This is a genomic window from Escherichia sp. MOD1-EC5189 (assembly GCF_002966045.1).
GTDB classification, from domain to species: Bacteria; Pseudomonadota; Gammaproteobacteria; order Enterobacterales; family Enterobacteriaceae; genus Escherichia; species Escherichia coli_F.
Window position 1 is genome coordinate 1 of the sequence record NZ_PTRX01000030.1, and the last position, 54,229, is coordinate 54,229.

General features: G+C 53.0%; 54 protein-coding genes, 2 tRNA genes and 1 pseudogene. 30 read left to right on the forward strand and 27 right to left on the reverse strand.

Annotated features, from left to right (window positions below; all coding sequences use genetic code 11):
* Positions 1–77: 77 nt before the first annotated feature.
* A pseudogene (gene rpoS, locus ATB02_RS20670) lies at positions 78–938 on the forward strand (RNA polymerase sigma factor RpoS); the annotation flags it as partial.
* A 120-nt stretch (positions 939–1,058) separates the two neighbouring features.
* Here rpoS and ATB02_RS20675 read toward each other — a convergent pair.
* Positions 1,059–1,466 (reverse strand): MarR family winged helix-turn-helix transcriptional regulator, encoded by a 408-nt coding sequence (locus tag ATB02_RS20675; protein WP_001208080.1) that lies wholly within the window; start codon positions 1,464–1,466, stop codon positions 1,059–1,061.
* Positions 1,467–1,612: 146 nt separating this feature from the next.
* Between ATB02_RS20675 and ATB02_RS20680 the strand changes: the two genes are divergently transcribed.
* From ATB02_RS20680 to ATB02_RS20690, 3 genes are read left to right on the forward strand one after another with little or no spacing between them, the layout of a single operon-like run.
* A complete protein-coding gene (locus ATB02_RS20680; protein ID WP_105272165.1) occupies positions 1,613–2,206 on the forward strand; it encodes a non-oxidative hydroxyarylic acid decarboxylases subunit B in 594 nt (197 codons plus the stop codon).
* Positions 2,206–3,633, forward strand: coding sequence for a non-oxidative hydroxyarylic acid decarboxylases subunit C (locus tag ATB02_RS20685; RefSeq protein WP_039021012.1), 1,428 nt, complete (start codon positions 2,206–2,208; stop codon positions 3,631–3,633). The genes ATB02_RS20680 and ATB02_RS20685 overlap by 1 nt, the downstream gene beginning before the upstream one ends.
* Positions 3,634–3,643: 10 nt before the next feature.
* Positions 3,644–3,880: a non-oxidative hydroxyarylic acid decarboxylases subunit D gene (locus tag ATB02_RS20690; protein WP_047669940.1), complete on the forward strand. Its 237-nt coding sequence runs from the start codon at positions 3,644–3,646 to the stop codon at positions 3,878–3,880.
* A 38-nt stretch (positions 3,881–3,918) separates the two neighbouring features.
* Here the strand turns inward: ATB02_RS20690 and ATB02_RS20695 are convergent, their stop codons facing one another.
* The 5 genes from ATB02_RS20695 to ltnD form a co-directional block, all read right to left on the reverse strand.
* Positions 3,919–5,283 carry a GntP family transporter gene (locus ATB02_RS20695; RefSeq protein ID WP_000104432.1) on the reverse strand — a complete coding sequence of 455 codons (1,365 nt, stop codon included), beginning with the start codon at positions 5,281–5,283 and terminating at the stop codon, positions 3,919–3,921.
* A gap of 88 nt (positions 5,284–5,371) precedes the next feature.
* Positions 5,372–6,148: an HPr family phosphocarrier protein gene (locus ATB02_RS20700; protein WP_088542240.1), complete on the reverse strand. Its 777-nt coding sequence runs from the start codon at positions 6,146–6,148 to the stop codon at positions 5,372–5,374.
* A gap of 4 nt (positions 6,149–6,152) precedes the next feature.
* Positions 6,153–6,791, reverse strand: a complete 639-nt coding sequence (gene otnC / locus ATB02_RS20705; RefSeq protein WP_088542239.1) for a 3-oxo-tetronate 4-phosphate decarboxylase — start codon at positions 6,789–6,791, stop codon at positions 6,153–6,155.
* Positions 6,788–8,050, reverse strand: coding sequence for a 3-oxo-tetronate kinase (gene otnK / locus ATB02_RS20710; protein WP_088542238.1), 1,263 nt, complete (start codon positions 8,048–8,050; stop codon positions 6,788–6,790). Before otnK ends, otnC begins: the two co-directional genes overlap by 4 nt.
* Positions 8,047–8,955, reverse strand: coding sequence for an L-threonate dehydrogenase (ltnD, locus tag ATB02_RS20715; protein ID WP_000847985.1), 909 nt, complete (start codon positions 8,953–8,955; stop codon positions 8,047–8,049). The genes otnK and ltnD overlap by 4 nt, the downstream gene beginning before the upstream one ends.
* Positions 8,956–9,150: 195 nt before the next feature.
* Between ltnD and ygbI the strand changes: the two genes are divergently transcribed.
* On the forward strand, positions 9,151–9,918 hold the full coding sequence (gene ygbI, locus ATB02_RS20720; protein ID WP_033549717.1) for a DNA-binding transcriptional repressor YgbI: 768 nt from the start codon (positions 9,151–9,153) through the stop codon (positions 9,916–9,918).
* Between the two features lie 50 nt (positions 9,919–9,968).
* Here the strand turns inward: ygbI and pphB are convergent, their stop codons facing one another.
* The 3 genes from pphB to mutS form a co-directional block, all read right to left on the reverse strand.
* Positions 9,969–10,625, reverse strand: a complete 657-nt coding sequence (pphB, locus tag ATB02_RS20725) for a protein-serine/threonine phosphatase (RefSeq protein ID WP_105272166.1) — start codon at positions 10,623–10,625, stop codon at positions 9,969–9,971.
* A gap of 22 nt (positions 10,626–10,647) precedes the next feature.
* Positions 10,648–11,502, reverse strand: coding sequence for a tetratricopeptide repeat protein (locus tag ATB02_RS20730; protein WP_105272167.1), 855 nt, complete (start codon positions 11,500–11,502; stop codon positions 10,648–10,650).
* Between the two features lie 108 nt (positions 11,503–11,610).
* Complete coding sequence (mutS, locus tag ATB02_RS20735; RefSeq protein ID WP_105272168.1) at positions 11,611–14,172, reverse strand: DNA mismatch repair protein MutS; 2,562 nt, start codon at positions 14,170–14,172, stop codon at positions 11,611–11,613.
* A gap of 75 nt (positions 14,173–14,247) precedes the next feature.
* Between mutS and ATB02_RS26485 the strand changes: the two genes are divergently transcribed.
* Positions 14,248–14,382 carry a hypothetical protein gene (locus ATB02_RS26485; protein ID WP_000611938.1) on the forward strand — a complete coding sequence of 45 codons (135 nt, stop codon included), beginning with the start codon at positions 14,248–14,250 and terminating at the stop codon, positions 14,380–14,382.
* A gap of 76 nt (positions 14,383–14,458) precedes the next feature.
* The gene (locus ATB02_RS20740; protein ID WP_105272169.1) at positions 14,459–14,812 is read left to right on the forward strand and encodes a nitrous oxide-stimulated promoter family protein; all 354 of its coding nucleotides are present in this window, start codon (positions 14,459–14,461) and stop codon (positions 14,810–14,812) included.
* 39 nt (positions 14,813–14,851) lie between these two features.
* Here the strand turns inward: ATB02_RS20740 and flhA are convergent, their stop codons facing one another.
* The 6 genes from flhA to hypA all read right to left on the reverse strand — a co-directional run bounded on the left by flhA (position 14,852) and on the right by hypA (position 20,621).
* Positions 14,852–16,930 carry a formate hydrogenlyase transcriptional activator FlhA gene (gene flhA / locus ATB02_RS20745; protein ID WP_105272170.1) on the reverse strand — a complete coding sequence of 693 codons (2,079 nt, stop codon included), beginning with the start codon at positions 16,928–16,930 and terminating at the stop codon, positions 14,852–14,854.
* A 73-nt stretch (positions 16,931–17,003) separates the two neighbouring features.
* Positions 17,004–18,014, reverse strand: coding sequence for a hydrogenase maturation carbamoyl dehydratase HypE (hypE, locus tag ATB02_RS20750; RefSeq protein ID WP_105272171.1), 1,011 nt, complete (start codon positions 18,012–18,014; stop codon positions 17,004–17,006).
* Positions 18,011–19,132, reverse strand: coding sequence for a hydrogenase formation protein HypD (gene hypD / locus ATB02_RS20755; RefSeq protein ID WP_001212982.1), 1,122 nt, complete (start codon positions 19,130–19,132; stop codon positions 18,011–18,013). The genes hypE and hypD overlap by 4 nt, the downstream gene beginning before the upstream one ends.
* Positions 19,132–19,404 carry a hydrogenase 3 maturation protein HypC gene (hypC, locus tag ATB02_RS20760; protein WP_000334881.1) on the reverse strand — a complete coding sequence of 91 codons (273 nt, stop codon included), beginning with the start codon at positions 19,402–19,404 and terminating at the stop codon, positions 19,132–19,134. The genes hypD and hypC overlap by 1 nt, the downstream gene beginning before the upstream one ends.
* Positions 19,395–20,267, reverse strand: coding sequence for a hydrogenase nickel incorporation protein HypB (hypB, locus tag ATB02_RS20765; RefSeq protein ID WP_105272172.1), 873 nt, complete (start codon positions 20,265–20,267; stop codon positions 19,395–19,397). The genes hypC and hypB overlap by 10 nt, the downstream gene beginning before the upstream one ends.
* 3 nt (positions 20,268–20,270) lie before the next feature.
* Positions 20,271–20,621, reverse strand: a complete 351-nt coding sequence (gene hypA, locus ATB02_RS20770; RefSeq protein WP_001299100.1) for a hydrogenase maturation nickel metallochaperone HypA — start codon at positions 20,619–20,621, stop codon at positions 20,271–20,273.
* A 211-nt stretch (positions 20,622–20,832) separates the two neighbouring features.
* Between hypA and hycA the strand changes: the two genes are divergently transcribed.
* The 11 genes from hycA (at position 20,833) to ATB02_RS20825 (ending at position 29,590) form a co-directional block, all read left to right on the forward strand.
* Positions 20,833–21,294, forward strand: a complete 462-nt coding sequence (gene hycA, locus ATB02_RS20775) for a formate hydrogenlyase regulator HycA (protein WP_000158081.1) — start codon at positions 20,833–20,835, stop codon at positions 21,292–21,294.
* A gap of 124 nt (positions 21,295–21,418) precedes the next feature.
* Positions 21,419–22,030 carry a formate hydrogenlyase subunit HycB gene (hycB, locus tag ATB02_RS20780; RefSeq protein ID WP_001079186.1) on the forward strand — a complete coding sequence of 204 codons (612 nt, stop codon included), beginning with the start codon at positions 21,419–21,421 and terminating at the stop codon, positions 22,028–22,030.
* Entirely contained in the window at positions 22,027–23,853 is a 1,827-nt protein-coding gene (gene hycC / locus ATB02_RS20785; protein WP_105272173.1) for a formate hydrogenlyase subunit 3, read from the forward strand. The genes hycB and hycC overlap by 4 nt, the downstream gene beginning before the upstream one ends.
* A 2-nt stretch (positions 23,854–23,855) precedes the next feature.
* Entirely contained in the window at positions 23,856–24,779 is a 924-nt protein-coding gene (gene hycD / locus ATB02_RS20790) for a formate hydrogenlyase subunit HycD (RefSeq protein ID WP_000115219.1), read from the forward strand.
* 17 nt (positions 24,780–24,796) lie between these two features.
* Complete coding sequence (hycE, locus tag ATB02_RS20795; protein ID WP_001288134.1) at positions 24,797–26,506, forward strand: formate hydrogenlyase subunit HycE; 1,710 nt, start codon at positions 24,797–24,799, stop codon at positions 26,504–26,506.
* Positions 26,507–26,515: 9 nt separating this feature from the next.
* Positions 26,516–27,058, forward strand: coding sequence for a formate hydrogenlyase subunit HycF (hycF, locus tag ATB02_RS20800; protein WP_000493785.1), 543 nt, complete (start codon positions 26,516–26,518; stop codon positions 27,056–27,058).
* The gene (gene hycG, locus ATB02_RS20805; protein ID WP_000067390.1) at positions 27,058–27,825 is read left to right on the forward strand and encodes a formate hydrogenlyase subunit HycG; all 768 of its coding nucleotides are present in this window, start codon (positions 27,058–27,060) and stop codon (positions 27,823–27,825) included. Before hycF ends, hycG begins: the two co-directional genes overlap by 1 nt.
* Positions 27,822–28,232, forward strand: a complete 411-nt coding sequence (gene hycH, locus ATB02_RS20810; RefSeq protein ID WP_001291919.1) for a formate hydrogenlyase assembly protein HycH — start codon at positions 27,822–27,824, stop codon at positions 28,230–28,232. Before hycG ends, hycH begins: the two co-directional genes overlap by 4 nt.
* The gene (gene hycI / locus ATB02_RS20815; RefSeq protein ID WP_000132961.1) at positions 28,225–28,695 is read left to right on the forward strand and encodes a hydrogenase maturation peptidase HycI; all 471 of its coding nucleotides are present in this window, start codon (positions 28,225–28,227) and stop codon (positions 28,693–28,695) included. The genes hycH and hycI overlap by 8 nt, the downstream gene beginning before the upstream one ends.
* Before the next feature lie 167 nt (positions 28,696–28,862).
* A complete protein-coding gene (locus ATB02_RS20820; RefSeq protein ID WP_000547555.1) occupies positions 28,863–29,174 on the forward strand; it encodes a type II toxin-antitoxin system HigB family toxin in 312 nt (103 codons plus the stop codon).
* Positions 29,171–29,590: a helix-turn-helix domain-containing protein gene (locus ATB02_RS20825; protein WP_000126291.1), complete on the forward strand. Its 420-nt coding sequence runs from the start codon at positions 29,171–29,173 to the stop codon at positions 29,588–29,590. Before ATB02_RS20820 ends, ATB02_RS20825 begins: the two co-directional genes overlap by 4 nt.
* Before the next feature lie 114 nt (positions 29,591–29,704).
* Here ATB02_RS20825 and ascB read toward each other — a convergent pair whose 3' ends face one another.
* A complete protein-coding gene (gene ascB, locus ATB02_RS20830) occupies positions 29,705–31,129 on the reverse strand; it encodes a 6-phospho-beta-glucosidase AscB (RefSeq protein ID WP_105272177.1) in 1,425 nt (474 codons plus the stop codon).
* An 8-nt stretch (positions 31,130–31,137) separates the two neighbouring features.
* Positions 31,138–32,595 (reverse strand): PTS cellobiose/arbutin/salicin transporter subunit IIBC, encoded by a 1,458-nt coding sequence (ascF, locus tag ATB02_RS20835; protein WP_105272174.1) that lies wholly within the window; start codon positions 32,593–32,595, stop codon positions 31,138–31,140.
* A gap of 259 nt (positions 32,596–32,854) precedes the next feature.
* On the opposite strand from ascF, the gene ascG reads away from it, so the two are divergent.
* The 3 genes from ascG (at position 32,855) to hypF (ending at position 36,946) form a co-directional block, all read left to right on the forward strand.
* Positions 32,855–33,865 (forward strand): DNA-binding transcriptional regulator AscG, encoded by a 1,011-nt coding sequence (ascG, locus tag ATB02_RS20840; RefSeq protein ID WP_105272178.1) that lies wholly within the window; start codon positions 32,855–32,857, stop codon positions 33,863–33,865.
* A 148-nt stretch (positions 33,866–34,013) separates the two neighbouring features.
* Complete coding sequence (gene hydN, locus ATB02_RS20845) at positions 34,014–34,541, forward strand: electron transport protein HydN (protein WP_001078777.1); 528 nt, start codon at positions 34,014–34,016, stop codon at positions 34,539–34,541.
* Between the two features lie 152 nt (positions 34,542–34,693).
* Positions 34,694–36,946, forward strand: coding sequence for a carbamoyltransferase HypF (gene hypF, locus ATB02_RS20850; protein ID WP_105272179.1), 2,253 nt, complete (start codon positions 34,694–34,696; stop codon positions 36,944–36,946).
* Positions 36,947–37,072: 126 nt separating this feature from the next.
* On the opposite strand, the gene norW is transcribed toward hypF, so the two are convergent.
* Both norW and norV read right to left on the reverse strand, forming a co-directional pair.
* Complete coding sequence (norW, locus tag ATB02_RS20855) at positions 37,073–38,206, reverse strand: NADH:flavorubredoxin reductase NorW (RefSeq protein ID WP_105272175.1); 1,134 nt, start codon at positions 38,204–38,206, stop codon at positions 37,073–37,075.
* Positions 38,203–39,642, reverse strand: a complete 1,440-nt coding sequence (gene norV, locus ATB02_RS20860) for an anaerobic nitric oxide reductase flavorubredoxin (RefSeq protein WP_000029633.1) — start codon at positions 39,640–39,642, stop codon at positions 38,203–38,205. Before norV ends, norW begins: the two co-directional genes overlap by 4 nt.
* A gap of 186 nt (positions 39,643–39,828) precedes the next feature.
* Between norV and norR the strand changes: the two genes are divergently transcribed.
* The gene (norR, locus tag ATB02_RS20865) at positions 39,829–41,343 is read left to right on the forward strand and encodes a nitric oxide reductase transcriptional regulator NorR (RefSeq protein WP_105272176.1); all 1,515 of its coding nucleotides are present in this window, start codon (positions 39,829–39,831) and stop codon (positions 41,341–41,343) included.
* Here norR and gutQ read toward each other — a convergent pair.
* The 7 genes from gutQ to srlA all read right to left on the reverse strand — a co-directional run bounded on the left by gutQ (position 41,340) and on the right by srlA (position 46,287).
* Positions 41,340–42,305, reverse strand: coding sequence for an arabinose-5-phosphate isomerase GutQ (gutQ, locus tag ATB02_RS20870; protein ID WP_032184984.1), 966 nt, complete (start codon positions 42,303–42,305; stop codon positions 41,340–41,342). The two genes, norR and gutQ, sit on opposite strands and share 4 nt — an antisense overlap.
* Entirely contained in the window at positions 42,298–43,071 is a 774-nt protein-coding gene (srlR, locus tag ATB02_RS20875; protein WP_000804546.1) for a glucitol operon DNA-binding transcriptional repressor SrlR, read from the reverse strand. Before srlR ends, gutQ begins: the two co-directional genes overlap by 8 nt.
* 66 nt (positions 43,072–43,137) lie before the next feature.
* A complete protein-coding gene (gene gutM, locus ATB02_RS20880) occupies positions 43,138–43,497 on the reverse strand; it encodes a transcriptional regulator GutM (protein ID WP_000252910.1) in 360 nt (119 codons plus the stop codon).
* A 105-nt stretch (positions 43,498–43,602) separates the two neighbouring features.
* Entirely contained in the window at positions 43,603–44,382 is a 780-nt protein-coding gene (srlD, locus tag ATB02_RS20885; RefSeq protein WP_001077351.1) for a sorbitol-6-phosphate dehydrogenase, read from the reverse strand.
* Positions 44,383–44,385: 3 nt separating this feature from the next.
* On the reverse strand, positions 44,386–44,757 hold the full coding sequence (srlB, locus tag ATB02_RS20890; RefSeq protein WP_000216201.1) for a PTS glucitol/sorbitol transporter subunit IIA: 372 nt from the start codon (positions 44,755–44,757) through the stop codon (positions 44,386–44,388).
* A gap of 10 nt (positions 44,758–44,767) precedes the next feature.
* A complete protein-coding gene (srlE, locus tag ATB02_RS20895; protein ID WP_000196932.1) occupies positions 44,768–45,727 on the reverse strand; it encodes a PTS glucitol/sorbitol transporter subunit IIB in 960 nt (319 codons plus the stop codon).
* Entirely contained in the window at positions 45,724–46,287 is a 564-nt protein-coding gene (srlA, locus tag ATB02_RS20900) for a PTS glucitol/sorbitol transporter subunit IIC (RefSeq protein ID WP_000573321.1), read from the reverse strand. Before srlA ends, srlE begins: the two co-directional genes overlap by 4 nt.
* Before the next feature lie 255 nt (positions 46,288–46,542).
* Here srlA and mltB point away from each other — a divergent pair, with 255 nt between their 5' ends.
* Positions 46,543–47,628 carry a lytic murein transglycosylase B gene (gene mltB, locus ATB02_RS20905; RefSeq protein WP_001352999.1) on the forward strand — a complete coding sequence of 362 codons (1,086 nt, stop codon included), beginning with the start codon at positions 46,543–46,545 and terminating at the stop codon, positions 47,626–47,628.
* 38 nt (positions 47,629–47,666) lie between these two features.
* Here the strand turns inward: mltB and ATB02_RS20910 are convergent, their stop codons facing one another.
* A complete protein-coding gene (locus tag ATB02_RS20910) occupies positions 47,667–47,906 on the reverse strand; it encodes a hypothetical protein (protein ID WP_032184982.1) in 240 nt (79 codons plus the stop codon).
* 182 nt (positions 47,907–48,088) lie between these two features.
* On the opposite strand from ATB02_RS20910, the gene pncC reads away from it, so the two are divergent.
* The 7 genes from pncC (at position 48,089) to ATB02_RS20945 (ending at position 53,960) form a co-directional block, all read left to right on the forward strand.
* Entirely contained in the window at positions 48,089–48,586 is a 498-nt protein-coding gene (pncC, locus tag ATB02_RS20915) for a nicotinamide-nucleotide amidase (protein ID WP_032184981.1), read from the forward strand.
* 79 nt (positions 48,587–48,665) lie between these two features.
* The gene (gene recA / locus ATB02_RS20920) at positions 48,666–49,727 is read left to right on the forward strand and encodes a recombinase RecA (protein ID WP_000963143.1); all 1,062 of its coding nucleotides are present in this window, start codon (positions 48,666–48,668) and stop codon (positions 49,725–49,727) included.
* Positions 49,728–49,794: 67 nt separating this feature from the next.
* Complete coding sequence (recX, locus tag ATB02_RS20925) at positions 49,795–50,295, forward strand: recombination regulator RecX (RefSeq protein ID WP_000140516.1); 501 nt, start codon at positions 49,795–49,797, stop codon at positions 50,293–50,295.
* 127 nt (positions 50,296–50,422) lie between these two features.
* On the forward strand, positions 50,423–53,053 hold the full coding sequence (gene alaS, locus ATB02_RS20930; protein WP_000047170.1) for an alanine--tRNA ligase: 2,631 nt from the start codon (positions 50,423–50,425) through the stop codon (positions 53,051–53,053).
* 234 nt (positions 53,054–53,287) lie between these two features.
* Entirely contained in the window at positions 53,288–53,473 is a 186-nt protein-coding gene (gene csrA / locus ATB02_RS20935; RefSeq protein ID WP_000906486.1) for a carbon storage regulator CsrA, read from the forward strand.
* A 314-nt stretch (positions 53,474–53,787) separates the two neighbouring features.
* Positions 53,788–53,880: transfer RNA gene (locus ATB02_RS20940), tRNA-Ser, on the forward strand.
* Between the two features lie 3 nt (positions 53,881–53,883).
* Positions 53,884–53,960, forward strand: a tRNA-Arg gene (locus tag ATB02_RS20945).
* Positions 53,961–54,229 lie beyond the last annotated feature (269 nt).

The following is a 54,229-nucleotide window of genomic DNA, read 5'->3' on the forward strand; positions in this document are numbered from 1 at the left end:
TGTTTTTGTCATGTGAGTCACCTCTGACTGAGAGTTTACTCACTTAGCCGCGTGTCCACTATTGCTGGGTAAGATCACTGTTATCGCAAGGGGCCACACAGCGTGTGTTGGACGCGACTCAGCTTTACCTTGGTGAGATTGGTTATTCACCACTGTTAACGGCCGAAGAAGAAGTTTATTTTGCGCGTCGCGCACTGCGAGGAGATGTTGCCTCCCGCCGCCGGATGATCGAGAGTAACTTGCGTCTGGTGGTAAAAATTGCCCGCCGTTATGGCAATCGTGGTCTGGCTTTGCTGGATCTTATCGAAGAGGGCAACCTGGGGCTGATCCGCGCGGTAGAGAAGTTTGACCCGGAACGTGGTTTCCGCTTCTCAACATACGCAACCTGGTGGATTCGCCAGACGATCGAACGGGCGATTATGAACCAAACCCGTACTATTCGTTTGCCGATTCACATCGTAAAGGAGCTGAACGTTTACCTGCGAACCGCACGCGAGTTGTCCCATAAACTGGACCACGAACCAAGTGCGGAAGAGATCGCAGAGCAGCTGGATAAGCCAGTTGATGACGTCAGCCGTATGCTTCGTCTTAACGAGCGCATTACCTCGGTAGACACCCCGCTGGGTGGAGATTCCGAAAAAGCGTTGCTGGACATCCTGGCCGATGAAAAAGAAAACGGCCCGGAAGATACCACGCAAGATGACGATATGAAACAAAGCATCGTCAAATGGCTGTTCGAACTGAACGCCAAACAGCGTGAAGTGCTGGCACGTCGATTCGGTTTGCTGGGGTACGAAGCGGCAACACTGGAAGATGTAGGTCGTGAAATTGGCCTCACCCGTGAACGTGTTCGCCAGATTCAGGTTGAAGGCCTGCGCCGTTTGCGCGAAATCCTGCAAACGCAGGGGCTGAATATCGAAGCGCTGTTCCGCGAATAAGTAAGCATCTGTCAGAAAGGCCAGTCTCTTATGAGGCTGGCTTTTTTCTTTTGTATGGGGAGTTGGTGTGTTTCGTCGCCTGGATAAGACACGTCAGCGTCCCATCCGGCAATCAACATCCTATTTGCTCATCATCTTGCGCACCAGCTGCATAAACAGCTCCTGCTCTTCTCCACTCAAACGCCCCAAAAATTCCTCATCCACACTGTCACCAATCGGTATCGCCGCAGCAAGTACCTTTTCTCCTTCGGCAGTCAGCCAGACAAAGCGTCGCCGCTTATCAGCGGTGTCATGTTCTCGTCTGACTAAGCCACGATTTTCCATTCGTGCCAGCATTTCTGCCAGCGTTGCTTTGGTGCTGACGGCTGCTTCCATCAGTGCCACCTGTTCGATGCCTGGCTTATCAGCAATGGCGCGCATCACCGCGTACTGTGGTTTGGTCAGGTCAGGTAACTCGTGCTGCCAGCGGGCCGTATGCTGCTGAAAAAGCTGTCGTAACTGATGGAACGCTTTATTTCGTAACGCCATGTAAACTCCGGGCTAATTCTCTGTCGCTATCATAGCGGTTTTTCAGTGACGAAGAAGATGTTGTTACTTTTCAATCCTTGCCGCTGTGGAAATGAAGGAGTATGTTAATAATAACGTTCGTATACGAACAATTAAGAGAGTAAGCAATGAAACTGATCGTCGGGATGACAGGGGCTACCGGTGCGCCTCTTGGTGTGGCATTACTGCAAGCGCTGCGGGAGAGGCCGAATGTCGAGACTCATCTGGTGATGTCGAAGTGGGCGAAAACCACTATTGAACTGGAAACGCCTTACAGCGCTCGCGATGTTGCCGCCCTCGCTGACTTCAGCCATAACCCGGCGGATCAGGCTGCGACCATCTCTTCCGGCTCCTTTCGTACCGACGGCATGATCGTTATTCCATGCAGTATGAAAACGCTCGCCGGTATCCGCGCTGGTTACGCCGATGGTCTCGTAGGGCGCGCGGCGGACGTCGTGCTCAAAGAAGGCCGCAAACTGGTGCTGGTGCCGCGTGAAATGCCGCTTAGCACCATCCATCTCGAAAATATGCTCGCACTTTCGCGCATGGGCGTGGCGATGGTGCCGCCGATGCCTGCCTTTTATAACCATCCCGAAACGGTAGATGACATTGTCCACCACGTGGTAGCCCGCGTGCTGGATCAATTTGGCCTCGAACATCCTCACGCCAGGCGCTGGCAAGGGTTGCCGCAGGCCCGGAATTTTTCTCAGGAGAATGAATAATGGCATTTGATGATTTACGCAGCTTCTTACAGGCGCTTGATGACCACGGCCAGTTACTGAAAATCAGCGAAGAGGTGAACGCGGAACCGGATCTGGCAGCCGCTGCCAACGCCACCGGGCGTATCGGCGACGGCGCGCCCGCGCTGTGGTTTGATAATATTCGCGGCTTTATCGATGCCCGCGTTGCAATGAACACCATCGGTTCCTGGCAGAACCACGCAATTTCTCTCGGTCTGCCGCCAAACACCCCGGTTAAAAAACAGATTGATGAGTTTATCCGCCGCTGGGATAACTTCCCGATAGCCCCGGAGCGCCGTGCGAATCCTGCCTGGGCGCAGAACACCGTCGATGGCGACGAGATCAATTTGTTCAATATCCTGCCGCTGTTTCGTTTAAACGATGGCGATGGCGGTTTCTATCTCGACAAAGCGTGCGTGGTTTCCCGCGATCCGCTCGATCCGGATAACTTCGGCAAGCAGAACGTCGGCATCTATCGTATGGAAGTGAAGGGTAAGCGTAAGCTCGGCCTGCAACCGGTGCCGATGCACGATATCGCCCTGCATCTGCATAAAGCGGAAGAACGTGGTGAAGATTTGCCAATTGCCATCACGCTGGGTAACGATCCGATCATCACACTGATGGGCGCCACCCCGCTGAAATATGATCAATCGGAGTACGAAATGGCGGGCGCGCTACGCGAAAGCCCGTACCCGATCGCCACCGCCCCGCTGACCGGTTTTGATGTGCCGTGGGGTTCAGAAGTGATCCTCGAAGGGGTTATCGAAAGCCGCAAACGTGAAATCGAAGGGCCGTTCGGTGAGTTTACCGGGCACTACTCCGGCGGGCGCAACATGACCGTAGTGCGCATCGATAAAGTCTCTTACCGCACCAAACCGATTTTTGAATCGCTCTATCTCGGTATGCCGTGGACCGAAATCGACTACCTGATGGGGCCAGCCACCTGTGTGCCGCTTTACCAGCAGTTGAAAGCCGAGTTCCCGGAAGTGCAGGCGGTGAACGCTATGTACACCCACGGCCTGCTGGCGATTATCTCCACCAAAAAACGCTATGGCGGCTTTGCCCGCGCAGTGGGCCTGCGTGCGATGACCACGCCGCACGGTCTGGGTTATGTGAAGATGGTGATTATGGTCGATGAAGACGTTGACCCGTTCAACCTGCCGCAGGTGATGTGGGCGCTCTCGTCGAAAGTGAACCCGGCAGGGGATCTGGTGCAGTTGCCGAATATGTCAGTACTGGAACTCGACCCTGGCTCAAGCCCGGCGGGGATCACCGACAAGCTGATTATCGACGCCACTACGCCTGTCGCCCCGGACAACCGTGGTCACTACAGCCAGCCGGTGGTGGACTTACCGGAAACCAAAGCCTGGGCTGAAAAACTGACCGCTATGCTGGCCGCACGTAAATAAGGAGAACAAGATGATTTGTCCACGTTGTGCCGATGAACAGATTGAAGTGATGGCGAAATCGCCGGTAAAAGATGTCTGGACGGTCTACCAGTGCCAGCATTGCCTTTATACCTGGCGCGATACTGAACCGCTACGCCGCACCAGCCGCGAACATTACCCGCAAGCGTTCCGTATGACGCAGAAAGATATTGATGACGCGCCGATGGTGCCGAGCATCCCGCCGCTGCTGGCGGAAGGTAAGCGCTAAATAAAAGGTCCGATGCCCATCGGACCTTTTTATTAAGGTCAAATTACCGCCCATACGCACCAGGTAATTAAGAATCCGGTAAAACCGAGAATGGTCGTTAACACTGTCCAGGTTTTCAGACCGTCTGCTACCGACAACCCCAGATATTTGGTCACAATCCAGAACCCTGAGTCATTAATATGTGACGCGCCAAGCCCACCAAAGCAGGCTGCCAGCGTCACCAATACGCACTGAATCGGATTCAATCCCATCACCGCTTCTGAGAGTAACCCGCCGGTTGTCAGGATTGCTACGGTTGCTGACCCCTGCGATGCACGCAGCGCCAGTGAAATAATAAATGCGGCTGGTAACAGAGGCAGGTCAATCATTTGTAGCATGTTGGCAAGGGCTTTGCCGACGCCCGATTCCACCAGCACTTTGCCAAATACCCCTCCAGCACCAGTAACCAAAATCACTACCGCCGCAGTGGGAAGGGCTGAGCCCATAATGTCGCTGGTGTGTTGTAAGCTCCAGCCGCGACGTAAAGCCAATAACCAGAATGCCAGCACCAGCGCAATCATTAGAGCTACCATTGGTGAGCCGATCAGCTGTAGCGTACCAAGCAGGGGATGCGAAGGCGGCATCAGTGTTGCGGAAACCGTACCCGCCATGATAATCGCGATAGGAATAACAATTAGCGAGGTGACCAGCGCGACGCCCGGTGGATTTATTTTATCGCTTAATTTTGTCGCGCCTTCCTCACTGGCCGGAGCCAGTTGCATCTGTTCCAGTACTTCCACCGACATCGCATATTGGCGCTTATTGATTATTTTCGCTGCAAAGTAGCCAACAATCCCTACGGGAATAGAAATCGCAATACCGATGATGGTTAGCCAGCCGATGTCTGCGTGGAGTAACCCCGCTGCGGCGACAGGGCCTGGATGCGGCGGTACCGCCACATGAACAGTTAGCATGATTCCAGCGACAGGCAGGCCAAATTTGAGTGGCGATATTTTGGCAACCTTGGCAAAACCGTAAATGATTGGCGCAAGAATAATAAAGCCGACATCAAAGAAGACGGGAATACCGAGGAAGAACGCTGCCAGAGTCAGCGCAGCGATAGTTCGTTTGTCACCTAACTTGCGACTGAAATAATTAGCCAGTGACTCTGCACCACCAGAGTGTTCGATCATACGCCCCAGCATAGCGCCCAGACCAATAATAATAGTGACGGAACCAAGCACACCGCCCATCCCGGCGATCATCACTTTACCCACTTCGCCCGCCGGTATACCCGCCGCAAGTGCGACTAACAGGCTGACGAGGAGCAGAGCAACGAATGGTTGAACCTTTGCCTTGATGACCAGCAGCAACAGCATGATTACGCCAGCTAACGCAATGCATAACAAAGTAATTGTGGACATGGGAAACCCTGTCTGAAAGTTATAGTTAACCTACCCCATCCGTAGATGGGGGGATGTATGGGTACGTTGTAATTAGGGATTGAGCGAATTAGCGCCAGGCGTCAAACCAGCCAAGCCCTTCTTCGGTGAGGCCACGAGGTTTGTATTCACAACCGATCCAGCCCTGATATCCCACTTCATCGAACAGGCGGAACAGCCACGGATAGTTGATTTCTCCATCGTCCGGTTCATGTCGATCAGGTAGTCCGGCAATTTGTATGTGCGCATATTTCCCGGCGTAGTCGCGGATTAAATGTGTCAGGTTGCCATCTACTTTTTGCGCATGGAAAGTATCTAGTTGAATAAACACGTTATCTCGCGCAACCTCTTCAACAATAGCCAGTGCCTGATACTGGCTGGAGAAGAGATAATGAGGCTTAACGCCGGGGCTGAGTGCTTCAACCAATATTCGCTTGCCGTGTGGCGCAAAGCGGTCGGCAGCGTAGCGGAGATTATCAATAAATACTGCCCGGTACCGTTCAGCATCTTCGCCAGCGGGCACGACGCCTGCCATCACATGGACTTGTTCACAATTGAGCGCCAATGCATATTCCAGTGCCAGGTCGATGTCTGCGCGTGCTTCGTGCTCACGTCCTGGAAGGGCGGATAATCCCCATTCTCCCGCATTAATATCTCCGGGAGCGGTATTGAACAGCGCCAGTGTCAGATGGTTTTGCACCAGTTGCTTTTGGATTTGCAGGGGGGAGTAGTCATAGGGAAACAGAAATTCCACAGCATCGAACCCGGCTTTTCGCGCTGCGGCGAAGCGTTCAATAAAAGGCACTTCGGTGAACATCATGGATAAATTAGCTGCAAAACGAGGCATTGCATTAACTCCTTAATTCCGCAATTTCACCTGCGGTCAGATAACGGATCGGGCGGTCACCGAGAATAAAAATCAGCTTTGCCGTTTCCTCCAGCTCTTCCATATTGTTGGCGGCTTCTTGCAGGCTTTCACCGCAAACCACTGGGCCATGATTTGCCAGTAAAAAAGCCTGATTGTCTGCTGCCAGTTCCGCCAGATCCTGTGCGATACGTTTATCGCCCGGTCGGTAATAGGGCACCAGCGGGACATTACCCATCCGCATCACCACGTATGGTGTGAACGGCCGAATAACGTTATTGCTGTCCAGCCCTTCCAGGCAGGAAAGCGCCGTCGACCACGTACTGTGCAAATGCACTACCGCTTTACAGCGCGGATTGTTGCGATACAGCGCCAGATGAAAGAGCACCTCTTTCGAGGGTTTGTCACCACTTAACCATTCGCCATCCACGGCGACTTTGGAAAGCCGCTGCGGATCGAGATTGCCCAGGCATGAACCTGTCGGTGTCGCCAGTAAATTCCCGTCAGGTAAAAGCAGCGACAGATTGCCAGCCGAACCGGTTGCATAGCCGCGCTGAAAGAATGAACTGGCAATCCGCGTCATCTCCTCTCGCAAAGACTGCTCTACTTTTGCGAAATCGCTCATGATAAAAACTCTCTTTGGGCTCGTGAAAAAAAGGCTTCATCACCGAAGTTGCCAGATTTAAGGGCGAGTGAGACAGGCTTATCCAGTGCGTTTACCCACGGCACTCCGGGGGAAATGGTTGGGCCAATATGAAACCCTTTTATTCCCAGGCTCTGTGTGACTACGCCGGAGGTCTCACCGCCTGCGACAATAAAGCGTGTCACGCCTTCCGCTGCTAACTGCGCCGCTAGTTGAGAAAACAGTGTTTCTACTGCCTGACTGGCTTTTTGTGCACCGTATTGCTGTTGAATTGCTGCCAATGCGTCAGTGCTGGCGGTGGCAAAAACCAGTGGAGCAAGTACACTTTCCTGGCCCAGAACCCACTCTGCCAGCTCGTGTGCATAAGCGGCCAGAGTTTCGGTTGAGAGGCAGCGTGCCACATCAACTTCACGGGCTGGTGCAATTTGACGGTAATGTGCCACCTGGCGGTTGGTCATTTGAGAGCATGAACCGGAGAGCACTACGCCGCGCCCAGCGAGCGGACGCCCTGCTTCGCGAGCCTGGTTACCGTTTTCTTGCGGCCACTGCCGGGCCAGGCCAATCGCCAGACCAGAACCGCCCGTTACCAGTGGGGCATCGCGCAAGGCTTCCCCCTGAATTTCCAGATGGTGTTCGGTCAGCGCATCAAGCACCGCGTAGCGATAGCCCTCTTGCTGTAAGCGAGCCAGCTCTTGACGAACGGCATCCACACCTTGTTCGAAAACATGTGCCGAAACGACGCCGCAGCGCCCTGTGGATTGCGCTTCAACCAGACGGGGAAGATAGCTGTCGGTCATGGGATTTACCGGGTGATGGCGCATCCCGGATTCGGCCAGCAGTTGATTCATTACGAACAAATACCCCTGATAAACCGTACGTCCGTTGACCGGCAGGGCCGGAGAGAAGACCGTAAACGGCGTGTCGAGAGCATCCATTAATGCATCGGTAACCGGGCCGATATTACCTTTCGCCGTACTGTCGAAAGTAGAGCAGTATTTGAAATAGATCTGTTTGCAACCTTGCTGTTGCAACCAGCTCAGAGCCGCCAGCGATTGCTGTGTGGCTTCAACCACCGGACAGGAACGCGTTTTCAGGCTGATCACCAGTGCGTCGATTGCTTCCGGCATTTTACCTGTTGGAACACCGTTAATTTGTACCGTTGGTAGACCGTTTTCCACCAGAAAACTGGCGATATCCGTCGCGCCGGTAAAATCATCAGCGATAACGCCAATCTTGATCATGATTTTGCTCCCGGTAGAGTGATGCCAGAGAAAATCTTGATAACTGCGCTATCGTCTTCTTTCCCGTAACCCGCGTTACTGGCGCTGGTGAACATATTCAATGCTGTTGAGGCCAATGGCAGCGGGAAGTGCAGGGCTTTGGCTGTATCGGCAACCAGACCAAGATCCTTAACAAAAATATCGACGGCTGAATGCGGGGTGTAATCGCCATCCACCACATGACGCATCCGGTTTTCGAACATCCAGGAATTTCCGGCGGCATTGGTCACGACGTCATACATCACATCCAGCGGGATCCCCGCACGGGCTGCAAGTGCCATCGCTTCGGCTCCGGCAGCAATATGTACGCCCGCTAACAACTGGTGAATAATTTTTACGGTCGAACCTAGTCCCGGTTCTGCACCTATGCGATAAACTTTTCCGGCAACGGCTTCCAGCACGGGGGCCAGTCGTTCAAAGGCAATATCGCTACCGGAGGCCATGACAGTCATTTCACCGTTAGCGGCTTTTACTGCACCACCAGAAACTGGCGCATCCAGCATTTCCAGATCGAATCCAGCCAGAGCGGTAGCAATTTCTTGCGCATCAGCACTAGCGATAGTGGAAGAAACCATTACTGCCGTACCGGGTTTCAGATGTTGTGCAACGCCTGTTTCACCAAACAGCACCTGTTTAACCTGGGCCGCATTGACCACCAGCACCAGCAGAGCGTCCAGTTTTTCGGCAAACGTCGCGGCGTTATCAGAAACCCCGCAAGCACCTGCCTCTTTCAACGTAGCGCAGGCATTGCTGTTTAGGTCTGCGCCCCAGGTAGAAAGACCTGCGCGGACACATGACAGTGCTGCTCCCATTCCCATTGACCCTAAGCCAACGATACCGACATGAAACTCAGATCCCGTTTTCATCTGCTCTCCTTGTTAATTTAAGTGATATTTTGTTTGATAATGTGAATATAAGCGCTGGAAGATAACGATATGGTGAGCTGATTCACAAAAATTAACATTGTGTGTTATTTTATGTGAACTAAGCGTTAGTTGCGCCGCGCACGTTTCGCAGGCAAATAGCGTAGAATGTCAGCAGGACAAAGGAAGGAGCAAAAGTTGATACCCGTAGAGCGTCGCCAAATCATCCTTGAGATGGTAGCTGAAAAAGGCATTGTCAGTATTGCTGAACTAACGGACAGAATGAATGTGTCACATATGACCATTCGTCGGGATTTACAAAAACTGGAGCAGCAGGGAGCTGTTGTGCTGGTGTCCGGAGGCGTCCAGTCTCCGGGACGCGTGGCGCATGAACCTTCTCATCAGGTAAAAACTGCGCTGGCAATGACGCAAAAAGCGGCTATTGGCAAGCTGGCGGCAAGTCTTGTTCAGCCGGGAAGTTGTATCTATCTGGATGCGGGAACGACCACGCTAGCGATAGCACAGCATCTGATTCACATGGAGTCACTGACTGTGGTCACAAACGATTTCGTTATTGCGGACTACTTGCTCGACAACAGTAATTGCACAATTATTCACACTGGCGGCGCAGTGTGTCGGGAAAACCGTTCCTGTGTTGGGGAAGCCGCTGCGACCATGCTGCGTAGCCTGATGATTGATCAGGCTTTTATTTCTGCATCGTCATGGAGTGTGCGGGGGATCTCTACGCCAGCAGAAGATAAAGTTACGGTGAAACGGGCGATTGCCAGTGCCAGCCGCCAGCGAGTTCTGGTCTGTGATGCCACAAAATATGGCCAGGTGGCGACATGGCTGGCGTTACCATTAAGCGAGTTTGATCAGATCATTACTGACGACGGTCTGCCGGAGAGTGCCAGTCGCGCGCTGGCGAAGCTGGATCTCTCTTTGCTGGTAGCGAAAAATGAATAATGACCTGCAATAACACCGGGTTACTCATGCTTCACAGAAGAAGCATGAGACTACTTTATTTTATAAAATGACAGGCGCCCGCTTTCCGGCGAACCGGTATCAATATAAACCTGGTTGGCGAATGTCTGGATGTTATCAAACATCATATGTCCGAAGATAAAGCAGTCGGCGCCGTTTATTTCCTGTAACTCGCCTTTGAGCGATTTCAGTACGCGATCAACAGGCCAGAGTAATTCTCTCTCCGCTATTTCTTTGCCAAAGAGATATTCATTCCCCGGATAATCTGCATGCGCGATGACATATTTTATTATGTCGTTAGTGATTTCAACAATATGTGGAAGATTATGAAAACGTAGCAACAGGTCTATTGCTTCTTTTTGTTCCGTATCACTTAACTCAAAGAACCAGTCGCCACCGCTGGCAAGCCACATATTGCCATCGCCGGTCGCGAACGCATCCAATGCCATCGCTTCATGGTTGCCTTTAACCGATGTAAACCAGGGCTGGTTTAGCAGGCGCAGCACGTTAAGACTCTCCGGCCCACGATCAATATTATCGCCGACAGAAATAAGTAAGTCTGTTTCAGGACAAAAAGATAATTGGTGCAGGCGGGATTGCAATAATTGATAATCTCCATGAATGTCACCTACCACCCAGATATGGCGATAATGAGTGGTTTCAATTTTACGATAACGAATATCTGGCATTGATCGCGTTCCGTAAAAAGAATTATTCCGGCTTCTGAAACAGAATGGTGTTAATCTCGACATCAGTGATTGCGCCAGCTGCTTCTGCTTTATGTAACCAGTATAGCGCTTTGTCTTTATCCACACCGTTCTCATCAATGCCCCAGGCGTAAATGCGGCCTAAGGATATTTGGGCATGAGGTAAATCTTGTGCGGCAGCTTTTTCAAACCAGTATTTAGCCTGTTTAATATCAGCGGGTACACCATCGCCCGTTAAAAAGAGCGTACCATAATTATACTGACCAATTTTGTCGCCTTTTTCTGCCGCAAACTTAAGATATGTCGCAGCCTGGAGATAATTCTTTTCCTCGGCTGCGAGGAGCCCTAAATTAGCATGTGCAATGGGGTTTCCCTTTTGCGCCGCTTTAACGAGCCAGGATTTTGCTTTATCGATATCATGGAACTTCTCTGGACCAAACTGATAGATATTGGCACAGTTTATCTGTGCCTGAAGATTTCCCTGTCTGGCTGATTTCTCATACCAGTGAATGGCATTCTGGTAATCCGGCGGTGTGTCTTCATCTCCCTGATGATATAAAAGCCCGACATAAAATTGCGCAATGTCATCTCCCTGACTGGCTGCCAGATTAAACCAGTAAAATGCTTTATCGCGGTTTTTAACCCCCGTTACCCCTTCCTGGTAAACAATTCCCAATCCTTTTTGCGCAGATTTATCGCCGCCTTGTGCCCTTGCGATGATATTTTTCAGGTTTTCCTGTTTGTTTTTAGAATAACGTTGTTCAGCCTGGATAAGATCATCAAGCGAGGGTTCTTTGGCACAATAACCTGTAAGAGGAAAATGTAAAATTAGTAGAGTAAATAAAATTAAATTTTTCATACATTCCATGAATTAATTGTTGAGTCCTGATTTTAATTATACTCCATCTGTTATTGAGCCAATAATAATTAATAATCCCCGATGGGAAGGCCATCGGGGATTATGCCATTACAGCAAACTCTTCAAGCGATAAATCCACTCCAGCGCCTGACGCGGAGTCAGTGAATCCGGGTCGAGATTTTCCAGTGCTTCGACCGCTGGCGAGGTTTCTTCCGGTACTGACAGCAAAGACATTTGCGTACCATCCACTTGCGTAGCGGCGGCGTTCGGCGAAATGCTTTCCAGTTCACGCAGTTTTTGCCGTGCGCGCTTAATCACCTCTTTTGGCACGCCCGCCAGAGCAGCAACCGCCAGGCCGTAGCTTTTGCTCGCCGCGCCATCCTGCACACTGTGCATAAAGGCAATGGTATCGCCGTGCTCCAGCGCATCAAGATGCACGTTGGCGACGCCTTCCATTTTCTCCGGCAGTTGAGTCAGTTCAAAGTAGTGGGTAGCAAACAACGTCAACGCTTTAATCTTATTCGCCAGATTTTCAGCGCACGCCCATGCCAGCGACAGACCATCGTAAGTGGACGTTCCGCGCCCAATCTCATCCATCAACACCAGGCTGTACTCCGTGGCGTTATGCAGAATATTGGCGGTTTCGGTCATCTCCACCATAAAGGTTGAACGCCCGGATGCCAGATCGTCAGCCGCGCCCACACGGGTAAAGATACGGTCAATCGGGCCAATCTCGACTTTTTGCGCCGGTACGTAGCTGCCGATATAGGCCATCAGCGCAATCAGTGCGGTCTGGCGCATATAGGTACTTTTACCGCCCATGTTCGGACCGGTGATGATCAACATGCGACGCTGCGGCGACAGGTTCAGCGGGTTAGCGATAAACGGCTCATTCAGTACCTGTTCAACTACCGGATGGCGACCTTCGGTAATGCGAATACCCGGTTTATCAATGAAGGTCGGGCAGGTGTAGTTCAGGGTATAGGCCCGTTCCGCCAGGTTCACCAGTACGTCGAGTTCTGCCAGTGCGCTCGCGCTCTGTTGCAACGCCTCCAGATGCGGCAACAGCAGGTCGAACAACTCTTCATAAAGCTGTTTTTCCAGTGCCAGCGCTTTACCTTTCGAGGTGAGTACTTTGTCTTCATACTCTTTTAGCTCTGGAATAATGTAGCGTTCGGCGTTTTTCAGCGTCTGACGACGCATATAGTTGATGGGTGCCAGATGGCTTTGTCCACGGCTGATCTGAATGTAATAACCATGCACCGCGTTAAAGCCGACTTTCAGCGTGTCCAGGCCGGTACGTTCACGCTCGCGAACTTCCAGACGCTCCAGATAATCGGTCGCGCCGTCAGCCAGCGCGCGCCACTCATCCAGCTCTTCGTTATAGCCCGGTGCGATAACACCACCGTCGCGTACCAGCACCGGCGGTGTGTCGATGATTGCTCGCTCCAGCAGATCGCGCAGCTCGGCAAACTCGCCCATTTTCTCACGCAGCGCCTGTACCGGTGCACTATCGACATTTTCTAACTGCGCATGCAGCTCCGGCAGTTGCTGGAAAGCGTGACGCATACGGGCCAGATCGCGTGGGCGAGCAGTCCGTAAAGCCAGACGTGCCAGAATACGTTCCAGGTCGCCGACCTGACGCAGTACCGGCTGCAGCTCAGCGGTGAAATCCTGCAATGCGCCAATAGTTTGCTGGCGCTCAAGCAACACGCGGGTATCGCGCACTGGCATATGCAGCCAGCGTTTCAGCATTCGACTCCCCATCGGCGTTACAGTGCAATCGAGCACGGAAGCCAGCGTGTTTTCCGCACCGCCCGCCAGGTTCTGGGTAATTTCCAGGTTACGGCGCGTCGCGGCATCCATAATGATACTGTCCTGCTCACGTTCCATAGTGATAGAACGAATGTGCGGCAGAGTCGTACGTTGAGTATCTTTCGCATACTGCAACAGACAACCGGCGGCACAAAGTCCGCGCGGCGCGTTCTCGACGCCAAAACCGACCAGATCGCGAGTGCCAAATTGTAGATTCAACTGCTGGCGCGCGGTGTCGATTTCAAACTCCCACAGCGGGCGACGGCGCAAGCCGCGACGACCTTCAATCAGCGACATTTCAGCAAAATCTTCTGCATACAGCAGTTCCGCCGGATTAGTGCGTTGCAGTTCTGCCGCCATCGTTTCGCGGTCAGCCGGTTCGCTCAGGCGAAAACGACCAGAACTGATATCCAGCGTTGCATAGCCGAATCCTTTGCTGTCCTGCCAGATAGCCGCCAGCAGGTTGTCCTGACGTTCCTGCAACAGCGCTTCATCGCTGATGGTGCCCGGCGTAACGATACGCACAACTTTGCGCTCGACCGGCCCTTTGCTGGTCGCCGGATCGCCAATCTGTTCACAAATAGCAACGGACTCGCCCTGATTCACCAGTTTGGCGAGATAGTTTTCCACCGCATGGTAGGGAATCCCCGCCATCGGGATCGGCTCTCCCGCTGAAGCGCCGCGTTTGGTCAGTGAAATATCCAGCAGTTGTGACGCACGTTTTGCGTCGTCATAAAACAGTTCATAAAAGTCGCCCATCCGGTAAAACAGCAGGATCTCCGGATGCTGGGCTTTCAGCTTGAGATACTGCTGCATCATGGGCGTATGGGCATCGAAATTTTCTATTGCACTCATGGGGTTATGTCCGGTTCCCTGATATTAAATGGGGTGTGATGATTTTTATTTTCGTTGTAATCACATAAGGCGCACATGATACCGGAGTTAATCATTTCAGGGGAAGAAGCGAACGGCGAGTTCTTGATGGTGATTCCGGGAAAGATGCTGTTTTGCAGCTTTTGCGTAATGCTTATGAAGCAAGTACGCAAAATTGTGTCGGTTGGATAATCCTTCTTCTTCAGAGCCATAGTCCCCTTTCAAATTAAGTTGTAATATAAATACATCTTAAGAGTATGGAGGCAGCATGTCTGGCAAGCGTATCTCTCGTGAAAAACTGACGATTAAAAAAATGATCGATCTTTATCAAGCGAAATGCCCGCAGGCGTCAGCGGAGCCGGCGCATTACGAGGCATTGTTTGCCTACGCGCAAAAACGGCTGGATAAATGTGTGTTCGGCGAAGACAAACCCGCCTGTAAGCAGTGTCCGGTGCACTGTTACCAGTCTGCAAAGCGTGAAGAGATGAAACAGATTATGCGTTGGGCCGGGCCGCGCATGCTGTGGCGTCATCCGATCCTAACCGTACGCCATCTCATTGATGACAAGCGTCCGGTGCCGGAGTTGCCAGAAAAATATCGCCCGAAAAAACCTCGTGAATAGTATACCGGACAGGCAGATCTGTCCGGCACCTCAATGCAGTTAAATCAATGCCGATTTATCAATCCCCAGTCGTTTCATCCGTGATAGCAGTGTGGTGCGTTTTAGTCCCAGACGTTGCGCCGCGCCTTTCGGCCCGGCAACCACGCCGTTAGTCTCTTTTAATACACGCACAATTAGCTGATATTCATCTTCGCCCTCCTGAGCGACGACCGTTGCAGTCGGCGGCGTTTTAGGTTCCGGTAAAGCAATATCAGGCAATGACAGCTGCAGCACGTTGCCACGTGTCAGCAATACCGCGCGCTCAATGACGTTTTCCAGCTCGCGTACGTTACCCGGCCACTCCATATTGCTCAACGCGCGCAACGTTTCGGCAGGAATGCTGTCGATATTACGCCCCAGACGGCGGGCAATCTTAAAAGTAAAGGCTTTTGCCAGCAGCGGAATATCTTCCGGACGCTCGCGTAGTGGCGGCAGGTGGATCGGGAATACGTTCAGACGGTAATAGAGATCGCTACGGAACTCGCGGTCGGCAACCATTTTTTTCAGATCGCGGTTAGTCGCGGCAATTAAACGCACGTCCGTCTGTATAATTTTATTACTGCCGAGACGTTCAAACTCCTGTTCCTGTAATACACGCAGCAACTTCGGTTGTAACTCCAGCGGCATATCACCCACTTCATCGAGGAACAGGGAGCTTTTATCCGCCAGTTCAAAACGACCGATACGCTGGGCGCTGGCTCCGGTAAACGCACCACGCTCATGACCAAACAGATCGCTTTCCAACAATCCGGCAGGCATCGCCGCGCAGTTCATTTTTACCATGCGGCGATTATTACGCCCACTGAGATTATGGATCGCGCGGGCAATCAGCTCTTTACCAGTGCCAGTTTCACCGAGGATCAGAACTGTACTGTCACTTTGTGCCACCATTTCAACTTGTTTAAGCACGCTGTACATGGCTTCACTGCGACCAATAATCTCGCCAAATTCACTATCAACATTGTTGAGCTGCTCGGTCAGGGCGAGATTTTCATCAACCAGTCGTTCTTTCAGACGATGAATTTCCTGATAGGCAAGGGCGTTATCGACAGCGATTGCCACACGTTCAGCAATCTGGCGCAGTAAATTCAGATTGGTCGTGGTAAACACTTTCTCTTCGCATTGCGCCAGTTTCAGCACGCCCAGCATGGTGTCGCCAGACATCAGCGGTAACAGGCACAAGGTTTGAATCTGGTTGCCCCAGGTGTCGAACAACATGCGTTCGTAGGGGGCTAAATTATCTCGCTCGTGGAGATTAATCAGCAGCATCTCTTTGCTTTTAAACACGCGTTCGGTGAGGGTTCCAGCTTCATCGACTTCGCTCTGTTCGTGAGCGGGATGCTGTTTATCAAGATAGTGAGTGGAGTAGATGTTGAGTTTGTTTTTACGGTGGCTGCGTAAGACGATGCTGATATCGTCAATGTCGAAATAGTAATGGATTTCTTTGGCGACTTCGCTGACCAGTTCGTCCATATCCAGGCGAGAAAGCACCGCGTTGGTGATGGCAACCAGGATGCGGAAGTTATCGCGTTCCCGGCATAACAACTCATAGTCGACATTATTGACGACGCGGCTCTGGATTTGTTCGGTGACGACAGAAATGATCTGCGTAAAAGTTTGCAGGCGATTGAACTCTTTTTCACTCCACGGGCGATCGTCATAACGAATAAATTCACAGCCACCAAAAATATGCCCTTCCGCCGCCAGTGGCATCAGGCAATAGTGACCAAATTTGGGGTATAGCCCACCAGCGGCCAGCTGCGGCCAGGTTTCACAAAATTCTTCGTAACTGCAATGCAGTGTATCAGGGCGCGACAAAATGCTGCGCACCGGACCGTGTGCCAGAACAGTTTCGTCTTCATAATTTATGGGGGTGTCTTTTTCACGCGACGCGTAATAAGACGCACGTTGAGTCTGCGCTTGCCACAACACAATAGCTGCATTGTCGGCGAGCGCAGAACGCTTTACCAATTGCGAAAGAGCCTCACACAGCGAGGCCAGATCGGGCTGCTGCAATAGTGTCCGAGTGATGTCGAACAACCCTTGTTGTCCGAGATCACTCATCGGTGTATATGACATTTTGTTCTTCCAGGAAAGCACCGCAAAGCGGTGCAAAAGGTCATTGACTAACTATAGGAGATTTAGAATTTTATTAGCATATACGCGGAAGCGGTTCGGCGTGTGGTAAATCGAGGGTTCGTTTCACGCCATACAGACCGGCAAGACGAACACCTTTACGTTCCACCACTTCACCAATCAGCGCCGCGTCTTTCCCCAGTGGATGGGAATGTAACGCCGTCAGCACTTGCTCTGCTGCGTTGCGTTCAACGGCGATCACCAGTTTGCCTTCGTTGGCAAAGTTAAGGGCGTCCAGCCCCAGCAGTTCGCAAACGCCGCGCACGGCAGGTTTAACCGGCAGTGCCGCTTCTGAAATTTCAATACCACAACCGCAGGCTGCCGCGAACTCATGAACTACCGCGTTCACTCCACCACGGGTGGCGTCACGCAGTGCCTTCACACCGGGAATATCACGCAGCGTCTGGATGAGTGGCGTCAGCACCGCGCAGTCGCTGACCAGTTCGCCATCCAGCCCCAGTTGCTCGCGCAGATTAAGAATAGTTGCTCCGTGGTCGCCGAGAGTTCCACTCACCAGCAGAACATCGCCTGCGGTTAGCGTCTGTGCGCCCCAGTGAATATTCGCCGGGATCGCGCCCATGCCAGCGGTGTTGATAAACAGTTTATCTGCCGCGCCGCGTTGCACCACTTTAGTGTCGCCTGTAACGATGGCAATGCCTGCCGCGCGGGCGGTTTCTGCCATGCTGGTCACCACGGCTTTTAGCGTCTCCATCGGCAATCCCTCTTCGAGGATAAAGCCACAAGAGAGATAGCGCGGAATAGCGCCACTGACCGCAACGTCATTCGCGGTGCCACAAATCGCCAGCTTGCCAATATTGCCACCAGGAAAGAACAGCGGGTCGATGACGTAGCTGTCGGTGGAGAACGCCAGACGGTCGCCTTCTGCCACCAGCTGCGCCAGCTCAAGGCGCGCCTGGTCTTCCTGTTCTGCCAGCCACGGATTGGCAAAAGCTTCCATAAACAGGCTGTTGATTAATTGCTGCATCGCCTGGCCGCCGCTGCCGTGGGCGAGTTGGATATTATTCACGCTTCACTCTCCTGCTGACGATACTGATACCACGCGGCGCATGCTCCTTCGGAGGAAACCATCAGCGCGCCAAACGCGGTTTGAGGATTACAGGTGTTACCAAACAGCGGGCATTGATGCGGCTTACATTTGCCCGTCAATACTTCGCCACAACGTGCGCGCGGGTCATCGCAAACCTGCTGCGGTGCCGGGCGGAAATGCGCTTCGGCGTCAAATCGTTGATAGTCTGGCGTCAGGTGTACACCAGAAGATTCAATCACGCCTAAGCCGCGCCATTCGCTGTCGCCGTTGACGCAGAAGACATCCGCAATCGCCTGTTGCGCCAGCAGGTTACCTGCATCCGGCACCACGCGCCGATACTGATTTTCTACCTTGCTGTGGGCCGCTATTTTCTGCTCCACCAGCATGACCACGCCTTGTAGTAGATCAAGCGGTTCGAATCCAGCAACCACCAGAGGACGATGAAAATCACTGGCGATAAAATTATAGGCGTCGGTGCCGATAACCATACTGACGTGGCCCGGCGCGAGGAACGCATCGATACCGTTATCCGGCTGTTCCAGCAAACTGCGTAGCGTTGGGATCAGCGTAATATGCTGGCAGAAAAAGTAAAAATTTTGCACATCGCGGGCTTTCGCCTGTTGCAGAGTGATGGCCGTCGTCGGCATGGTGGTTTCAAACCCTAAGCCGAAGAACACCACTTTACGAGTTGGATTCTCCTGCGCCAGTTTTAACGCATCCATTGGCGAGTAAACGATGCGAACATCGGCACCGCGCGCTTTTGCCTGTAACAGCGACCCCTGTTTCCCCGGCACGCGCATGGCGTCTCCAAAGGTACAGAAGATGACTTCCGGATGGCTGGCAATCTCCACGCAGGTGTCGATTCTTCCCATCGGCAGTACACATACCGGGCAACCCGGACCGTGGATAAACTCAACGTTTTCCGGCAGTAACTGGTCGAGGCCGAATTTAAAAATGGCGTGGGTATGACCGCCGCACACTTCCATAATCCGCAGAGGGCGTTCAGCGGTGTAAGAGAGATGTGAAGCACGTTCGCGTAGATGCTCAATTAACTGCATCACCTGTTCCGGCGCGCGATATTCATCAACAAAACGCATTATTTTTCCTCGCCATACAACAGCGCGCCGACATCCGGCTCAACGTCAAACATGTTTTGTAAGGCGTCGAGGGTGTCGCGCGCTTCGGCTTCATTAATTACGCTCATGGCAAAGCCAACGTGAACCAGTACCCACTGGCCCACGCGTGGCTGACCGTTTTCATCGCAGCTGCCGACTAACGTTAGATCGACGTCGCGCTGAATACCGCAGACGTCGACTTTCGCCTGGTTGCCGTCAATGGTGCGGATCTGGCCGGGAACGCCTATGCACATCGCTGTGTCTCCAGCCAGTTCAGCCACTGGTCCATCCCTTCGCCGCTGGTGGCGGAAATAAGGATGATTTCAATTTCTGGATTGACTTCGCGGGCGCAGGCGATGCACTTCTCAACGTCGAAATTGAGATACGGCAGCAGGTCAACTTTGTTGAGCAGCATCAGCGAGGCGGCGGCAAACATATGTGGATATTTCAGCGGTTTGTCTTCACCTTCGGTAACGGAAAGCACCGCCACTTTGTGTTTTTCACCGAGATCGAAGCTCGCCGGACATACGAGGTTGCCAACGTTTTCGATAAACAGAATACCGTTATCGTCCAGTGGCAGGCGCGGCGCGGCGTCGGCAATCATCTGTGCGTCAAGATGGCAGCCTTTACCGGTATTCACCTGAATCGCTGGTGTGCCGGTAGCGCGAATGCGCGCGGCATCGTTCACGGTTTGCTGGTCACCTTCAATAACTGCGCACGGAACGCTGTCTTTCAGGCGCATCAAGGTTTCCGTCAGCAGGGTGGTTTTACCGGAACCAGGGCTGGAAACCAGGTTGAGTACCAACTGATTGCGGGCAGCAAAGCGCGCTCGGTTGCGTTCAGCCAGACGGTTGTTTTTGTCCAGCACGTCAATTTCGACTTCCAGCATCCGACGCTGGTTCATGCCCGGCGCGTGAGTGCCCGCTTCGCCATGACCGTAATGCAGGTCGCCTTCTTCAGTCTGGCTGGGGGTAAATTCAGGCGCTTTAATGCCGGTGATTTTCATCTTCGGGCGTGCCGCCGGGGCAAATGGCGCGCTACGAAACGCGGAATGAGGGTTATGTTCATCACCCTCGATATACAGGTTGCCTTCACCGCAACCGCATGTTGTACACATCGCTCACTCCTGGTCTATTTCTATCCGCCGAATCTGTAAACCGTCGTCTGCCACAATTTGTAGCATGTCGCCATGACACTGTGGACAGCGCCGGACGCGCTGGGTTAATAGCGTCACATATTGTTGGCATGTTTCGCACCAGCATTCGGCCTCTTGTTCTTCGAGGTGCAGTTTACAACCTTCCGCTACGCTGCCGCGGCAAACCAGATCAAAACAAAAGGCAAGAGAGCTGGTTTCGACACAAGAAAATGCGCCAATTTTGAGCCAGACCCCAGTTACGCGTTTTGCACCGTGTTTTGCGGCCTGCTGTTCGATCAATTCCAGTGCCCGTTGGCAGAGGGTTATTTCGTGCATATCGCCTCCCATTAACTATTGCCAGCTACAAGCAATAATTGTGCCAGTGTTGATTATCCCTAAAGTGAATAATGTCGATGATGTCGAAATGACACGTCGACACGGCGACGAAATTCACCATAATCCTAAAAATCTCTTTTATAACAATAAATTAAAAGTTGGCACAAAAAATGCTTAAAGCTGGCATCTCTGTTAAACGGGTAACCTGACAATGACTATTTGGGAAATAAGCGAGAAAGCCGATTACATCGCACAGCGGCATCGTCGCCTACAGGACCAGTGGCATCTCTACTGCAATTCGCTGGTTCAGGGGATCACGTTATCGAAAGCGCGCCTGCATCACGCCATGAGCTGTGCGCCAGACAAAGAACTCTGTTTCGTCCTTTTTGAACATTTTCGCATTTACGTCACCCTGGCGGATGGCTTTAACAGCCACACCATCGAGTATTACGTCGAAACGAAAGAGGGTGAAGAAAAACAGCGGATTGCGCAGGCACAATTGAGCATTGACGGAATGATAGATGGCAAGGTCAACATCCGCGATCGCGAACAGGTACTGGAACACTATCTCGAAAAAATCGCTGGCGTTTACGACAGCTTATACACCGCCATTGAAAACAATGTACCGGTGAATTTAAGCCAACTGGTAAAGGGACAAAGCCCGGCGGCATGAGCTGAGGCTTTGCCCGTTTTGCAGGCGTTACGCCTGTTTGGGGATGGGCGTGTCGATGAGTGTCGAAAATGACATTTCATCGGCATGTTTTCGTCAAAAATGACAATCACCTGAGGAATGCCTGGTGAATCGTTTTGTAATTGCTGACTCCACGCTCTGTATCGGCTGCCACACCTGTGAGGCCGCCTGTTCAGAGACGCATCGCCAGCACGGCCTGCAATCAATGCCGCGCCTGCGAGTGATGCTAAATGAAAAAGAATCTGCGCCGCAGCTCTGTCACCACTGTGAAGATGCACCCTGTGCGGTGGTCTGCCCGGTTAACGCTATCACCCGCGTTGATGGGGCAGTGCAGCTGAATGAAAGCCTGTGCGTAAGCTGCAAACTGTGCGGCATCGCCTGCCCGTTTGGCGCAATCGAATTTTCCGGCAGCCGTCCGCTGGATATTCCGGCAAACGCCAATACCCCGAAAGCACCACCGGCACCGCCTGCTCCGGCGCGTGTCAGCACGTTGCTTGACTGGGTGCCGGGTATTCGCGCGATCGCCGTCAAATGTGACCTCTGTAGCTTTGATGAACAAGGTCCAGCCTGCGTGCGGATGTGCCCAACCAAAGCCCTGCATCTGGTGGATAACACCGATATCGCCCGCGTCAGCAAGCGTAAGCGTGAGCTGACCTTTAACACGGACTTTGGCGATCTCACCTTGTTTCAGCAGGCTCAAAGTGGAGAGGCTAAATGAGCGCAATTTCCCTGATCAATAGCGGCGTGGCGTGGTTTGTTGCTGCCGCTGTTCTGGCATTTCTCTTTTCTTTTCAAAAGGCGTTAAGCGGCTGGATTGCCGGAATTGGCGGCGCGGTGGGTAGCCTGTATACGGCAGCCGCAGGCTTCACTGTGCTGACTGGCGCGGTTGGCGTGAGCGGCGCGTTGTCGCTGGTAAGCTACAATGTGCAAATCTCTCCGCTTAATGCGATTTGGCTGATAACTCTCGGCCTGTGCGGTCTGTTTGTCAGCCTTTACAACATTGACTGGCATCGCCATGCGCAGGTGAAATGCAACGGTTTGCAAATCAATATGTTGATGGCTGCTGCCGTCTGTGCCGTCATTGCCAGCAATCTGGGCATGTTCGTCGTAATGGCAGAAATCATGGCCCTGTGTGCGGTGTTCCTCACCAGCAACAGCAAAGAGGGCAAACTGTGGTTTGCGCTGGGGCGTCTTGGCACTCTGCTGCTGGCGATTGCCTGCTGGCTGGTCTGGCAACGTTACGGCACGCTGGATCTGCGCCTGCTGGATATGCGCATGCAGCAACTGCCGCTCGGTTCCGATATCTGGCTGCTCGGCGTTATTGGCTTTGGCCTGCTGGCCGGGATTATCCCGCTGCACGGCTGGGTGCCACAGGCTCATGCTAACGCCTCTGCGCCAGCTGCCGCGCTGTTTTCCACGGTAGTGATGAAAATTGGCCTGCTGGGTATTTTAACCCTGTCTCTGCTGGGCGGTAATGCGCCGCTGTGGTGGGGAATTGCACTTCTGGTACTCGGCATGATCACCGCGTTCGTCGGCGGTCTGTATGCGCTGATGGAGCACAACATTCAGCGTTTGCTGGCTTACCACACTCTGGAAAATATCGGCATCATCCTGCTGGGGCTGGGCGCTGGCGTAACGGGTATCGCGCTTGAACAACCGGCGCTGATTGCCCTTGGCCTGGTCGGTGGTCTGTACCATCTGCTTAACCATAGCCTGTTCAAGAGCGTACTGTTCCTCGGGGCTGGGAGCGTCTGGTTCCGTACCGGTCATCGCGATATCGAAAAACTCGGTGGTATTGGCAAAAAAATGCCGGTTATCTCCATCGCCATGTTGGTCGGTCTGATGGCAATGGCTGCGCTGCCACCGCTGAACGGTTTTGCCGGGGAATGGGTTATCTATCAATCCTTCTTCAAACTGAGCAATAGTGGCGCGTTTGTTGCCCGTCTTCTCGGGCCGCTGCTCGCCGTGGGGCTGGCAATTACCGGTGCGCTGGCAGTGATGTGTATGGCGAAAGTTTATGGCGTTACTTTCCTTGGCGCGCCGCGTACCAAAGAAGCCGAAAACGCCACCTGTGCGCCGCTCCTGATGAGCGTAAGCGTAGTGGCACTGGCGATTTGCTGCGTGATTGGCGGTGTTGCTGCGCCGTGGCTGCTGCCGATGTTGTCTGCTGCCGTACCTCTGCCGCTGGAGCCTGCTAATACAACCGTTTCTCAACCAATGATCACGTTGCTGCTGATTGCCTGCCCGCTGCTGCCATTCATCATTATGGCGATTTGCAAAGGCGATCGTTTGCCGTCGCGTTCCCGCGGCGCGGCCTGGGTGTGCGGCTACGACCATGAAAAATCAATGGTGATTACCGCTCACGGTTTTGCCATGCCGGTGAAACAGGCATTTGCGCCAGTGCTGAAACTGCGCAAATGGCTGAATCCGGTGTCGCTGGTGCCGGGCTGGCAGTGCGAGGGGAGTGCGTTGCTGTTCCGCCGGATGGCGCTGGTTGAACTGGCGGTGCTGGTGGTGATTATTGTTTCACGAGGAGCCTGAGAATGAGTGTTTTATATCCGTTAATTCAGGCGCTGGTGTTATTTGCCGTTGCGCCGCTGCTCTCCGGTATTACCCGCGTGGCGCGCGCCCGCTTGCATAACCGTCGCGGGCCGGGCGTGTTGCAGGAGTATCGCGACATTATCAAACTGCTGGGTCGTCAGAGCGTTGGTCCCGATGCCTCCGGCTGGGTGTTCCGCCTGACGCCGTATGTGATGGTGGGCGTCATGCTGACTATCGCTACTGCGCTGCCGGTGGTGACTGTCGGTTCTCCGCTGCCGCAACTGGGCGATTTGATCACTTTACTGTATCTCTTCGCCATCGCGCGTTTCTTCTTTGCCATTTCTGGTCTGGATACCGGTAGTCCGTTTACTGCTATTGGCGCGAGCCGTGAAGCGATGCTGGGCGTGCTGGTTGAACCGATGTTGCTGCTTGGTCTGTGGGTCGCCGCGCAGGTGGCCGGTTCCACCAATATCAGCAACATCACCGACACCGTTTATCACTGGCCGCTGAGCCAGAGCATCCCGCTGGCGCTGGCGCTTTGTGCCTGTGCGTTCGCCACTTTTATCGAAATGGGCAAACTGCCGTTCGACCTGGCGGAAGCCGAGCAGGAGCTACAGGAAGGTCCGCTCTCTGAGTACAGCGGCAGCGGCTTTGGCGTCATGAAATGGGGTATCAGCCTGAAACAGCTGGTGGTGTTACAGATGTTCGTCGGGGTGTTTATTCCGTGGGGACAAATGGAAACCTTCACTGCCGGTGGGCTGCTGCTGGCGCTGGTGATTGCCATCGTCAAACTGGTGGTCGGCGTACTGGTTATCGCGCTGTTCGAAAACAGCATGGCCCGTCTGCGTCTTGATATTACACCACGCATTACCTGGGCTGGTTTTGGCTTTGCATTTTTAGCGTTCGTCTCCTTGCTGGCGGCGTGATTAAAGAGAGTTTGAGCATGTCTGAAGAAAAATTAGGTCAACATTATCTCGCCGCGCTGAATGAGGCATTTCCGGGCGTCGTGCTGGACCACGCCTGGCAGACCAAAGATCAGCTGACCGTCACCGTGAAGGTGAACTATCTGCCGGAAGTGGTGGAGTTCCTCTACTACAAGCAGGGCGGCTGGCTGTCGGTGCTGTTTGGTAACGATGAACGCAAACTGAATGGTCATTACGCCGTTTATTACGTGCTGTCGATGGAGAAGGGCACCAAGTGTTGGGTAACTGTTCGCGTCGAAGTTGACGCCAACAAACCAGAATATCCGTCCGTGACGCCGCGCGTTCCGGCGGCGGTGTGGGGCGAGCGTGAAGTGCGCGATATGTACGGTTTGATTCCGGTAGGGCTTCCGGATGAACGCCGTCTGGTGCTGCCGGATGACTGGCCGGATGAACTCTACCCGCTGCGTAAAGACAGCATGGATTATCGTCAACGTCCGGCACCAACTACTGATGCTGAAACCTACGAGTTCATCAACGAACTGGGCGACAAGAAAAACAACGTCGTGCCGATTGGTCCACTGCACGTCACTTCTGACGAACCGGGCCACTTCCGTCTGTTCGTCGATGGCGAAAACATTATCGACGCCGACTACCGCCTGTTCTATGTCCATCGCGGCATGGAAAAACTGGCGGAAACCCGCATGGGTTACAACGAAGTGACCTTCCTCTCCGACCGTGTGTGCGGGATCTGCGGCTTCGCCCACAGCACCGCTTACACCACGTCGGTGGAAAACGCGATGGGTATTCAGGTGCCAGAACGTGCGCAGATGATTCGCGCCATTTTGCTGGAAGTGGAACGCCTGCACTCGCATCTGCTCAACCTTGGACTTGCCTGCCACTTCACTGGCTTTGACTCCGGTTTTATGCAGTTCTTCCGCGTGCGTGAAACCTCCATGAAAATGGCGGAGATCCTTACCGGTGCGCGTAAAACTTACGGCCTGAACCTGATCGGCGGGATTCGTCGCGATCTGCTGAAAGATGACATGATCCAGACCCGTCAACTGGCGCAGCAGATGCGTCGTGAAGTGCAGGAGCTGGTGGATGTGCTGCTGAGCACACCGAACATGGAACAGCGCACTGTCGGCATTGGTCGTCTGGACCCGGAAATTGCCCGCGACTTCAGTAACGTCGGCCCGATGGTCCGTGCCAGCGGTCACGCCCGTGATACCCGTGCCGATCACCCGTTTGTTGGTTATGGCCTGCTGCCAATGGAAGTCCACAGCGAGCAGGGCTGCGACGTGATTTCCCGTCTGAAAGTGCGTATCAACGAAGTCTATACCGCGCTGAACATGATCGACTACGGTCTGGATAACCTGCCGGGCGGTCCACTGATGGTGGAAGGCTTTACCTACATTCCGCACCGTTTTGCGCTGGGCTTTGCCGAAGCGCCGCGCGGTGATGATATTCACTGGAGCATGACCGGCGACAACCAGAAGCTGTACCGCTGGCGCTGCCGTGCCGCGACCTACGCGAACTGGCCGACCCTGCGCTACATGCTGCGCGGCAACACCGTTTCTGATGCGCCGCTGATTATTGGTAGCCTGGACCCTTGCTACTCCTGTACCGACCGCATGACCGTGGTCGATGTGCGTAAGAAGAAGAGCAAAGTGGTGCCGTACAAAGAACTTGAGCGCTACAGCATTGAGCGTAAAAACTCGCCGCTGAAATAAGGAATCGCCATGTTTACCTTTATCAAAAAAGTCATCAAAACCGGCACGGCGACCTCGTCTTACCCGCTGGAGCCGATTGCGGTTGATAAAAACTTCCGTGGTAAGCCAGAGCAGAACCCGCAGCAGTGCATCGGCTGTGCAGCCTGCGTCAATGCCTGCCCGTCAAACGCCTTAACGGTTGAAACTGACCTCGCCACCGGTGAGCTGGCGTGGGAGTTCAATCTTGGACGCTGCATCTTCTGTGGACGCTGCGAAGAAGTCTGCCCGACGGCGGCGATCAAACTGTCGCAAGAGTACGAACTGGCGGTGTGGAAGAAAGAAGATTTCCTGCAACAGTCTCGCTTCGCGCTGTGCAACTGCCGCGTCTGCAATCGTCCTTTCGCCGTCCAGAAAGAGATCGACTACGCCATTGCGCTGCTTAAGCACAATGGTGACAGCCGTGCGGAAAACCACCGCGAAAGCTTTGAGACTTGCCCGGAATGTAAGCGCCAGAAATGCCTGGTGCCGTCCGACCGTATTGAACTGACTCGCCATATGAAAGAGGCCATCTGATGAGCAATTTATTAGGCCCCCGTGACGCCAACGGCATTCCGGTCCCGATGACGGTGGATGAATCCATCGCCAGTATGAAGGCGTCGTTACTGAAAAAAATCAAACGTTCTGCCTACGTTTACCGCGTGGACTGCGGCGGCTGCAACGGCTGCGAAATTGAAATTTTCGCTACCTTATCGCCGCTGTTCGATGCAGAACGCTTCGGCATTAAAGTTGTGCCGTCTCCGCGTCATGCGGATATTTTACTGTTTACCGGCGCGGTCACCCGTGCAATGCGATCCCCTGCGCTGCGTGCGTGGCAGTCTGCGCCGGACCCGAAAATCTGTATCTCCTACGGCGCCTGCGGTAACAGCGGCGGGATCTTCCACGATCTCTACTGCGTGTGGGGGGGTACGGATAAAATCGTCCCGGTGGATGTCTACATTCCGGGGTGCCCGCCAACGCCTGCCGCCACGCTGTACGGCTTTGCAATGGCGCTCGGCCTGCTGGAGCAGAAAATTCACGCCCGTGGGCCGGGTGAACTGGATGAACAACCGGCAGAGATCCTGCATGGCGATATGGTGCAGCCGCTGCGTGTAAAAGTAGATCGCGAAGCACGCCGCCTGGCGGGTTATCGTTACGGTCGCCAGATTGCCGATGATTTCCTGACGCAGTTAGGGCAGGGTGAAGAGCAGGTTGCACGCTGGCTGGAAGCGGAAAACGATCCGCGTCTGAACGAGATTGTCAGCCATCTGAATCATGTTGTTGAAGAGGCGCGTATTCGATGAGTGAAAAGGTGGTGTTCAGTCAACTGAGCCGTAAATTTATTGATGAGAACGATGCTACGCCCGCCGAGGCGCAGCAGGTGGTCTATTACAGCCTGGCGATTGGTCACCACCTTGGGGTTATCGATTGCCTGGAAGCCGCGCTCACCTGCCCGTGGGATGAATATCTGGCATGGATTGCCACTCTGGAGGCGGGCAGCGAAGCCCGCCGCAAAATGGAAGGCGTGCCAAAATATGGTGAGATCGTTATCGACATTAACCATGTGCCGATGCTGGCCAACGCATTCGATAAAGCCCGGGCAGCGCAAACTTCGCAGCAGAAGGAATGGAGTACCATGCTGTTAAGTATGCTGCATGATATTTATCAGGAAAATGCCATCTATTTGATGGTGAGGAGACTGCGTGACTGACGTTTTACTCTGTGTTGGCAATAGCATGATGGGCGATGATGGCGCAGGTCCGCTGCTGGCGGAAAAGTGCGCCGCCGCGCCGAAAGGTAACTGGGTGGTGATTGACGGCGGAAGCGCACCGGAAAACGACATTGTCGCCATCCGCGAACTGCGCCCGACGCGACTGCTGATTGTCGACGCTACGGATATGGGGCTAAACCCCGGCGAGATCCGCATCATCGACCCGGATGACATCGCTGAGATGTTTATGATGACTACCCATAACATGCCGCTGAACTACCTTATCGACCAGTTGAAAGAAGATATTGGCGAAGTGATTTTCCTCGGTATCCAGCCGGATATCGTCGGTTTTTACTACCCGATGACCCAGCCGATTAAAGATGCGGTAGAAACCGTTTATCAACGTCTGGAAGGCTGGGAAGGGAATGGTGGATTTGCGCAGTTAGCGGTGGAAGAAGAGTAGTTCGTAGACAAACATATTCACGTTTTTGAATTTGGACGTGCTATTGTGACGTTTAGACGGGTGTTTACATATTGTGAACACTCGTGTGATCAACTACTATAGAAAAATAAAACCGAAGGAACGGGTAGTCCAGGCTTAGTCATTCAGGCGCTGATAAGGAAGTTAAAATGCACATCATTTCGAAAGCGCCATTTGAAGAGTGCGCGCGCAAATATCCTAACGACGCTCTGGCTCTACACTCATTGTATCGGGTTATTAAGGAAACGGATTTTTCTACGCCAGAAGAAATGCGAACGGCGTTTCCCAACCTCGACAATTTTAAATATCGCAACAAATGGTACGTTCTGGATGTCGGCGGGAACAATCTTAGGGTTATTGCCTACATAAACTTTGTTAATAAGCGGTTCTTTGTGAAGCACATAACGAATCATGCCGAGTATGACAAACTGACACGTTACTACAGAGAGAACAAAGAATGACTGCTAATGCTGCACGCGCTGTTAAAGCAACAAGAGAACTGGTCAATGCAGTCCCCTTTCTGGGAGGCAGTGACTCAGAAGATGATTATCGTGAAGCACTGGAACTGGTCGAATATTTGATTGAAGAAGATGACACCAATCCACTTATCGACTTTCTGGCGAGCCGCATTGCAGAGTATGAAAACAACCACGAAAAGTTTGCAGAGTTCGACAAAGCCGTTGCTGCAATGCCGGTTGGCGTGGCGTTACTTCGCACGTTGATTGATCAACATAATCTGACCTATGCGGATTTGAAGAACGAAATCGGCTCTAAATCCCTGGTCAGTCAGATTTTGTCTGGACAAAGATCCCTGACGATATCCCACATTAAGGCACTTTCAGCCCGATTTGGCGTTAAGCCTGAATGGTTTCTTTGATTTTTGACTGATGCCAATCCCCAGATTGCCCGATGCGCTGCGCTTATCGGGCCTACATGTCGCACGAACTATGTAGGCCGGATAAGGCGTTCACGCCGCATCCGGCACGTTTGCTTACTCTAAATCTTCACCGTTACTGGCAATCACTTTTTTATACCACCAGAATGATTTCTTACGCGTGCGCGCCAGCGTGCCGTTGCCTGCATCGTCACGGTCTACGTAGACAAAACCGTAGCGTTTGCTCATTTCACCCGTTGACGCGGAAACTAAATCAATACAGCCCCAGGTGGTGTAGCCCATCAGCGGAATGCCGTCTGCAATCGCTTCGCCCATTGCGCGGATATGTTCGCGTAAATAGCTGATGCGATAGTCGTCGTTAATCTCGCCATTGGCAGCAAATTTATCTTTTGCACCCAGGCCGTTTTCCACCAGAAACAGCGGCTTCTGATAACGGTCATACATCATGTTCATAGTGATACGCAGACCGAGTGGATCAATACCCCAGCCCCAGTCGCTCACCTGTAGATACGGGTTACGCAGCGATTTCACCACGTTCGCCGCACTGCTGTTGTTGGCGTTCATCTCCGCCGAGGCGCAGCGCGAGGCGTAATAGCTGAAAGAGACAAAATCGACGGTGTTTTTCAGGATTTCATCATCGCCCGGTGCTTTGTCGATGGTTACCCCTTTTTCGCGGAATACGCGGGCAGAGTAAGCCGGATACGCGCCCCGCGCCTGCACATCGATAAAAAACAGGTTTTCCCTGTCTTTCTCCAGCGCTGCCCAGACATCTTCCGGCTTGCAGCTGTAAGGGTAGAAGTTGCCGCCCGCCAGCATACAGCCCACCTGATTTTGCGGGTTAACCTCATGGGCGATTTTGGTGGCTAACGCACTGGCAATCAGTTGGTGATGCGCAGCCTGATATTTCACCTGATCCTGATTTTCCCCTTCTTCAAACACCAGACCCGCGCCGGAGAACGGGCTATGCAACATAATGTTGATTTCATTGAAGGTGAGCCAGTATTTCACCAGGCCATCAAATGCTTCAAAGCAGGTCCGGGCGTAGCGGCTGAAAAACTCCACCAGCTTGCGGTTACGCCAGGAGCCATATTCAGTGACCAGATGCATCGGCACGTCGAAGTGACACAACGTGACCAGCGGTTCGATACCGTACTTTTTACACTCTTCAAATACCGCGCGGTAAAAAGCAATGCCCTGCTGGTTGGGCGTCAGTTCATCGCCCTGCGGAAAGAGGCGGCTCCAGGCAATCGAGGTGCGAAAAACCTTGAATCCCATCTCTGCCATCAGGGCGATATCTTCTTTATAACGATGATAAAAATCCGTCGCCTCATGGCTGGGATAAAACTCGTCATCGCGCAACTGAAAACGTTTTTCCAGCCCCAGTTTCACCGCCATTCGATGCTCGCCGTGTGGGATCATATCGACCGTGGTCAGCCCTTTGCCACCTTCACGGTACGCACCTTCAGATTGGTTGGCGGCAAGCGCGCCGCCCCATAAAAAACCTTGCGGAAATACTGACATTTTCATCCTCAATTAAGACTTACTTCTTTGGCGACGGTCGGTTGTACGCTCTGATGCTTTCGCGCCTGGGCAGCCGCTTCCTCAACAGGAATATCCTCAAAGCCGAGCAACAGTGTGAGGATAAACGACAGCACGACCGCCAGCGCCATGACGGCGAACACCCAGACGATGCTCATTGGATTCACCGGGTCGAAGAACTGCACGCTGGTAAATAATCCCGGCGCTGCCATTGAGTGGCTGGCAAGCCCCGCCATACCGGCAACCGCGCCGCAAATAAAACCGCTGATAAGACTGGCGATAAGCGGACGTTTCAGGCGGATCGCCACGCCGTATAATGCCGGTTCGGAAATCCCCGCCATAATGGCCGATGCCGCCGCCGCCAGCGCCGTCTGGCGCAGTTCCGGGTTTTTCGTTTTCCACGCCACCGCCAGCGATGAACCGCCCAGCGACAGGTTAGCGCCGATTTCTGACGGCATGACCATCCCTTCTTTGCCGGTTTCGGCAATAGTTTGAATGATGGTTGGCGTAAAGACGCGGTGCATCCCGGTCATTACCAGCAGAGGCCACAGCGCGCCCATAATGGCGACTGAAAGCCAGCCCAGATAACCATGAATGGTGTAAACCAGTGCCGAAATGGCGCTACCGATCCAGATACCAATCGGGCCAATCAGCAGGATTGCCAGCGGTGCGGCAATTAACACAATCAGCATTGGCTTGAGGAAGTTTTTCGTCACCGCCGGTGTAATGCTGTCCACCCAGCGTTCGATATATGACAGGCACCAAGTCATCACCAGCGCCGGGATCACCGTGTAGGTGTATTTCACCGCGGTGACCGGAATCAGGGCAAATTCGACATGTTCACCCTGGGCCGCTTTCGCCATCAGTTCAATAAAACTCGGATGTACCAGCACACCCGCGATGGCAATCGCCAGCGACATATTGGTTTTAAATTTGATGGCGGCAGATGCCGCGACCATTAGCGGCAGGAAGAAGAAAGCACCATCACCAATCACATTCAGAATGGTTAAGGTCGGCGCTCCTTTTGTCAGCACTCCGCTCATCTCGAGGATCATCGCCAGCAGTTTGACCATCGATCCGCCGATGATCGCCGGGATCAGCGGTGACATGGTGCCGATCAGCGCATCCAGGATCCCCGCACCAATGCGACGTAGCGTGAGTTTGGGTTTCCCCACGGGCTGCGTGGGCTGCATATCTCCAGGTAACAAGCTGACAACTTCCTGAAAAGCCTGCGAAACCGTATTACCTATAATCACCTGACACTGGTTGTCACTACGTACCACACCGAGCACGCCGGAGATAGTTTTTAACGTTGGGCTGTCGATCAGTGCATCATCTTTGATAACAAAGCGCAAACGCGTCATACAGTGCGTGACTGCCGAGATGTTATCAACGCCGCCCAGTGCCGCTATCACCGAGCGTGCCAGCGCCGCATAATTTTTGGCCATCGGATTTTATCCTGTTATCAGTAGGGTAGAGGTAGTTGTTATCAGTCGACGTGACGGGAAATTGCCGATGCTGAAACGGAATTAAGAAACCGGTTTCACAAAATCATGAATAGTTGATACTGATTAAGCAAGAGAGTTAATTGCTCATTTTTTATATTTGTGAAACCGGTCACCTGAATATTTTTCCCGCTGCTTGCGCAAGGACAATCAGCCAACGGTGCAGTACACTGCGTTGATTGCGTGTAAAGGGATGAAAATGATGACGACAATGCTGGAAGTGGCGAAGCGCGCCGGGGTTTCAAAAGCGACCGTTTCCCGCGTGCTTTCAGGTAATGGCTACGTCAGCCAGGAGACTAAAGATCGCGTGTTTCAGGCGGTAGAAGAGAGCGGTTACCGCCCAAATTTGCTGGCGCGCAATCTGTCAGCGAAGAGTACCCAGACGCTAGGGCTGGTAGTGACCAACACGCTTTACCACGGCATTTATTTTAGTGAATTACTGTTTCATACCGCGAGAATGGCGGAAGAGAAAGGGCGTCAGCTGCTATTGGCAGATGGCAAACATAGCGCCGAAGAAGAGCGCCAGGCGATTCAGTATCTACTGGATCTGCGCTGCGACGCCATTATGATTTACCCGCGCTTTTTAAGCGTGGATGAAATTGATGACATCATTGACGCACACAGTCAGCCGATAATGGTGCTCAATCGCCGCCTGCGCAAAAACAGCAGCCATAGCGTCTGGTGCGATCATAAACAGACCAGCTTTAACGCCGTGGCAGAGTTGATAAACGCCGGACATCAGGAGATTGCTTTCCTTACTGGTTCGATGGATTCCCCCACCAGCATTGAACGCCTTGCCGGATATAAAGACGCGCTGGCGCAGCATGGTATTGCACTCAATGAAAAACTTATCGCTAACGGTAAATGGACGCCTGCCAGCGGGGCCGAAGGGGTAGAAACGTTGTTCGAACGTGGGGCTAAATTTAGCGCATTAGTTGCCAGTAACGACGATATGGCGATAGGTGCGATGAAAGCGTTGCATGACCGTGGCGTAGCGGTGCCGGGGCAAGTGTCGGTTATTGGATTTGATGATATCGCAATTGCCCCCTACACCGTTCCGGCGCTCTCCAGCGTAAAAATTCCGGTGACTGAGATGATTCAGGAAATAATTGGGCGGCTGATATTTATGCTCGATGGTGGTGCTTACACACCGCCGAAAACCTTCAGCGGAAAACTAATCCGCCGCGACTCACTCATTGCTCTTTCGCGATAAACATTGTCATCACATGTCATCGTCACTAGTGTCGATGACATCGTTTTTTCTGCATTGCAGAATTTAATTTCTTTAAATAACAATAAATTAAAAGTTGGCATGATTTGTGAATGTATCGGCGCATTAACTGTCATTGCTGGAGAATTTGATGAACCGTTTCATCATTGCTGACGCGAGTAAATGTATTGGTTGTCGTACCTGTGAAGTGGCGTGCGTGGTTTCTCATCAGGAGAATCAGGACTGTGCATCGCTGACCCCGGAAACTTTTTTACCGCGAATCCATGTCATTAAAGGTGTGAACATTTCCACGGCGACAGTCTGCCGTCAGTGTGAAGATGCACCGTGCGCTAACGTCTGCCCGAATGGTGCTATCAGCCGTGATAAAGGGTTTGTTCATGTCATGCAGGAACGTTGCATTGGTTGCAAAACCTGCGTTGTGGCTTGCCCGTATGGTGCGATGGAAGTGGTAGTGCGTCCGGTGATTCGCAACAGCGGCGCAGGGCTTAACGTACGCGCTGACAAAGCCGAAGCTAATAAATGCGACCTCTGTAACCATCGTGAAGACGGCCCGGCCTGTATGGCTGCTTGCCCGACCCATGCGCTGATTTGTGTCGATCGTAATAAACTTGAACAACTGAGCGCAGAAAAACGCCGCCGCACGGCGCTGATGTTCTAAAAATCTTACAGAACTGTTCTGGCATCAAAGGAATTCCCGGAAATATTCGTAGAATACGGAGCGGGCGGTATCGCCAACCTGTGACTACCGGATGCGACGCGGTCGTGTCCGGCTGGGCGGGTTACGCAATTCATGATGGCGGGAATAACTCAATGGCAAAAAACACATCTTGCGGTGTCCAACTGCGTATTCGTGGCAAAGTGCAGGGCGTCGGTTTTCGTCCCTTTGTCTGGCAACTGGCACAGCAATTAAATCTTCACGGCGATGTCTGTAATGACGGCGATGGCGTAGAAGTCCGGCTGCTGGAAGACCCGGAAACGTTTCTTGTTCAATTGCATCAGGATTGTCCGCCGCTGGCGCGTATTGATAGCGTCGAATGTGAGCCGTTTATCTGGATGCAGCCGCCCACTGAGTTCACCATCCGCCAGAGCGCGGGCGGCGTCATGAATACGCAAATTGTTCCCGATGCCGCAACTTGCCCTGCCTGTCTTGCCGAAATGAATACCCCAGGCGAACGGCGTTATCGTTATCCGTTTATCAACTGTACCCACTGCGGCCCGCGTTTCACCATTATTCGCGCGATGCCTTACGACCGTCCGTTTACCGTGATGGCGGCGTTTCCGCTATGTCCGGCCTGCGATAAAGAATATCGCGACCCGCTCGATCGTCGCTTCCACGCCCAGCCGGTGGCCTGCCCGGAGTGTGGCCCACATCTTGAATGGCTAAGTCATGGTGAACATGCGAAACAAGAGGCGGCATTACAGGCGGCTATCGCTCAGTTAAAAATGGGCAACATTGTCGCTATCAAAGGGATTGGCGGATTTCATCTCGCCTGCGATGCGCGTAACAGTAACGCGGTGGCGACACTACGGGCGCGCAAACATCGCCCGGCGAAACCGCTGGCGGTTATGTTGCCAACGGCAGAAGGTTTGCCCGACGCTGCCCGTCAGTTGCTCACCACGCCCGCCGCGCCGATTGTACTGGTGGATAAAATATATGTTCCGGAACTTTGTGACGATATCGCCCCTGGCCTTAACGAAGTCGGGGTGATGTTGCCTGCGAATCCGCTCCAGCATTTGCTGTTACAGGAACTGCAATGCCCGCTGGTGATGACCTCCGGCAACCTGAGCGGTAAACCACCGGCTATCAGCAACGAACAGGCGCTGGAGGACTTGCAGGACATTGCCGACGGATTCTTGATTCATAACCGCGACATCGTGCAGCGGATGGATGATTCAGTGGTGCGCGAAAGTGGCGAAATGTTGCGCCGCTCGCGGGGGTATGTACCGGATGCGCTGGCTTTGCCTCCGGGCTTTAAAAATATTCCTCCTGTGCTGTGTCTCGGTGCGGATCTGAAAAATACCTTCTGTCTGGTGCGTGGTGAACAGTCGGTGTTGAGTCAACATTTGGGCGATTTAAGTGACGATGGCATTCAGATGCAGTGGCGCGAAGCGTTGCGCCTGATGCAAAACATCTACGATTTTACTCCACAGTTTGTGGTGCATGATGCGCATCCGGGCTATGTCTCCAGCCAGTGGGCGCGTGAGATGAATCTGCCGACGCAAACGGTGCTGCATCACCATGCCCACGCGGCGGCGTGTCTGGCAGAACATCACTGGCCGCTGGATGGCGGTGATGTCATTGCTTTGACGCTCGACGGTATTGGTATGGGCGAGAACGGCGCTTTATGGGGCGGCGAGTGCTTGCGGGTGAACTATCGCGAATGCCAGCACCTGGGCGGTTTGCCTGCGGTGGCGCTTGCTGGTGGCGATTTGGCTGCAAAGCAGCCGTGGCGAAACCTGCTGGCGCAGTGCCTGCGCTTTGTACCGGAGTGGCAGAATTACCCTGAAACGGCAAGTGTGCAACAGCAAAACTGGAGCGTGCTGGCGCGGGCCATTGAGCGTGGAATTAACGCGCCGCTGGCGTCATCGTGTGGGCGTTTGTTCGATGCTGTGGCGGCGGCACTGGGCTGTGCGCCAGCCACGTTAAGTTATGAAGGTGAAGCGGCTTGTGCTCTGGAGGCGCTCGCAGCTTCGTGCCACGGAGTGACGCATCCGGTGACGATGCTGCTGGTGGACAATCAACTGGATCTCGCCACTTTCTGGCAGCAGTGGCTGAACTGGCAGGCACCGGTTAATCAACGCGCGTGGGCATTTCATGATGCGCTGGCGCAGGGTTTTGCCGCGTTGATGCGTGAGCAGGCCACGATGTGCGGTATCACTACGCTGGTATTTAGCGGTGGGGTTATTCATAACCGTTTGCTGCGTGCACGTCTGGCGCATTATCTTGCTGATTTTACGTTGCTCTTCCCGCAGAGTTTACCGGCGGGGGATGGCGGGTTGTCTCTGGGGCAGGGGGTTATTGTTGCGGCCCGTTGGGTGGCGGGTGAAGTCCAGAACGGATAAACGTGTTGCATTTGGATGCAGTGCCGGATGCGGCGTGAACGCCTTATCCGGCCAACACATGCGCTCCCCGTAGGTCGGATAAGACGCGCCAGCGTCGCATCCGACATTTTGGGCACACTAGCCCGCCTACATCGGCAAGGTTTTCAACAATCCAAACGCCTCTTTCATCCGATCCTCACTGACTACAAAGGCGCGAAGCTGGTCGGCATCGTCAACGCCGCGCGCCACCATTCCCTGGCTTTCGGTACAAATCTGCCAGTGCAAATCCCGACGCTGGGTTTCGCCTGCCAGATGCAGCGGTAATTCCGGCGTTTTGATTTTCACCAGCATCGCCGGTAGTTTCAGCGACGTGTTATTGCCGAGAAGATTTTTTGCCAGCACCATCGCGCTAAGTTGAATCGGCTGGAGGAACGGCAATACCTGACCGTTAATTTCCGCGCAATCGCCCAGCGCATAAATATCGGCATTACTGGTTTGCAGATAACTATCGACGCAAACGCCGCGATTAATCGTCAGCCCGGCGCGTCGTGCCAGGGCGGTTTCCGGGCGCAGTCCGGTGGCGGCAATTACCGCATCCACTTCGATGCTGCGCTGGCGGTCCAGCGTTGCCAGAATGCCAGAATCCGTTTTTTCCAGCCCCTGCAACTGAGATTTCAACAGCAGATAAACGCCCATCTCCGTCAACCGATGCTGCAAGCGGCTGCTTACTTCCGGTGGCATTAACGACGCCAGAATACTGGCAGCGTTGTCGATTAGCGTGACCGCTTTGCCTGCCCGACAAAAATCCATCGCCAGTTCGCTACCAATCAAACCACCGCCTACAATCAACACCCGTCGGGCATCCCGCAGTTGTGTTTCACAGGCGCGATACTCTTGCTGACTATTTAACGTCAGCATTAACTCACGCCCAGGCACCGGCGGGACAAAGGCACTGGCACCGGTTGCCAGCACTAGCTTGTCGTATTGCCACTGATTATTCTGGCTTTTCACCACATGGGCTTCGGCATCGATATCCGTCACCCAGGTGTGCGGAAACAGGCGCAGATTAAACTGCTCGGCAAATTCACCCGCCGTCTGGCGGGTAAGGTCGTCGGCACGTTGCCCCTGACTGATCACATGGCTAAGATCAGGTTTGTTGTACTCATCCATGCTGTCGGCGGCAATCAGGGTCAATGGAATACCGGTATCCTGTTTACGAATATTTTTCACCAGTTGGCGGGCGGCGAAGCCTGAACCAATGATCACAATGCCGTTGCTCATTTTGCCTCCGATGCCAGTTCGTCAAAGACGTCTTTGCCGAGGGAGCATTCCGGGCACAGGAAGTTATCCGGGACTTCACTCCACGGCGTGCCTGGCGCAACGTCCTGCATTGGCTCGCCTTTTGCCGGATCGTAAATCCACTGGCAGACGCTGCACTGCATCCGTGGGCCGAGGTCAGCCGTCGTGGTGGCACAGGTTTCTTCTTTAACCACCGTATTCACCGTGCTCTGCGGCAGCGGCGAAAGCGCCCACTGACGGGCAATTTCACGACCATGTTCACGGCATAACTCCAAAGCGTCCTGGTCCGGTCGCCATTTGGCTTTCAGGCTAAGCGACATTTCGAAACCCGCATCTTGCAGGCGCGTGGAAAGACGATCCACCGCACCGCCGCTCCAGCCGTGAGAGCCGAAAGCACTGGCGCGTTTGTTACGGAAGCGTAATCCGGTCATCTCCTCCACCAGCCCGGCGATTTTCGGCATCATCACGTTATTCATCGTCGAAGTGCCGACCAGCACGCCTTTTGAGCGGAAGACATTGGTCAGGATTTCGTTTTTATCGCTTCGGGCGACGTTGAAAATTTTCACCGCTACGCGCGGGTCGGTTTCCGCTATCCCCTGGGCGATAGCGTCAGCCATCATGCGGGTGTTATTCGACATGGTGTCGTAGAAAATGGTGATTCTGTCTTCCTGATAATCCGCCGCCCATTTCAGGTACAGCTCGACAATTTGCGTCGGGTTATCGCGCCACACCACACCATGAGAGGTGGCAATCATATCGACCGGCAAGTTAAAGCCCAGGATCTCGGTGATTTTCGGCGTTACCAGGCGGCTGAACGGTGTCAGGATATTGGCGTAGTAACGCTGACACTGCTCGAAAAGCTCGGTCTGATCCACTTCATCGTTGAACAGATGCTCGTCGCAGTAGTGCTGACCGAAAGCATCGTTACTGAACAGCACCGCGTCGCCCGTCAGGTAAGTCATCATGCTGTCCGGCCAGTGCAGCATTGGCGTTTCGACAAAAATGAGTTGTTTACCGTTGCCGATATCCAGCGTGTCGCCAGTTTTCACCACATTAAAATTCCACTCCGGATGATGGTGATGACCATTTATCGAGTCGATAGCGTTGGCAGTACAGTAGATCGGCGTATCGGGAATTTGCGCCATCAGTTCGGTCAGCGCCCCGGCGTGGTCCTCTTCAGCATGGTTAATCACGATGTAATCGATATCCGCCAGATCGATTTCATTACGCAGGTTCTGCACAAATTCGCGGCTGAATTTATGGTCGACGGTGTCGATCAGCACGTTTTTTTCTTCGCGAATGAGGTAGCTGTTGTAGCTGCTGCCGCGCAGCGTTTTATATTCCGTGCCGTGAAAATCACGCACTTCCCAGTCACGTTGACCAACCCAATGAATGTTATTTTTCACCACAATAGACATAGCAACCTCAATTTATTCAGCGTGTTCTAAAAAGATGTCTTGCTAATTGCAGATTGCGTGCCAGTTTTTTATCTGATTGTTTTTAATCTATAAATTAATTTATGCTCATTAATGAGTAGTCAAAATGACTATCAATCAAATGGTCGATATGACAATATCTATAGTCAAATTGACAGTGAGGCAAAGATGAGTTTTTCCGTTGATGTGCTGGCGAATATCGCCATCGAATTGCAGCGTGGGATTGGTCATCAGGATCGTTTTCAGCGCCTGATCACCACGTTGCGTCAGGTGCTGGAGTGCGATGCGTCTGCGTTGCTACGTTACGACTCGCGGCAGTTTATTCCGCTTGCCATCGACGGACTGGCGAAGGATGTACTCGGTAGACGCTTTGCCCTGGAAGGGCATCCGCGGCTGGAAGCGATAGCCCGCGCCGGGGACGTGGTGCGTTTTCCCGCAGACAGCGAATTGCCCGATCCCTATGACGGTTTGATTCCAGGGCAGGAGAGTCTGAAGGTTCACGCCTGCGTTGGTCTACCGTTGTTTGCCGGGCAAAACCTGATTGGCGCATTGACGCTCGACGGGATGCAGCCCGATCAGTTCGATGTTTTCAGCGACGAGGAGTTACGGCTGATTGCCGCACTGGCGGCGGGAGCGTTAAGCAATGCGTTGCTGATTGAACAACTGGAAAGTCAGAATATGCTGCCGGGCGATGCCGCGCCGTTTGAAGCGGTGAAAGAGACGCAGATGATCGGCCTGTCGCCAGGCATGACGCAATTGAAAAAAGAGATTGAGATTGTGGCGGCGTCCGATCTCAACGTCCTGATCAGCGGTGAGACGGGAACCGGTAAGGAGCTGGTGGCGAAAGCGATTCATGAAGCCTCGCCAAGGGCGGTGAATCCGCTGGTCTATCTCAACTGTGCCGCACTGCCGGAAAGTGTGGCGGAAAGTGAACTGTTCGGGCACGTGAAAGGGGCGTTTACTGGCGCTATCAGTAACCGCAGCGGGAAGTTTGAAATGGCGGATAACGGCACGCTGTTTCTGGATGAGATCGGCGAGTTGTCGTTGGCATTGCAGGCCAAGCTGCTGCGGGTGTTGCAGTATGGCGATATTCAGCGCGTTGGCGATGACCGTAGTTTGCGGGTCGATGTGCGCGTGCTGGCGGCGACTAACCGCGACTTGCGCGAAGAGGTGCTGGCAGGGCGATTTCGTGCTGACTTGTTTCATCGTCTGAGCGTGTTTCCACTTTCAGTGCCGCCGCTGCGTGAGCGGGGCGATGACGTCATTCTACTGGCGGGGTATTTCTGTGAGCAGTGCCGCCTGCGGTTGGGGCTTTCCCGCGTGGTGTTAAGTTCCGGGGCGCGGAATTTATTGCAACATTATAGTTTTCCGGGAAACGTGCGTGAACTGGAACATGCTATTCACCGGGCGGTAGTGCTGGCGAGAGCGACCCGCAGCGGCGATGAAGTGATTCTTGAGGCGCAACATTTTGCTTTTCCTGAGGTGACGTTGCCGCCGCCAGAAGCGGCGGCGGTGCCTATTGTTAAGCAAAACCTGCGTGAAGCGACAGAAGCGTTCCAGCGTGAAACTATTCGCCAGGCGCTGGCACAAAATCATCACAACTGGGCTGCCAGCGCACGGATGCTGGAAACCGACGTCGCCAACCTGCATCGGCTGGCGAAACGTCTGGGGCTGAAGGATTAAATAATCCCGGCCTGATAGAAATCCTGCAGGTTAATTGCGCCGGTAAGTTTGCCATTTTCATCCACCACTGGTGCGGCGGTGATTTTGCGCTTCATCAGGATCTCTTTGGCGTCGATGGCGCGACTTTGCGATAGCAACGTCGTGCCGCCTGCCGTCATCGCTTCATTAACTGGCGTGGTGAGTGCACCGCCGCCAACCAGCCAGCGACGTAAATCCCCGTCGGTAAAGACGCCTTTCACCAGCCGTTGATCGTCGCACACGGCTACCAGTCCCAGACCGGTGCGACTGAGTTCCAGCATCGCATCCATCACGCTGGCGGTTAACGTCACCTGCGGGATGGCGTCATCACGGCGCATCAGATGATGCACTTTGTTCAGCAAGCGAGCGCCCAGTGCCCCAGCTGGGTGGGAGCGGGCAAAATCTTCTTCATTAAATCCACGCGCCTGCATGACCGCCATCGCCAGTGCGTCGCCCATCATCAGGGTATTCACAGTGCTGGAAGTCGGCGCAAGGTGCATCGGGCAGGCTTCGCGTTCTACCGAAATATCCAGCACCGCTTTCGCCGCCAGGCCCAGCGGTGACGTCAGTTTGCCGGTCATCGCCAGCAGCGCGATAGATTTATCTTCCAGACGCGGAATAATCAGATCCAGTTCCTTCGCGCCACCGGAGTAAGAGATAAACAGCATCACATCGCGGCTTTCAATCATCCCAAGATCGCCGTGCAGTGCTTCTGCCGGATGGACAAAAAAAGCCGGTGTGCCGGTACTGGCAAGTGTTGCGGCGATTTTCTTACCAATGTGGCCCGATTTGCCAATTCCCGAAACCACCACTTTGCCTTCGCAGTGCAGGATGATATTGGCGGCGCGAACAAAATCATCGCCCAGACGTTCTGGTAAACGGCTTGCTTCCTGCAACTCCAGCATTAACGTCTGACGTCCCGCGTTCAGTAGTGCTTCACTCATTGCTCTCTCCGGTTATGATCACATCGATCCCTTTCTCTTCCAGCGCCTGACGAAACGCCGGATCGATACCTGCGTCGGTAATTAGCTTATCGACGCTTTCAAGACTGCAAACTACGTTGGGGCTTTTACGGCCAAACTTTGATGAGTCCGCCATCAAAATCACTTCGCGCGCGGCATTGCACATTGCCTTACTGACGGTATAAACCTCGTTGAACGTGGTTACGCCCGCATTGAGATCGATGCCGTCGGTGCCCATAAACAATTTATCGAAGCTGAAATGTTCGAAGGCGTTCTCTGCCAGCTGCCCGTGAAATGAGGCCGATTTTTTACGAAATGTGCCGCCCGGCATCAGGATAGTTTGTTCGTTATCCAGTTCGGATAGCGCATTGACGATGTGCAGGCTGTTGGTCATCACCGTGATGTTATTAAAGCGCGAGAGCAGGGGCACCATCTGTAATACGGTACTGCCAGCATCAAGAATGATTGAATCGCCATCATGAATAAAACTGACGGCAGCTTCTGCAATCAGCTCTTTCTTGTGGGTGTTGATGAGCGTTTTATGATCGATAGGTGGATCGGATTCCTCTTTATTTAACACCACGCCGCCATAAGTACGAATGACGGTTCCTGCATGTTCCAGAATGACCAGATCTTTGCGAATGGTTGTGCCTGTGGTGTCAAAGTATTGCGCCAATTCTTCAACCGAGCATTTCCCCTGCTTTTGCAGGTACTCCAGAATGGCGGCCTGACGCTGACGAGGTTTCATGGGCGTGATTACCTGATTTAGGTTTCAAAATGATAACTTCGCAAGCTAGTAACATTCACAACGAAATTATCCACGTTTCAGTTTAAGCGCCAATGATAGAGCATTCTGTGATAGTGGATCATGGGGAAAGATCACATCGGGCTGTAAATCAGCAGAATGCATGCCTGTAATTGCGGGAATTTTTTGCGGTCGGGCGAAGACGGTCAGTCCTTTCATAAACAAGGTATCGACGATGCGCTGCTGATCGTCCAGGGCGATGGCGACCACGACCCGCGGTTTAAAGCGCCCGCTGGAACGGCCCACGCCAACCCGCCCTTGCTGGCATAGTGTGTCGAAGGCACGGTTAAAACGAGAAATTTGCCAGCCGCCTAAGGCCAGTTGCGCACACCAGGCGATAACGGCGACGGTGATGAGTGCGGATACCATAACTTTTCCTTAATGTAGTGGCGGAAGTCCTGTAGGCCTGATAAGCGTAGCGCATCAGGCATTCTATTAGTCTCGCGGAGATCCTTAACGGATCTCCGCTGTTGATCAGAACATCACCTGACCGCCGGTGACATTAATCGACTGTCCAGTGCAGTACGATGCCTTTGGACTGGCGTAGAACAGCAGCATATTCAGCACATCCTGATAATCGCAGCCGCGTTTGAGCGGTACTTTGTCGATGTAATACTGCTCGACTTGATCCGGTTTGATACCCAGCTTGGTCGCGTATTGCGGCAACAATGACTGGAACATCGGTGATTTCAGCAGGTTACCGAGCATCAGCGAATGGACCGTAATGCCATACTCAGCCAGATCCAGTGCCAGTGATTGAGTCAGCCCTACGCCACCAAATTTCGCTGCACTGTAACCAGAGTTATGCTTACTACCCACTTTGCCGGATTTCGAGTTGATCTGAATAATACGTCCCTGAATACCGTCGCGGATCATCAAACGCGAGAATTCACGCGCACACAGGAAATAGCCCACTAGGTTAACTTGTAGCGAACGATCAAAATCGCCGAGCTGGAAGTCGCTGATAAAGGCTGCTTTTGCTATTCCGGCGCTGTAGACCAGTAAATCCACGCGACCAAAGATTTCATCTACCCCACGAGAGAGCGCCAGAACGCTCTGCTCGCTGGTGGCGTCAGCACCAAAACCGTACGCTGTTCCTTCACCATATTCGGCGTTAATTTCTTGCGCCACATTTGCGGCCTTGTCGCTCTGAATATCGACAACCGCGACGCGATACCCCTCGGCAGCCAGACCGTGGCACAGGAACGCGCCTAAGGTTTGCCCACCACCGATGACAACGGCAACCTGATTCATTTTTTACTCCTTAACAGATTCAAACTTCAAAACCGATCCCGGCGCGATATCGTCGGGTACAGGGCCTGCCACATGGACAGTGCCCGGAAATTCCGCTTCGTTTAAACCATCGAAGCGCAGGGTGACATGACCCAGTTCGCGAAGGTTGTCTTCCGCCACGCTGCCAACGGCGGTCACCGGATAGCGATGCTGCCCGAGCGAAAATTGCAAACCGGGATGGAGTGCACCTTTCAACTCGCCGTGGCAATGAATGAAGCAATACTCTTCGAGATCCGCAGGCGCGCCTTCACGAAAGGTGATGAGCATCTGGTCGCTGAGGGCGTCAGTGGCACTCGCGCCGATACGGGTGATGGTGGTCTGATAAATAACGGTCATGTTTCAGCCTCTATTGATAGATAAAACCGGAGACAAACCAGGCGATCAGTACAGTCGGCGCGCCGGTTAAAAAGCGGCTCACCAGTACAGAAGGGACACCGACGCGAACCGTGTCCTGACGGGCTTCCGCCAGCGACAAACCGACCGGGATGAAGTCGCAGGCCGCCTGCGCGTTGATGGCAAACAGTGCAGGTAAAGCCAGATGCGGCGGAATATTGCCGAGACCAATCTGCACGCCAATCAATACGCCGATAACCTGTGCGATAACTGCGCCTGGGCCGAGGAAAGGTGAAAGCAGCGGGAAGGAGCAGATGAGCGCCAGCATGACCAGACCCAGTGGATGGCTCGCCAGCGGAGCAAGACCGTGGGCAATCCAGTCACCAAGGCCAGAAGCCATAATGATGCCAATGAGCGCCGAGACGAACGCCATAAACGGCAGAATGGTTTTTAATACAGTGTCGATGGTGTCACGGCCAGATTGAAACAGCACGGCAACGGCAGAACCCATGCCCATTCCTACCTTCGCCAGTAAACCATCGCTTTGTTCGGTGATTTTCTTGCTGGTGTCATAGTCACGCCCTACGGAGGAGAGGGGGGGGGTCGCATCACCCACTACAGTGATGTTTTCTTCTTTCACGCCAGAGACATAAATATCTTCCACAATGTACTGCGCCAGCGGGCCGGACTTGCCCGTCGAGTGGATATTAATGGTGGGAATACGCCGTTTTGGATAGATGCCGCAGCGTAATGTGCCGCCACAGTCGATTACTGCGACACCAATTTCTGCCTCCGCGGGTTCACCTTCTTTAAATCCGTCGATAGCCTGCCAGCCAGTAAGCTGTGCCAGTTTGTCGACAATTGCAGGACGTGTACCGGCGGTGATATAGACGATTTTTTTGCCCGGTGTGGCTTCCAGCTCAAGCGGGCCGCCCCAGCCACCCGTTCCTTTTTCGATCCGAATACGTGTCATGATGTTGCTCCTGCCAGGTGAACTTTTTGTTCAAGTTGAATGCCCATCTTTTTCTCAAAAATAGCGGTGGTCAGATCGGTTACCCAGCCGCGGAAGAAGTTGGTCACCAGACCAACCAACAGATAGCTCACCGCCAGTGGGCCAAGTGGCAGGTTCAGCGTTGTCAGACCGCTGGCAATGCCAAGATAAACAAACAGTTCGCCAGGGTTGATATGGGGGAAGAGGCCATTCATTGAGTGGCAGCTATAAGAGGCCGCCGCATAATAGCTGGGTTTGTACTTTTCCGGCATAAAGCGACCCAGGCTTAAGGTCATCGGATTGCAAAAGACAAACGTGCCAATGCACGGTAACAGCAGGTAACGGGAAACAGGGTTACCGGCGCAACGTTGAGCAAAACGTTCAATACGATGCTGACCGATAAAATTAATCAGTGCGTTCATGATAACCAGCAGGCTAATCAACAGCGGAAGAATGCCGGTCACCATCCCGGTAAACACCTCTCCGCCCTTTTGGAACAGCCCGATAAACCACTCTGCACCATGAGTAATGGTTTCTATCATTGTTCTCTCCTTCAGGATTTATTGTTTTATTACCAAACGGCAACCTAATCTAATCAGATTGAAAGATTTAAAAGTGTTATTTTGATCGCAAAATGAAAGATAAATATTTTAACTTGAAAGTTAAAATGAAAGGATAGCGAGGAGAATGAGTTGAGTTATGTAAAGTCCGTATCGGGCAGTGACTACCGCTTCCTTGTGCGGGGCGTGATGCTTTACCATACTTGCCCCTGGTTGAATCTGTTAAATGGACCCCTCATGTTCAAGCGTCGTTATGTAACATTGCTTCCCCTTTTTGTGTTGCTTGCCGCCTGTAGCAGCAAGCCAAAACCTACTGAGACTGAAACGACCACCGGAACGCCGTCTGGCGGCTTCCTGCTTGAGCCGCAGCACAATGTGATGCAGATGGGCGGCGATTTCGCTAACAACCCGAATGCCCAGCAGTTCATCGACAAAATGGTGAGCAAACACGGTTTCAATCGTCAGCAGTTGCAGGAAATTCTCTCCCAGGCGAAACGTCTGGATTCGGTATTGCGGCTGATGGATAACCAGGCACCAACCACATCGGTGAAACCGCCATCAGGTCCGAACGGCGCATGGCTGCGTTATCGCAAAAAATTTATTACGCCGGACAACGTGCAAAACGGCGTGGTTTTCTGGAATCAGTATGAAGACGCGTTGAATCGTGCGTGGCAGGTGTATGGTGTACCGCCGGAAATTATCGTCGGGATTATCGGCGTCGAAACTCGCTGGGGACGCGTGATGGGGAAAACCCGTATCCTCGATGCGCTGGCAACGCTGTCATTTAACTACCCACGCCGCGCGGAGTATTTCTCTGGTGAGCTGGAAACCTTCTTGCTGATGGCGCGCGACGAGCAGGACGATCCGCTCAATCTGAAAGGCTCTTTTGCCGGTGCGATGGGCTACGGTCAGTTTATGCCATCGTCTTATAAACAATATGCAGTGGATTTTAGCGGCGACGGGCATATCAACCTGTGGGATCCGGTTGATGCCATCGGTAGTGTGGCGAACTATTTTAAAGCGCACGGCTGGGTGAAAGGTGATCAGGTTGCGGTGATGGCAAACGGTCAGGCTCCAGGCTTACCGAATGGCTTCAAAACCAAGTACAGCATTTCACAACTTGCTGCAGCTGGACTAACGCCACAGCAGCCGCTGGGCAATCATCAGCAGGCCAGCTTACTGCGCCTGGATGTTGGCACCGGTTATCAGTACTGGTACGGTTTGCCGAACTTCTACACTATCACCCGTTACAATCACAGCACCCATTACGCAATGGCCGTCTGGCAGTTAGGACAAGCCGTGGCACTGGCGCGCGTGCAGTAACTATTTGCAAGAGGGGGGTTAAACTTCCCTCTGTTTTCTTACTGTTTATTCGAATGACGTAATTGCTTGATTTTTTTCGACAGCGATATCGCATATCCCAGGCAGACAACGCCTAACGCAGCCTGACCGAAGTCGAAAGGTTCAAGGTAGCCAGAAGATAAAATTTTACATATCACTGAAACCAGTGCGCCGATGCCACCAATGATGACCCAAATACGCATTTGCGTGGTTTGTTTAAGCACGTTTTGTGGCGTGTTATCCGTTTTCTTTGTTGCCATTGCTATTCTCTCCCTGTGAATACATATCAATGTGAACGCGGCATGGTAGCGCTTTTTCTTTACCGACTGGTCGCAACAGTCTTTTTCCGGAACGCAACTCGTAAAATCAATCGCTCGTCCCCATCTTCTGCGGGAAAGTGCTATCTTGTCCGGCATATATTTTTTGACTGACTGAGGTTGTGATGATTGACAGTGAACTGATGCAGTTAAGCGAACAGGTAGGGCAGGCGCTGAAAGCCCGTGGCGCAACCGTAACAACTGCCGAGTCTTGTACCGGCGGTTGGGTAGCGAAAGTGATTACCGATATTGCCGGTAGTTCCGCCTGGTTTGAACGCGGATTTGTCACCTACAGTAACGAAGCCAAAGCGCAGATGATCGGCGTACGCGAAGAGACGCTGGCGCAGCACGGCGCGGTGAGCGAACCCGTCGTGGTGGAAATGGCGATAGGCGCACTGAAAGCGGCTCGTGCTGATTATGCCGTGTCTATCAGCGGTATCGCTGGGCCGGATGGCGGCAGTGAAGAGAAACCTGTCGGCACTGTCTGGTTTGCTTTTGCCACTGCCCGCGGCGAAGGCATTACCCGCCGGGAATGCTTCAGCGGTGACCGTGATGCGGTGCGTCGTCAGGCTACTGCGTATGCATTGCAAACCTTGTGGCAACAATTTCTACAAAACACTTGATACTGTATGAGCATACAGTATAATTGCTTCAACAGAACATATTGACTATCCGGTATTACCCGGCATGACAGGAGTAAAAATGGCTATCGACGAAAACAAACAGAAAGCGTTGGCGGCAGCACTGGGCCAGATTGAGAAACAATTTGGTAAAGGCTCCATCATGCGCCTGGGTGAAGACCGTTCCATGGATGTGGAAACCATCTCTACCGGTTCGCTTTCACTGGATATCGCGCTTGGGGCAGGTGGTCTGCCGATGGGCCGTATCGTCGAAATCTACGGACCGGAATCTTCCGGTAAAACCACGCTGACGTTACAGGTGATCGCCGCAGCCCAGCGTGAAGGTAAAACCTGTGCGTTTATCGATGCTGAACACGCGCTGGACCCAATCTATGCACGTAAACTGGGCGTCGATATCGACAACCTGCTGTGCTCCCAGCCGGACACCGGCGAGCAGGCACTGGAAATCTGTGACGCTCTGGCGCGTTCTGGCGCAGTAGACGTTATCGTCGTTGACTCCGTGGCGGCACTGACACCGAAAGCGGAAATCGAAGGCGAAATCGGCGACTCTCACATGGGCCTTGCGGCACGTATGATGAGCCAGGCGATGCGTAAGCTGGCGGGTAACCTGAAGCAGTCCAACACGCTGCTGATCTTCATCAACCAGATCCGTATGAAAATTGGTGTGATGTTCGGTAACCCGGAAACGACTACCGGTGGTAACGCGCTGAAATTCTACGCTTCTGTTCGTCTCGACATCCGTCGCATCGGCGCGGTGAAAGAGGGCGAAAACGTGGTGGGTAGCGAAACCCGCGTGAAAGTGGTGAAGAACAAAATCGCTGCGCCGTTTAAACAGGCTGAATTCCAGATCCTCTACGGCGAAGGTATCAACTTCTACGGCGAACTGGTTGACCTGGGCGTGAAAGAGAAGCTGATCGAGAAAGCGGGCGCGTGGTACAGCTACAAAGGTGAGAAGATCGGTCAGGGTAAAGCGAATGCGACTGCCTGGCTGAAAGACAACCCGGAAACTGCGAAAGAGATCGAGAAGAAAGTACGTGAGTTGCTGCTGAGCAACCCGAACTCAACGCCGGATTTCTCTGTAGATGACAGCGAAGGCGTAGCAGAAACTAACGAAGATTTTTAATTGTCTTGTTTGATACACAAGGGTCGCATCTGCGGCCCTTTTGCTTTTTAAGTTGTAAGGGTATGCCATGACAGAATCAACATCCCGTCGCCCGGCATATGCTCGCCTGTTGGATCGTGCGGTACGCATTCTGGCGGTGCGCGATCACAGTGAGCAAGAACTGCGGCGTAAACTCGCGGCACCGATCATGGGCAAAAATGGCCCCGAAGAGATTGATGCCACGGTAGAAGATTACGAGCGTGTTATTGCCTGGTGCCATGAACATGGCTATCTCGATGACAGCCGATTTGTTGCGCGCTTTATCGCCAGCCGTAGCCGCAAAGGTTATGGACCTGCGCGTATTCGCCAGGAACTGAATCAGAAAGGTATTTCCCGCGAAGCGACAGAAAAAGCGATGCGTGAATGTGACATCGACTGGTGCGCACTGGCGCGCGATCAGGCGACGCGAAAATATGGCGAACCTTTGCCAACTGTCTTTTCAGAAAAAGTTAAGATCCAGCGTTTTCTGCTCTATCGCGGCTATCTGATGGAGGATATCCAGGATATTTGGCGAAATTTTGCCGACTGAACGCATACGGTATTTTACTTCCCAGTCAAGAAAACTTATCTTATTCCCACTTTTCAGTTACCAGCCCAGCGGTTAAGACACGCTGTCGCTGGTGGCGATATTTCGTTAGCTTGATTTCAGGATAATTATGAGCAAGAGCACCGCTGAGATCCGTCAGGCGTTTCTCGACTTTTTCCATAGTAAGGGACATCAGGTAGTTGCCAGCAGCTCCCTGGTACCCCATAACGACCCAACTTTGTTGTTTACCAACGCCGGGATGAACCAGTTCAAGGATGTGTTCCTTGGGCTCGACAAGCGTAATTATTCCCGCGCTACCACTTCCCAACGCTGCGTGCGTGCAGGTGGTAAACACAACGACCTGGAAAACGTCGGTTACACCGCGCGTCACCATACCTTCTTCGAAATGCTGGGCAACTTCAGCTTCGGCGACTATTTCAAACACGATGCTATTCAGTTTGCATGGGAACTGCTGACCAGCGAAAAATGGTTTGCCCTGCCGAAAGAGCGTCTGTGGGTTACCGTCTATGAAAGCGACGACGAAGCCTACGAAATCTGGGAAAAAGAAGTAGGGATCCCGCGCGAACGTATTATTCGCATCGGCGATAACAAAGGTGCGCCATACGCATCTGACAACTTCTGGCAGATGGGTGACACTGGTCCGTGTGGCCCGTGCACCGAAATCTTCTACGATCACGGCGACCACATTTGGGGTGGCCCTCCGGGAAGTCCGGAAGAAGACGGCGACCGTTACATTGAGATTTGGAACATCGTCTTCATGCAGTTCAACCGCCAGGCAGATGGCACGATGGAACCGCTGCCGAAGCCGTCTGTAGATACCGGTATGGGTCTGGAGCGTATTGCTGCGGTGCTGCAACACGTTAACTCTAACTATGACATCGACCTGTTCCGCACGCTGATCCAGGCAGTAGCGAAAGTCACTGGCGCGACCGATCTGAGCAATAAATCACTGCGCGTAATCGCTGACCACATTCGTTCTTGTGCGTTCCTGATCGCGGATGGCGTAATGCCGTCCAATGAAAACCGTGGTTATGTACTGCGTCGTATCATTCGTCGCGCAGTGCGTCACGGTAATATGCTGGGCGCGAAAGAAACCTTCTTCTACAAACTGGTTGGTCCGCTGATCGACGTTATGGGCTCTGCGGGTGAAGACCTGAAACGCCAGCAGGCACAGGTTGAGCAGGTGCTGAAGACTGAAGAAGAGCAGTTTGCCCGCACGCTGGAACGCGGTCTGGCGCTGCTGGACGAAGAGCTGGCGAAACTTTCTGGCGATACGCTGGATGGCGAAACTGCTTTCCGTCTGTACGACACCTACGGTTTCCCGGTTGACCTGACGGCTGATGTTTGTCGTGAACGCAACATCAAAGTTGACGAAGCTGGTTTTGAAGCAGCAATGGAAGAGCAGCGTCGTCGTGCGCGCGAAGCCAGTGGCTTTGGTGCCGATTACAACGCAATGATCCGTGTTGACAGTGCATCTGAATTTAAAGGCTATGACCATCTGGAACTGAACGGCAAAGTGACTGCGCTGTTTGTTGATGGTAAAGCGGTTGATGCCATCAATGCAGGCCAGGAAGCTGTGGTCGTGCTGGATCAAACGCCATTCTATGCGGAATCTGGCGGTCAGGTTGGCGATAAAGGTGAACTGAAAGGCGCTAACTTCTCCTTTGCGGTGGAAGATACGCAGAAATACGGCCAGGCGATTGGTCATATCGGTAAACTTGCTGCGGGTTCTCTGAAAGTGGGCGACGCGGTGCAGGCTGATGTTGATGAGGCTCGTCGCGCTCGTATTCGTCTGAATCACTCCGCAACGCACCTGATGCACGCTGCGCTGCGCCAGGTTTTGGGTACTCATGTATCGCAGAAAGGTTCACTGGTTAACGACAAAGTGCTGCGCTTCGACTTCTCACACAACGAAGCGATGAAACCAGAAGAGATTCGTGCGGTTGAAGACCTGGTGAACGCGCAGATTCGCCGTAACTTGCCGATCGAAACCAACATCATGGATCTCGAAGCGGCGAAAGCGAAAGGTGCGATGGCGCTGTTTGGCGAGAAGTATGATGAGCGCGTACGCGTGCTGAGCATGGGCGATTTCTCCACCGAGCTGTGTGGCGGTACTCACGCAAGCCGCACCGGTGATATTGGTCTGTTCCGCATCATCTCTGAATCGGGTACTGCTGCAGGTGTTCGTCGTATCGAAGCGGTAACCGGAGAAGGCGCTATCGCCACCGTCCATGCAGACAGCGATCGCTTAAGCGAAGTCGCACATCTGTTGAAAGGCGATAGCAATAATCTGGCTGATAAAGTGCGTTCAGTACTGGAACGTACGCGTCAGCTGGAAAAAGAGTTACAACAGCTTAAAGAACAGGCTGCCGCACAGGAGAGCGCAAATCTTTCCAGTAAGGCAATTGATGTTAATGGTGTTAAGCTGTTGGTTAGCGAGCTTAGCGGTGTTGAGCCGAAAATGTTGCGTACCATGGTTGACGATTTAAAAAATCAGCTGGGGTCGACAATTATCGTGCTGGCAACGGTAGCCGAAGGTAAGGTTTCTCTGATTGCAGGCGTATCTAAGGACGTCACAGATCGTGTGAAAGCAGGGGAACTGATTGGTATGGTCGCTCAGCAGGTGGGCGGCAAGGGTGGTGGACGTCCTGACATGGCGCAAGCCGGTGGTACGGATGCTGCGGCCTTACCTGCAGCGTTAGCCAGTGTGAAAGGCTGGGTCAGCGCGAAATTGCAATAATATAAGCGCCAGGCAATGCCGTGGACTCGCTTCACGGCATTCGCATTAACGCTATCGACAACGATAAAGTCAGGTTGAAGTTGTGTATATCGGCTAAACTTAGGTTTAACAGAATGTAATGCCATGACTGCTTACATGTAATGTGTTTGTCATTGCTTACTTTTTGGCGTTATATGATGGATAATGCCGGGATACAGAGAGACCCGACTCTTTTAATCTTTCAAGGAGCAAAGAATGCTGATTCTGACTCGTCGAGTTGGTGAGACCCTCATGATTGGGGATGAGGTCACCGTGACAGTTTTAGGGGTAAAGGGCAACCAGGTACGTATTGGCGTAAATGCCCCGAAGGAAGTTTCTGTTCACCGTGAAGAGATCTACCAGCGTATCCAGGCTGAAAAATCCCAGCAGTCCAGTTACTAATCTTTCCGCGTCTCATCTTTATCGGTGAGACGCACCCTCAAAATTCCTCCTTCACTCCATTGTTTTTTCGCTTTACTCCCGTTCATTCAACTTTAGTCTCCATTTTTTGCATTACTGCTATCTGTCAGACCTCCGTTTTTCTGTTGATAAAACACTCTTTTTGACGTTTTTACAGACTAATTGAGTGTGAATTGTGCAAACGATAAAAGTGTGGGAAAAATTGTTTGACTTATAAGTCTCAGAAAGTAATATGTGCGCCACGCAGCGACGATGAGCGATAAACAAGTTCTTCGAAGCACTCGTAAGAGGCGTGTGGTGAGGTGGCCGAGAGGCTGAAGGCGCTCCCCTGCTAAGGGAGTATGCGGTCAAAAGCTGCATCCGGGGTTCGAATCCCCGCCTCACCGCCATTTGCATCCGTAGCTCAGCTGGATAGAGTACTCGGCTACGAACCGAGCGGTCGGAGGTTCGAATCCTCCCGGATGCACCATATTCTACGAAATCTTCAGCGATGAAGGTGTCGAAGAGGTGGAGGTACTAACCGCAAGCATCAGGGAGGATAACGTTGCTTTAGCAACGGCCCGAAGGGCGAGCCGTAAGGCGAGTAATCCTCCCGGATGCACCATCTCTTACTTGATACGGCTTTAGTAGCGGTATCAAAAAATCTGCAGTAAAGTAAGTTTCCCGATGCATCCGTAGCTCAGCTGGATAGAGTACTCGGCTACGAACCGAGCGGTCGGAGGTTCGAATCCTCCCGGA

Excerpts from the sequence above, each read along its gene's own strand:
- hypB (WP_105272172.1), bottom strand. The coding sequence starts at position 20,267 with ATGTGTACAACATGCGGTTGCGGTGAAGGCAACCTGTATATCGAGGGT.
- ATB02_RS20700 (WP_088542240.1), bottom strand. The coding sequence starts at position 6,148 with ATGCCTCGTTTTGCAGCTAATTTATCCATGATGTTCACCGAAGTGCCT.
- flhA (WP_105272170.1), bottom strand. The coding sequence starts at position 16,930 with ATGTCATATACACCGATGAGTGATCTCGGACAACAAGGGTTGTTCGAC.
- ltnD (WP_000847985.1), bottom strand. The coding sequence starts at position 8,955 with ATGAAAACGGGATCTGAGTTTCATGTCGGTATCGTTGGCTTAGGGTCA.
- hycG (WP_000067390.1), top strand. The coding sequence starts at position 27,058 with ATGAGCAATTTATTAGGCCCCCGTGACGCCAACGGCATTCCGGTCCCG.
- srlE (WP_000196932.1), bottom strand. The coding sequence starts at position 45,727 with ATGACACGTATTCGGATCGAAAAAGGAACGGGTGGCTGGGGCGGCCCG.
- hycF (WP_000493785.1), top strand. The coding sequence starts at position 26,516 with ATGTTTACCTTTATCAAAAAAGTCATCAAAACCGGCACGGCGACCTCG.
- ATB02_RS20695 (WP_000104432.1), bottom strand. The coding sequence starts at position 5,283 with ATGTCCACAATTACTTTGTTATGCATTGCGTTAGCTGGCGTAATCATG.
- pncC (WP_032184981.1), top strand. The coding sequence starts at position 48,089 with ATGATTGACAGTGAACTGATGCAGTTAAGCGAACAGGTAGGGCAGGCG.
- hycC (WP_105272173.1), top strand. The coding sequence starts at position 22,027 with ATGAGCGCAATTTCCCTGATCAATAGCGGCGTGGCGTGGTTTGTTGCT.
- hycH (WP_001291919.1), top strand. The coding sequence starts at position 27,822 with ATGAGTGAAAAGGTGGTGTTCAGTCAACTGAGCCGTAAATTTATTGAT.
- ATB02_RS20685 (WP_039021012.1), top strand. The coding sequence starts at position 2,206 with ATGGCATTTGATGATTTACGCAGCTTCTTACAGGCGCTTGATGACCAC.
- hypA (WP_001299100.1), bottom strand. The coding sequence starts at position 20,621 with ATGCACGAAATAACCCTCTGCCAACGGGCACTGGAATTGATCGAACAG.
- recX (WP_000140516.1), top strand. The coding sequence starts at position 49,795 with ATGACAGAATCAACATCCCGTCGCCCGGCATATGCTCGCCTGTTGGAT.
- norR (WP_105272176.1), top strand. The coding sequence starts at position 39,829 with ATGAGTTTTTCCGTTGATGTGCTGGCGAATATCGCCATCGAATTGCAG.
- ATB02_RS20825 (WP_000126291.1), top strand. The coding sequence starts at position 29,171 with ATGACTGCTAATGCTGCACGCGCTGTTAAAGCAACAAGAGAACTGGTC.
- mltB (WP_001352999.1), top strand. The coding sequence starts at position 46,543 with ATGTTCAAGCGTCGTTATGTAACATTGCTTCCCCTTTTTGTGTTGCTT.
- srlA (WP_000573321.1), bottom strand. The coding sequence starts at position 46,287 with ATGATAGAAACCATTACTCATGGTGCAGAGTGGTTTATCGGGCTGTTC.
- gutM (WP_000252910.1), bottom strand. The coding sequence starts at position 43,497 with ATGGTATCCGCACTCATCACCGTCGCCGTTATCGCCTGGTGTGCGCAA.
- ascG (WP_105272178.1), top strand. The coding sequence starts at position 32,855 with ATGACGACAATGCTGGAAGTGGCGAAGCGCGCCGGGGTTTCAAAAGCG.
- csrA (WP_000906486.1), top strand. The coding sequence starts at position 53,288 with ATGCTGATTCTGACTCGTCGAGTTGGTGAGACCCTCATGATTGGGGAT.
- otnC (WP_088542239.1), bottom strand. The coding sequence starts at position 6,791 with ATGAGCGATTTCGCAAAAGTAGAGCAGTCTTTGCGAGAGGAGATGACG.
- ATB02_RS20675 (WP_001208080.1), bottom strand. The coding sequence starts at position 1,466 with ATGGCGTTACGAAATAAAGCGTTCCATCAGTTACGACAGCTTTTTCAG.
- pphB (WP_105272166.1), bottom strand. The coding sequence starts at position 10,625 with ATGCCAGATATTCGTTATCGTAAAATTGAAACCACTCATTATCGCCAT.
- gutQ (WP_032184984.1), bottom strand. The coding sequence starts at position 42,305 with ATGAGTGAAGCACTACTGAACGCGGGACGTCAGACGTTAATGCTGGAG.
- ATB02_RS20730 (WP_105272167.1), bottom strand. The coding sequence starts at position 11,502 with ATGAAAAATTTAATTTTATTTACTCTACTAATTTTACATTTTCCTCTT.
- hypC (WP_000334881.1), bottom strand. The coding sequence starts at position 19,404 with ATGTGCATAGGCGTTCCCGGCCAGATCCGCACCATTGACGGCAACCAG.
- srlB (WP_000216201.1), bottom strand. The coding sequence starts at position 44,757 with ATGACCGTTATTTATCAGACCACCATCACCCGTATCGGCGCGAGTGCC.
- ATB02_RS20820 (WP_000547555.1), top strand. The coding sequence starts at position 28,863 with ATGCACATCATTTCGAAAGCGCCATTTGAAGAGTGCGCGCGCAAATAT.
- norV (WP_000029633.1), bottom strand. The coding sequence starts at position 39,642 with ATGTCTATTGTGGTGAAAAATAACATTCATTGGGTTGGTCAACGTGAC.
- hycD (WP_000115219.1), top strand. The coding sequence starts at position 23,856 with ATGAGTGTTTTATATCCGTTAATTCAGGCGCTGGTGTTATTTGCCGTT.
- ATB02_RS20680 (WP_105272165.1), top strand. The coding sequence starts at position 1,613 with ATGAAACTGATCGTCGGGATGACAGGGGCTACCGGTGCGCCTCTTGGT.
- ATB02_RS26485 (WP_000611938.1), top strand. The coding sequence starts at position 14,248 with ATGATACCGGAGTTAATCATTTCAGGGGAAGAAGCGAACGGCGAGTTC.
- ascF (WP_105272174.1), bottom strand. The coding sequence starts at position 32,595 with ATGGCCAAAAATTATGCGGCGCTGGCACGCTCGGTGATAGCGGCACTG.
- ascB (WP_105272177.1), bottom strand. The coding sequence starts at position 31,129 with ATGTCAGTATTTCCGCAAGGTTTTTTATGGGGCGGCGCGCTTGCCGCC.
- mutS (WP_105272168.1), bottom strand. The coding sequence starts at position 14,172 with ATGAGTGCAATAGAAAATTTCGATGCCCATACGCCCATGATGCAGCAG.
- hypD (WP_001212982.1), bottom strand. The coding sequence starts at position 19,132 with ATGCGTTTTGTTGATGAATATCGCGCGCCGGAACAGGTGATGCAGTTA.
- srlR (WP_000804546.1), bottom strand. The coding sequence starts at position 43,071 with ATGAAACCTCGTCAGCGTCAGGCCGCCATTCTGGAGTACCTGCAAAAG.
- otnK (WP_088542238.1), bottom strand. The coding sequence starts at position 8,050 with ATGATCAAGATTGGCGTTATCGCTGATGATTTTACCGGCGCGACGGAT.
- ATB02_RS20740 (WP_105272169.1), top strand. The coding sequence starts at position 14,459 with ATGTCTGGCAAGCGTATCTCTCGTGAAAAACTGACGATTAAAAAAATG.
- ATB02_RS20910 (WP_032184982.1), bottom strand. The coding sequence starts at position 47,906 with ATGGCAACAAAGAAAACGGATAACACGCCACAAAACGTGCTTAAACAA.
- recA (WP_000963143.1), top strand. The coding sequence starts at position 48,666 with ATGGCTATCGACGAAAACAAACAGAAAGCGTTGGCGGCAGCACTGGGC.
- hydN (WP_001078777.1), top strand. The coding sequence starts at position 34,014 with ATGAACCGTTTCATCATTGCTGACGCGAGTAAATGTATTGGTTGTCGT.
- alaS (WP_000047170.1), top strand. The coding sequence starts at position 50,423 with ATGAGCAAGAGCACCGCTGAGATCCGTCAGGCGTTTCTCGACTTTTTC.
- ATB02_RS20690 (WP_047669940.1), top strand. The coding sequence starts at position 3,644 with ATGATTTGTCCACGTTGTGCCGATGAACAGATTGAAGTGATGGCGAAA.
- hypF (WP_105272179.1), top strand. The coding sequence starts at position 34,694 with ATGGCAAAAAACACATCTTGCGGTGTCCAACTGCGTATTCGTGGCAAA.
- hycA (WP_000158081.1), top strand. The coding sequence starts at position 20,833 with ATGACTATTTGGGAAATAAGCGAGAAAGCCGATTACATCGCACAGCGG.
- hycE (WP_001288134.1), top strand. The coding sequence starts at position 24,797 with ATGTCTGAAGAAAAATTAGGTCAACATTATCTCGCCGCGCTGAATGAG.
- norW (WP_105272175.1), bottom strand. The coding sequence starts at position 38,206 with ATGAGCAACGGCATTGTGATCATTGGTTCAGGCTTCGCCGCCCGCCAA.
- srlD (WP_001077351.1), bottom strand. The coding sequence starts at position 44,382 with ATGAATCAGGTTGCCGTTGTCATCGGTGGTGGGCAAACCTTAGGCGCG.